Source organism: Streptomyces sp. NPDC048361 (assembly GCF_040651795.1).
Lineage (GTDB): Bacteria > Actinomycetota > Actinomycetes > Streptomycetales > Streptomycetaceae > Streptomyces.
In genome coordinates this window covers 1-55814 of the sequence record NZ_JBEZKW010000043.1, presented here as the reverse complement: position 1 = coordinate 55814, position 55814 = coordinate 1, and the positions used below count along the sequence as shown (strand labels likewise).

At 71.4% G+C, this 55814-nt stretch carries 50 protein-coding genes, 1 other RNA gene and 1 pseudogene (1 of these 52 running past the window's edge); 27 read left to right on the top strand and 25 right to left on the bottom strand.

What is annotated here, in order from left to right; genetic code table 11:
* The 3 genes in view from AB0D31_RS23780 to AB0D31_RS23770 are tightly spaced (at most 1 nt apart) and all read left to right on the top strand, a layout consistent with a single transcriptional unit that may run on beyond the window.
* A protein-coding gene (locus AB0D31_RS23780) for an alkaline phosphatase family protein (RefSeq protein ID WP_362726506.1) crosses the window boundary here: on the top strand, positions 1–260 show its end. The gene continues 628 nt to the left of window position 1, outside the view; only the last 260 of its 888 coding nucleotides appear in the window; its start codon lies off the left edge, out of view; its stop codon occupies positions 258–260.
* A gap of 1 nt (position 261) precedes the next feature.
* Positions 262–1590, top strand: a complete 1329-nt coding sequence (locus AB0D31_RS23775; protein ID WP_362726504.1) for an MFS transporter — start codon at positions 262–264, stop codon at positions 1588–1590.
* Complete coding sequence (locus AB0D31_RS23770) at positions 1587–2615, top strand: TolB-like translocation protein (RefSeq protein ID WP_362726502.1); 1029 nt, start codon at positions 1587–1589, stop codon at positions 2613–2615. The genes AB0D31_RS23775 and AB0D31_RS23770 overlap by 4 nt, the downstream gene beginning before the upstream one ends.
* A 47-nt stretch (positions 2616–2662) precedes the next feature.
* On the opposite strand, the gene AB0D31_RS23765 is transcribed toward AB0D31_RS23770, so the two are convergent.
* Together AB0D31_RS23765 and AB0D31_RS23760 are read right to left on the bottom strand one after the other, a co-directional pair.
* Positions 2663–3022, bottom strand: coding sequence for an isomerase (locus AB0D31_RS23765; protein ID WP_362726499.1), 360 nt, complete (start codon positions 3020–3022; stop codon positions 2663–2665).
* A gap of 174 nt (positions 3023–3196) precedes the next feature.
* Positions 3197–3796 carry a CGNR zinc finger domain-containing protein gene (locus tag AB0D31_RS23760; protein ID WP_362726496.1) on the bottom strand — a complete coding sequence of 200 codons (600 nt, stop codon included), beginning with the start codon at positions 3794–3796 and terminating at the stop codon, positions 3197–3199.
* Positions 3797–3883: 87 nt separating this feature from the next.
* Here AB0D31_RS23760 and AB0D31_RS23755 point away from each other — a divergent pair, with 87 nt between their 5' ends.
* Complete coding sequence (locus tag AB0D31_RS23755; protein ID WP_362726494.1) at positions 3884–5170, top strand: cysteine desulfurase; 1287 nt, start codon at positions 3884–3886, stop codon at positions 5168–5170.
* A gap of 534 nt (positions 5171–5704) precedes the next feature.
* Here AB0D31_RS23755 and AB0D31_RS23750 read toward each other — a convergent pair.
* Positions 5705–5809 carry a glutamine synthetase gene (locus tag AB0D31_RS23750; protein ID WP_362726491.1) on the bottom strand — a complete coding sequence of 35 codons (105 nt, stop codon included), beginning with the start codon at positions 5807–5809 and terminating at the stop codon, positions 5705–5707.
* A 267-nt stretch (positions 5810–6076) separates the two neighbouring features.
* Between AB0D31_RS23750 and AB0D31_RS23745 the strand changes: the two genes are divergently transcribed.
* Complete coding sequence (locus AB0D31_RS23745; RefSeq protein WP_362726488.1) at positions 6077–6538, top strand: hypothetical protein; 462 nt, start codon at positions 6077–6079, stop codon at positions 6536–6538.
* 227 nt (positions 6539–6765) lie between these two features.
* Positions 6766–8703: a tetratricopeptide repeat protein gene (locus AB0D31_RS23740; RefSeq protein WP_362726485.1), complete on the top strand. Its 1938-nt coding sequence runs from the start codon at positions 6766–6768 to the stop codon at positions 8701–8703.
* Between the two features lie 282 nt (positions 8704–8985).
* On the opposite strand, the gene AB0D31_RS23735 is transcribed toward AB0D31_RS23740, so the two are convergent.
* On the bottom strand, positions 8986–10347 hold the full coding sequence (locus AB0D31_RS23735) for a glutamine synthetase family protein (RefSeq protein ID WP_362726483.1): 1362 nt from the start codon (positions 10345–10347) through the stop codon (positions 8986–8988).
* Positions 10348–10891: 544 nt separating this feature from the next.
* Here AB0D31_RS23735 and AB0D31_RS23730 point away from each other — a divergent pair.
* Entirely contained in the window at positions 10892–12811 is a 1920-nt protein-coding gene (locus AB0D31_RS23730; RefSeq protein WP_362726481.1) for a S53 family peptidase, read from the top strand.
* Positions 12812–13092: 281 nt separating this feature from the next.
* Here AB0D31_RS23730 and AB0D31_RS23725 read toward each other — a convergent pair whose 3' ends face one another.
* The 6 genes from AB0D31_RS23725 to AB0D31_RS23700 all read right to left on the bottom strand — a co-directional run bounded on the left by AB0D31_RS23725 (position 13093) and on the right by AB0D31_RS23700 (position 19923).
* The gene (locus AB0D31_RS23725; protein WP_362726547.1) at positions 13093–13935 is read right to left on the bottom strand and encodes an alpha/beta hydrolase; all 843 of its coding nucleotides are present in this window, start codon (positions 13933–13935) and stop codon (positions 13093–13095) included.
* 82 nt (positions 13936–14017) lie between these two features.
* Positions 14018–14701, bottom strand: a complete 684-nt coding sequence (locus tag AB0D31_RS23720) for a DUF998 domain-containing protein (RefSeq protein WP_362726478.1) — start codon at positions 14699–14701, stop codon at positions 14018–14020.
* A 181-nt stretch (positions 14702–14882) separates the two neighbouring features.
* Positions 14883–16316 (bottom strand): APC family permease, encoded by a 1434-nt coding sequence (locus AB0D31_RS23715; RefSeq protein ID WP_362726475.1) that lies wholly within the window; start codon positions 16314–16316, stop codon positions 14883–14885.
* A 120-nt stretch (positions 16317–16436) separates the two neighbouring features.
* On the bottom strand, positions 16437–17459 hold the full coding sequence (locus AB0D31_RS23710; protein ID WP_362726544.1) for an endonuclease/exonuclease/phosphatase family protein: 1023 nt from the start codon (positions 17457–17459) through the stop codon (positions 16437–16439).
* A 183-nt stretch (positions 17460–17642) separates the two neighbouring features.
* Entirely contained in the window at positions 17643–18254 is a 612-nt protein-coding gene (locus AB0D31_RS23705; RefSeq protein WP_362726542.1) for a TetR/AcrR family transcriptional regulator, read from the bottom strand.
* A 61-nt stretch (positions 18255–18315) separates the two neighbouring features.
* The gene (locus AB0D31_RS23700; protein ID WP_362726472.1) at positions 18316–19923 is read right to left on the bottom strand and encodes an MFS transporter; all 1608 of its coding nucleotides are present in this window, start codon (positions 19921–19923) and stop codon (positions 18316–18318) included.
* Positions 19924–20131: 208 nt separating this feature from the next.
* Between AB0D31_RS23700 and panB the strand changes: the two genes are divergently transcribed.
* The 3 genes from panB (at position 20132) to AB0D31_RS23685 (ending at position 23054) form a co-directional block, all read left to right on the top strand.
* Positions 20132–21010 carry a 3-methyl-2-oxobutanoate hydroxymethyltransferase gene (gene panB, locus AB0D31_RS23695; RefSeq protein WP_362726469.1) on the top strand — a complete coding sequence of 293 codons (879 nt, stop codon included), beginning with the start codon at positions 20132–20134 and terminating at the stop codon, positions 21008–21010.
* A 161-nt stretch (positions 21011–21171) separates the two neighbouring features.
* Positions 21172–22197 carry an ATP-binding cassette domain-containing protein gene (locus tag AB0D31_RS23690; RefSeq protein WP_362726466.1) on the top strand — a complete coding sequence of 342 codons (1026 nt, stop codon included), beginning with the start codon at positions 21172–21174 and terminating at the stop codon, positions 22195–22197.
* Entirely contained in the window at positions 22194–23054 is an 861-nt protein-coding gene (locus tag AB0D31_RS23685) for an ABC transporter permease (protein WP_362726463.1), read from the top strand. Before AB0D31_RS23690 ends, AB0D31_RS23685 begins: the two co-directional genes overlap by 4 nt.
* A 13-nt stretch (positions 23055–23067) precedes the next feature.
* Here the strand turns inward: AB0D31_RS23685 and AB0D31_RS23680 are convergent, their stop codons facing one another.
* The gene (locus AB0D31_RS23680) at positions 23068–26469 is read right to left on the bottom strand and encodes a BTAD domain-containing putative transcriptional regulator (RefSeq protein WP_362726460.1); all 3402 of its coding nucleotides are present in this window, start codon (positions 26467–26469) and stop codon (positions 23068–23070) included.
* Positions 26470–26608: 139 nt separating this feature from the next.
* Here AB0D31_RS23680 and AB0D31_RS23675 point away from each other — a divergent pair, with 139 nt between their 5' ends.
* A complete protein-coding gene (locus tag AB0D31_RS23675) occupies positions 26609–27412 on the top strand; it encodes a site-2 protease family protein (protein ID WP_362726457.1) in 804 nt (267 codons plus the stop codon).
* On the opposite strand, the gene AB0D31_RS23670 is transcribed toward AB0D31_RS23675, so the two are convergent.
* The 3 genes and pseudogenes from AB0D31_RS23670 to AB0D31_RS23660 all read right to left on the bottom strand — a co-directional run.
* Positions 27396–27587 carry a hypothetical protein gene (locus AB0D31_RS23670; RefSeq protein ID WP_362726454.1) on the bottom strand — a complete coding sequence of 64 codons (192 nt, stop codon included), beginning with the start codon at positions 27585–27587 and terminating at the stop codon, positions 27396–27398. The two genes, AB0D31_RS23675 and AB0D31_RS23670, sit on opposite strands and share 17 nt — an antisense overlap.
* 158 nt (positions 27588–27745) lie before the next feature.
* The gene (npdG, locus tag AB0D31_RS23665; protein WP_362726451.1) at positions 27746–28459 is read right to left on the bottom strand and encodes an NADPH-dependent F420 reductase; all 714 of its coding nucleotides are present in this window, start codon (positions 28457–28459) and stop codon (positions 27746–27748) included.
* Positions 28460–28662: 203 nt separating this feature from the next.
* Positions 28663–28883 (bottom strand): annotated as a pseudogene (locus AB0D31_RS23660) (AraC family transcriptional regulator); the annotation flags it as partial.
* Between the two features lie 122 nt (positions 28884–29005).
* Here AB0D31_RS23660 and AB0D31_RS23655 point away from each other — a divergent pair.
* From AB0D31_RS23655 to AB0D31_RS23645, 3 genes are all read left to right on the top strand, one after another.
* Complete coding sequence (locus AB0D31_RS23655) at positions 29006–29608, top strand: hypothetical protein (protein WP_362726448.1); 603 nt, start codon at positions 29006–29008, stop codon at positions 29606–29608.
* 185 nt (positions 29609–29793) lie between these two features.
* Positions 29794–31092 carry an MFS transporter gene (locus AB0D31_RS23650; protein WP_362726446.1) on the top strand — a complete coding sequence of 433 codons (1299 nt, stop codon included), beginning with the start codon at positions 29794–29796 and terminating at the stop codon, positions 31090–31092.
* Between the two features lie 827 nt (positions 31093–31919).
* Positions 31920–32246 carry a MerR family transcriptional regulator gene (locus AB0D31_RS23645; RefSeq protein ID WP_362726444.1) on the top strand — a complete coding sequence of 109 codons (327 nt, stop codon included), beginning with the start codon at positions 31920–31922 and terminating at the stop codon, positions 32244–32246.
* Between the two features lie 145 nt (positions 32247–32391).
* Here the strand turns inward: AB0D31_RS23645 and AB0D31_RS23640 are convergent, their stop codons facing one another.
* Positions 32392–32622, bottom strand: a complete 231-nt coding sequence (locus AB0D31_RS23640; RefSeq protein ID WP_267053514.1) for a hypothetical protein — start codon at positions 32620–32622, stop codon at positions 32392–32394.
* Between the two features lie 123 nt (positions 32623–32745).
* Between AB0D31_RS23640 and map the strand changes: the two genes are divergently transcribed.
* Together map and AB0D31_RS23630 are read left to right on the top strand one after the other, a co-directional pair.
* Positions 32746–33615, top strand: coding sequence for a type I methionyl aminopeptidase (map, locus tag AB0D31_RS23635; RefSeq protein ID WP_362726441.1), 870 nt, complete (start codon positions 32746–32748; stop codon positions 33613–33615).
* Positions 33616–33861: 246 nt separating this feature from the next.
* The gene (locus AB0D31_RS23630; RefSeq protein WP_362726539.1) at positions 33862–34524 is read left to right on the top strand and encodes a biliverdin-producing heme oxygenase; all 663 of its coding nucleotides are present in this window, start codon (positions 33862–33864) and stop codon (positions 34522–34524) included.
* Between the two features lie 160 nt (positions 34525–34684).
* Here AB0D31_RS23630 and AB0D31_RS23625 read toward each other — a convergent pair whose 3' ends face one another.
* Entirely contained in the window at positions 34685–35395 is a 711-nt protein-coding gene (locus tag AB0D31_RS23625) for a PhzF family phenazine biosynthesis protein (RefSeq protein WP_362726536.1), read from the bottom strand.
* Between the two features lie 235 nt (positions 35396–35630).
* Here AB0D31_RS23625 and efeO point away from each other — a divergent pair, with 235 nt between their 5' ends.
* From efeO to AB0D31_RS23605, 4 genes are read left to right on the top strand one after another with little or no spacing between them, the layout of a single operon-like run.
* Complete coding sequence (gene efeO / locus AB0D31_RS23620) at positions 35631–36773, top strand: iron uptake system protein EfeO (RefSeq protein ID WP_362726438.1); 1143 nt, start codon at positions 35631–35633, stop codon at positions 36771–36773.
* 24 nt (positions 36774–36797) lie between these two features.
* Entirely contained in the window at positions 36798–38060 is a 1263-nt protein-coding gene (gene efeB, locus AB0D31_RS23615; protein WP_362726435.1) for an iron uptake transporter deferrochelatase/peroxidase subunit, read from the top strand.
* A 9-nt stretch (positions 38061–38069) separates the two neighbouring features.
* Positions 38070–39044, top strand: a complete 975-nt coding sequence (gene efeU / locus AB0D31_RS23610) for an iron uptake transporter permease EfeU (protein ID WP_362726432.1) — start codon at positions 38070–38072, stop codon at positions 39042–39044.
* Positions 38944–39909 carry a hypothetical protein gene (locus AB0D31_RS23605; RefSeq protein ID WP_362726533.1) on the top strand — a complete coding sequence of 322 codons (966 nt, stop codon included), beginning with the start codon at positions 38944–38946 and terminating at the stop codon, positions 39907–39909. The genes efeU and AB0D31_RS23605 overlap by 101 nt, the downstream gene beginning before the upstream one ends.
* Positions 39910–40305: 396 nt before the next feature.
* Here the strand turns inward: AB0D31_RS23605 and AB0D31_RS23600 are convergent, their stop codons facing one another.
* Positions 40306–41043: a bifunctional DNA primase/polymerase gene (locus AB0D31_RS23600; protein ID WP_362726429.1), complete on the bottom strand. Its 738-nt coding sequence runs from the start codon at positions 41041–41043 to the stop codon at positions 40306–40308.
* A gap of 388 nt (positions 41044–41431) precedes the next feature.
* On the opposite strand from AB0D31_RS23600, the gene ddaH reads away from it, so the two are divergent.
* Positions 41432–42274: a dimethylargininase gene (ddaH, locus tag AB0D31_RS23595; protein WP_362726426.1), complete on the top strand. Its 843-nt coding sequence runs from the start codon at positions 41432–41434 to the stop codon at positions 42272–42274.
* A gap of 25 nt (positions 42275–42299) precedes the next feature.
* On the opposite strand, the gene AB0D31_RS23590 is transcribed toward ddaH, so the two are convergent.
* Positions 42300–43325: a small ribosomal subunit Rsm22 family protein gene (locus AB0D31_RS23590; protein ID WP_362726423.1), complete on the bottom strand. Its 1026-nt coding sequence runs from the start codon at positions 43323–43325 to the stop codon at positions 42300–42302.
* Between the two features lie 10 nt (positions 43326–43335).
* On the bottom strand, positions 43336–44739 hold the full coding sequence (locus AB0D31_RS23585; protein ID WP_362726420.1) for a multidrug effflux MFS transporter: 1404 nt from the start codon (positions 44737–44739) through the stop codon (positions 43336–43338).
* A gap of 204 nt (positions 44740–44943) precedes the next feature.
* Between AB0D31_RS23585 and AB0D31_RS23580 the strand changes: the two genes are divergently transcribed.
* Together AB0D31_RS23580 and AB0D31_RS23575 are read left to right on the top strand one after the other, a co-directional pair.
* A complete protein-coding gene (locus AB0D31_RS23580) occupies positions 44944–45705 on the top strand; it encodes an SDR family oxidoreductase (protein ID WP_362726418.1) in 762 nt (253 codons plus the stop codon).
* A gap of 104 nt (positions 45706–45809) precedes the next feature.
* Positions 45810–46688: a PhzF family phenazine biosynthesis isomerase gene (locus AB0D31_RS23575; protein WP_362726415.1), complete on the top strand. Its 879-nt coding sequence runs from the start codon at positions 45810–45812 to the stop codon at positions 46686–46688.
* Positions 46689–46801: 113 nt separating this feature from the next.
* Here the strand turns inward: AB0D31_RS23575 and AB0D31_RS23570 are convergent, their stop codons facing one another.
* The 5 genes from AB0D31_RS23570 to rnpB form a co-directional block, all read right to left on the bottom strand.
* Positions 46802–47128, bottom strand: coding sequence for a nuclear transport factor 2 family protein (locus AB0D31_RS23570; RefSeq protein ID WP_362726412.1), 327 nt, complete (start codon positions 47126–47128; stop codon positions 46802–46804).
* A gap of 177 nt (positions 47129–47305) precedes the next feature.
* Complete coding sequence (locus AB0D31_RS23565) at positions 47306–48568, bottom strand: HAMP domain-containing sensor histidine kinase (protein WP_362726409.1); 1263 nt, start codon at positions 48566–48568, stop codon at positions 47306–47308.
* The gene (locus AB0D31_RS23560; RefSeq protein WP_362726406.1) at positions 48565–49344 is read right to left on the bottom strand and encodes a hypothetical protein; all 780 of its coding nucleotides are present in this window, start codon (positions 49342–49344) and stop codon (positions 48565–48567) included. The genes AB0D31_RS23565 and AB0D31_RS23560 overlap by 4 nt, the downstream gene beginning before the upstream one ends.
* A complete protein-coding gene (locus AB0D31_RS23555) occupies positions 49337–49531 on the bottom strand; it encodes a hypothetical protein (protein WP_159030374.1) in 195 nt (64 codons plus the stop codon). The genes AB0D31_RS23560 and AB0D31_RS23555 overlap by 8 nt, the downstream gene beginning before the upstream one ends.
* A 497-nt stretch (positions 49532–50028) precedes the next feature.
* Positions 50029–50428, bottom strand: an RNA gene (gene rnpB / locus AB0D31_RS23550) — RNase P RNA component class A.
* Positions 50429–50645: 217 nt separating this feature from the next.
* On the opposite strand from rnpB, the gene AB0D31_RS23545 reads away from it, so the two are divergent.
* Positions 50646–51500, top strand: a complete 855-nt coding sequence (locus tag AB0D31_RS23545; protein WP_362726403.1) for a MerR family transcriptional regulator — start codon at positions 50646–50648, stop codon at positions 51498–51500.
* Positions 51497–52165, top strand: a complete 669-nt coding sequence (locus AB0D31_RS23540) for a hypothetical protein (RefSeq protein WP_362726400.1) — start codon at positions 51497–51499, stop codon at positions 52163–52165. Before AB0D31_RS23545 ends, AB0D31_RS23540 begins: the two co-directional genes overlap by 4 nt.
* A 12-nt stretch (positions 52166–52177) precedes the next feature.
* Here AB0D31_RS23540 and AB0D31_RS23535 read toward each other — a convergent pair whose 3' ends face one another.
* Positions 52178–53617 carry an RNB domain-containing ribonuclease gene (locus AB0D31_RS23535; protein WP_362726397.1) on the bottom strand — a complete coding sequence of 480 codons (1440 nt, stop codon included), beginning with the start codon at positions 53615–53617 and terminating at the stop codon, positions 52178–52180.
* Between the two features lie 353 nt (positions 53618–53970).
* On the opposite strand from AB0D31_RS23535, the gene yaaA reads away from it, so the two are divergent.
* Both yaaA and eda read left to right on the top strand, forming a co-directional pair.
* Positions 53971–54771 (top strand): peroxide stress protein YaaA, encoded by an 801-nt coding sequence (gene yaaA, locus AB0D31_RS23530; protein ID WP_362726394.1) that lies wholly within the window; start codon positions 53971–53973, stop codon positions 54769–54771.
* 122 nt (positions 54772–54893) lie between these two features.
* A complete protein-coding gene (gene eda / locus AB0D31_RS23525; protein WP_362726391.1) occupies positions 54894–55553 on the top strand; it encodes a bifunctional 4-hydroxy-2-oxoglutarate aldolase/2-dehydro-3-deoxy-phosphogluconate aldolase in 660 nt (219 codons plus the stop codon).
* Positions 55554–55814 lie beyond the last annotated feature (261 nt).

The following is a 55814-nucleotide window of genomic DNA, read 5'->3' as shown; positions in this document are numbered from 1 at the left end:
TGAAGAACAACCTCGGCGCGTACGCGACCTGGGCCAAGACCCACAAGAGCCTGCTCGTCGTCACCTTCGACGAGGACAACCGGCTCGCCGGCAACAAGATCCCCACCGTGTTCTACGGCCAGCAGGTGACGCCGGGGTCCTCGTCCTCGACGACGTACAACCACTACAACCTGCTGCGCACCATCGAGGACATGTACGGCACCTCGCACGCGGGCCAGGCCGCCAACTCCTCCGACATCACGGGGATTTGGGCCGGCTGACGTGTACGTAGCGGACAGTCGCGGCACCCCCGCCGCACCTGCCGACGCCGCCCGGGCCGGTTCCGGGCGGCGTTCGGCCGTCGCCTCCACCGTGCTGGTGCTCGGCACGGTCAGCCTCATCACGGACGTCTCGTCGGAGATGGTCACCGCCGTGCTCCCGCTGTACCTGGTCACCGGCCTCGGGCTCTCCCCGCTCGGCTTCGGCCTGCTCGACGGGGTCTACAACGGCTTCAGCGCCCTCGTCCGTCTGCTCGGCGGCCATCTCGCCGACCGCGGCGGACGCCACAAGACGGTCGCGGCGCTCGGCTACGGCCTCTCGGCCCTGTGCAAGCCCCTGCTCCTGCTGGCCACGTCGCTGCCCGTGATCGGCGCGGTGCTCGCCGCCGACCGCACCGGCAAGGGGCTGCGCACCGCGCCACGCGACGCCCTGATCTCGCTGGCCTCCGCGCCCGAGGCGCGCGGCCGGGCCTTCGGCGTGCACCGCGCGATGGACACCGCGGGCGCCATGCTCGGCCCGCTCATGGCATTCCTGATTCTGCGTCAGGCGGCCGACGGCTACGACGCCGTGTTCACGGTGAGCTTCTGCGTGGCCGCCGTCGGCGTGCTCGTCCTGCTCCTCTTCGTGCCCTCGCGTCCACCCGCCGCCACCCTCCCCGCCGGCGCGCCCCGGCCCACCCTCGCCGGAGCACTGGCACTCCTACGCGTCCGCCCCATACGCCAACTCGCCCTCGCCGCTCTGCTGTTGGGCCTGGCGACGGTGAGCGACTCGTTCGTCTACCTCCTGCTCCAGCACCGCCTCGGCGTACCCGACCGCTGGTTCGCCCTGCTGCCGCTCGGCACCGCCGCCGCCTTCCTGCTGCTCGCCATGCCGCTCGGGCGGCTCGCCGACCGGGTGGGCCGGTGGCAGGTGTTCCTCGGCGGCCACGCGGCCCTGCTCCTCGTGTACGTCCTGCTCCTGACCGGCTGGCAGAGCCCCGCCCTGCCCTTCCTCACGCTGGCCCTGCACGGCGGGTTCTACGCGGCTACCGACGGCGTCCTGATGGCGGCGGCCGCGGGCTCGGTCCCGGCCGAACTCCGCTCATCCGGGCTCGCGTTGATCCAGACGGGCCAGGCCCTGGCCCGCTTCGCCTGCTCCATCGCCTTCGGCGCGGCCTGGACGGCGTGGGGCGACCGGACCGCCGTCGGCACGGCGGCGGCCGCCCTGACCGCGTGCGCGACGGCAGCGTTCCTGCTCCGCCCCGCCCACTCCCCGGCCTCTTCCGCGACCGCGACCGCCCACTCCCCGACCTCTTCCGCGAACGCCAACGCCCCCGAGGAAGACCGGCCTTGACTCTCCGCAACAAGATCCTTGTCCTGCTGGCGGCCCTCGCGGTCCTGGCGGGGGTCGGCGCCGCGTCCGTGCTGCACGCGACGGGCCGCGAGAACCGCAAGAACCAGACGCAGGCCGGCGGGCCCCAAGTCGGCGCCGGATCGCTTTCGTTGCAGCCGGATGCAGACGGGCCCCGGATCGTCTTCCGCAATATGGCGTGGGGCCCGCACCGCGACGAGCTGGCCACGGTGCCCGCAGCCGACCCGGCGGGCCCGCGCACCGCGTCCGGTGTGAAGTGCCTGCGCTTCTACGCGGCAGGCGGCACCGGCATCTGCCTCCAGGCCGAGCGCGGGACGATGACGGACTCGTACCGCGCGGTGGTACTGGACGCCCGGCTCAAGGAGCGCGCGCACTACAGCCTCCCCGGCATCCCGACCCGCGCCAGGGTCTCGCCGAGCGGGCGCTGGGCGGCCTGGACGGTGTTCGTGGGCGGCGACTCGTACGCGGGCACCAACTTCTCCACCCGCACGGCGCTCCTCGACACACGGACCGGTCAACTCACCGCGTCCCTCGAAGACTTCACGGCGTATCTGGACGGCACGGAGCACCACGCCGCCGACACGAACTTCTGGGGCGTCACCTTCGCCGCCGACGACCGGCACTTCTACGCGACGATGGCGACGGGCGGCCACACGTATCTCGTCCGGGGCGACCTCGTGGCGCGTACGGTGACCTCGCTCCACGCCAACGTCGAGTGTCCCTCCCTCTCCCCCGACGGCACCCGGATCGTCTACAAGAAGCGGGTGGCGGGCCTGCCCGCCGACGCCCCTTGGCGGCTGTACGCCCTGGATCTCGCGACGATGCGCGAGACCGCGCTCGCGGAGCCGAGGAGCGTCGACGACCAGGCGGTCTGGCAGGACGATCACACGGTCGCCTACGCCCTGGCCGGGGATTACGGCACCGATCTGTACACGGTCCCGGCGGACGGCACGGGAAAGCCCCGCCGCCTGCTGACGGCGGGGCTCGCCCCGGCCTACCTGGGCTGAGCACCCCGGCCTGTCGGGGCTGAGCGCCCCGGGGCTCGGGGCCCGGCCTATTCCTTGTGCGTGCGGAAGAAGTCCCGCTCGATCTCACGCGACTCGACGGAGATGTGCAGCCGGCGCCCCTCCACCCCCGTCACATGCTTGCGGGCGATCTCCAGAACGGCCTCGCTCAGGCGCTCGATGGCCTGCGGGGTGCGCCCCGAAGCGATCGCGACCTCGACGAAGACGGCGTCGATGCCCTCGTCGGTGGCGGCGAAGAAGGACTCCTCGATCCGCCGGAAACGGCTTTTGAACGCGTCGACGGGCGCGTCGATCAGCCCCGCCGCGACCGCGTGGACCTCACGGGCGAAGGCCGGCCGGTCGAACGCTGCGGCGAGCCGCTCGGAGTATTCGACAGTGACGAAGGGCATGAGCACATCCTTGCGTAGCTGCGTGGCTTGCGTAGTAGGCGGTTCGACCGTAGCGGGCGGTCCGCCCGGGCGCTGGGCGGTTCACATGACGGGAATCGGCATGGGCCACCGCCGGGAGAGAATCGGCCGGCGGGGTCAGGCCGAGGATTTGCGGGCGCGTAATGGCCGGCGGGGTCAGGCCGATGATTTGCGCGAGGCGTAGTGGCGGGCGGCCCGCACCCGGTTGCCGCACTGAGTGGTGCACCAGCGGCGCGCGGCGTGGGAGCGCAGAAACCAGCGGGTGCAGCCCCGGGCGCCGCACGGCGCGATCCTTTCCGCTTCGGCGCCGGTGAGCAGATCCGCGCCGTCCTCGGCGAGCGCGCACAGTGCGGCGCCGACGGGATTGGCGAGGTCCGGCTCGTCGGCGCGGTGGGGCTCGCGCCCGGCCCAGACGAGGCGGGGGGTCGGGGGCGCGGCGGCGAGGACGGCATTGACGGCGTCCAGAGCGCGCGGTGACGGTACGGCGCCCTCCGCCCGCGCGGCGAAGAGCTCCCGCAGCGCCTCGCGAAGACCGCGCAGCCGACTGGCCTGACGTCCAGTCAACACCGTGCTGTCCGGGAGCAGTTCATGGCGTACGAGCCAGAGCCGCGCGGCGTCAGTGTCCTCCAGGAGGTCGACCTGGCCGTGACTGAGCGCGTACCGGGTGTTCACCAGGGCGAGGGAGAGGAAGTGCTCCTCGCCGGGGACCGGTGGCTGGTGGAGGTAGTGCGGCGCGTCATGATCCACAGGTCTCATGGTAATGCTTGCCGTTCTCCGTGAGAAGCCCTACCGTCACCTAACGGCGAACAGACGATTTAGGCGTGAGGAAGGGTGGGCTTGATCATGCGTACGGACACGGCGGGGCAGGGCCGGGAGCCAGGGGACGGGTTCGGCCAGGGGACGGGGTTCGACGTGGAGCGGGTGCGGGCGGACTTCCCGATCCTGGGCCGCACGCTCGACAGCGGGGCACGCCTGGTCTATCTGGACTCGGGCGCCACCACCCAGAAGCCGCTCCAAGTCCTGGACGCGGAACGGGACTTCTACCTGAACCACAACGCGGCCGTGCACCGCGGCGCCCACCAGCTCTCAGTGGAGGCCACCGACGCGTACGAGGGAGCGCGCCGCACGATCGCCGCGTTCATCGGCGCCGCCGAGAACGAGATCGTCTTCACCAAGAACACCACCGAGGGCATCAACTTGGTGGCGTACGCCCTCGGCGGCGCGGGCCTGGTCGGGCCGGGCGACAAGATCGTGGTGACGGAGATGGAGCATCACGCGAACCTGGTGCCGTGGCAGCAGCTCGCCGAGCGGACCGGTGCGCGGCTCGCCTGGTTCGGCCTGACCGACGACGGGCGGCTCGACCTGACCCACCTCGACGAGCTGATCGACGACTCGACGAAGGTCGTCGCCCTGACCCACCAGTCGAACGTGCTCGGCACCCTCAACCCGGTACGCGCGATCGCCGACCGGGCCCACGCAGTGGGCGCCCACGTCGTGGTCGACGGTGCCCAGTCGGTGCCCCATCGCCCGGTGGCCGTAGGGGAGTTGGGCGCCGACTTCCTCGCCTTCTCGGGCCACAAGATGCTCGGCCCGAGCGGCGTCGGCGTCCTGTGGGGCCGCACCGCCCTGCTGGAGACCCTGCCCCCGTTCCTGACGGGCGGCTCGATGATCGAGGTGGTGGAGATGGAGCGCTCGACGTTCCTGCCGCCGCCGCAGCGCTTCGAGGCGGGCGTCCCGATGACCGCGCAGGCGGTGGGCCTCGCGGCGGCGGTGGACTATCTGGAGGCGCTCGGCATGCCGGCCGTGGCGGCCCACGAGGACCGGCTGACCGCCCTCGCCCTCGGCCTGCTCGGCGAGATACCGGGCGTACGGATCATCGGCCCCGCGGACCTGACCGACCGCGGCTCGGCGGTGTCGTTCACGGTCGAGGACATCCACCCCCACGACGTGGGCCAGGTCCTGGACGACCTGGGCGTGGCCGTCCGCACCGGGCACCACTGCGCCCGCCCCCTGGCCCGCCGCTACGGTCTTGCGGCGACCACGCGGGCGAGCTTCTACCTCTACACCACGGAGGCGGAGGTCCACGCCCTGGCGGACGGGGTACGGGCGGCCCAGAAGTACTTCGCCTGAGCGGCAGTACGTCGCCCGAGCCGCGGCGCATCGCCCGACCCACGGCACTGGCACTTCGGCCTTCGCCCGGGCCGCGGCACGTCGGCCGAGCCGCGCGCAGAGAACGGAGCACGGGGCCCCTGGCCCCGCTACCCCCGGGCCCCGCTACCCCCGCGTCCCGCACCAACTCCCTTGCAGAGCGACCCCACAGCTCAGCCTCACTCGCCGCCTTGCCCGGCTCGTTGCCGTCGCCGCTGTCGGCGCACGCACCACCCCTGGACGGCGGTCTGGCACACGCCGAAGCAGAGGGCATACGTGATCGAATCCCCCCACCCATGGTCCAGGAGGAAATGCCGGCACAGGGCGCCTGCCGCGTAGACGGCGAGGTTCACGAGGACCACCACGGCCGGCCGCACCCGACGCCGAGCCCACCAGCCGGCCAACGCACGCCGCACCCCGCGCCGTCTCCCCATGGCCCGCGGGTACCCCCGTGCGGCGCCACTTCACTGCGCGAGACGAGCGCGTCGTCCGTGTGCCGCACGCCAGGGGGTGCGCCTACAGCACCGGCAGGTTCTTCCGCAGCTCGAACGCGGTGACCTCGCTGCGGTGCTCCTCCCACTCCTGCTTCTTGTTCCTGTTGTTCCTGAGGAACTTGGGCACGACTCCCCCGGCATGCGTCACCCCTTGCTGACCTCCAGGCTGTCGGCGGGAAGGCGGTCCATGGCCGTTGCGGGCCCCCTCAGCCACCTCCGACAGCCCACAGACGGCCTGGGGCCGGGCCAACGAGAGTCAGCTGCGGCCGGCTTGAGCTCGTCTGCCGTGCTCCGCCGGCGGCCTCCTAAGGCCCTGGAACCCGTTGTGCGGAAGCCCCACATTTTTCGGGGCAGCCGCGCTTGAATGGGTACCTACCGAGGGTGAGGGGCGCGCATGTTGGCTGAAGAACTGGCAGCAATTGCGGCGGCGGGTGCTGGCGCATTGGTGCAGGCGGCGGGGACCGACGCCTGGACAGGCATTAGGGATCGGGTGAGTCATCTATTTGGTCGCGAGCAGGAGCAGCGGACCTCGGAGTCTCTCGATCTCACCCTCACCGCCCTGGAGCACGCCAACCCGTCCAGTGAACTCGCACAGGTAAGAGCTCGTCAAGCAGTTTACTGGCAGGTGCGCTTCGAGGATCTGCTCAACAGCCTGGCGGCTGAGCAGCAGCAGCTAGCTGTAGTCCAGCTGCGAGAGGTAATCGAAGGGATGCGCCAGTCCGGTTCGCCCTCGGACCACCTGAGTATCAGCGGAGACGTATCCGTTAGAGCCACCCATGGCTCGGTCGCGGGAGTCCTCCTCACTGGAGATATCCACATTGAAAACCCTCTGCAGCCGGGTTCGGAGAGAGGCTGACTGAGCCCGGCGCTGGAAGCCCACTACTTCCCGAAGAAACGTCGATCCTCGCATCGTCGGGCGGGCTGGCAATCGGAAAGGTCGTAAACCTCCACACCAACTCGAACAGGCCAGCCAGTAGGATCTGGCCGCATCAAATCGGCATTCTGCCTCCCGAGGCGCATTGTTTTTTGGAGCGCTCGAATCTTTCACTCTCGGTTCCGCAGCCTACCCGGATCTTTGCAGGGATGGGCGGCGTAGGGAAGACTCAACTCGCCGCACACTGTGCACGACAGGCGTGGAGTACGGGAAAGTTCGACCTACTCATCTGGGTCAGCGCAACCAGCAGAGAGGCTATCGAGCTTTCCTATGCTCAAGCGGCCCGGGATATTTGCAGTCGCTCGGGAGATACCCCGGTCGAGGATTCACGTATTTTCCTAGCGTGGCTTCAGGCCACCGAGCGCCAATGCATGGTGATCCTTGATGACCTCGCCGATCCATCGGACATCCGAGGGCTTTGGCCACCCTGTCGAGAAAATTGCCAAGTGATCGTGACCACACGACGCCGGGACGCATCCCTGCATGGTCAAGGTCGCGCCCTTGTCGACGTCGACACGTTCTCCGCCGAAGAAGCCATGTCATATCTAGCTGCAAAATTCACTTCCCATTGCCGCAGTTATTCGGGCGGGGATATCGCGGGCCTCGCCGCCGATCTTGGCTACCTGCCACTGGCAATGGCGCAGGCGGCCGCATATATCGTAGATCAGGGGTGGGGCATTTCGCGCTATAGAGCTGCCCTCAGGGACCAGCGGCGGGTCTTGGCGGATCTTGTCCCTGAAAACGGCGGATTGCCGGACGATCACCGGGAGACCCTGGCGGCTGTTTGGGACCTGTCCATTGCCCACGCTGATACGCTACGTCCTGTCGGACTCGCCAGGTCTTTACTGGAGCTAGCGGCAATGTTCGAGCCCAACGGATTTCCGCTGGCGCTCCTGGTTGGCGAAGGCGCTCGTATCTACCTCGCGGTCATCAAGCACGTGCTGGGAGATGAAGAAACTCCCGTGCGTGACATCGCTTCGTCAATTTCCGACGACGATATCACTTCCGCCCTGCGCACTTTGCATCGGTTGAGCCTTGTCACTCATAACCCTGAGAGTTTCCATCAGATTGTGCGCATTCATCCGCTGATTCAGCGCATCACGCGGGATTATGTAGATGAAACTCACCGCGGAGAGCTTGCATACTTTGCATCATACTGCTTACTGGAGACGTGGCCCGATCTTAGCAACGATCGGGCGGCTCACCAGATGCTCCGTGACAGCGTCGATAAACTGTCTCGCGACTTCTACGATACCCTTTGGCACCTCGACGCCCACCATGCACTTTTCCGTGGGGCAGACAGTTACGGCGAAGCCGGGATGTTTTCACGGGCTATTACGCAATGGACTGCACTCAGAGATTCGGCGATAAGAATTCTGGGTGTTGACCATCCAGACACTCTCAAATGTATCATGCAGATAGGGTGGTGGCATGCAAGAAACTGTGACATGGACAACGCCGCGGACACTTTGCTGGAAGCCTACGAGGCGCTACGAAAAACCAAGGGGCCCCTTGACCCGGACACTCTTCTCGTCCTTGGGGATCTGGCGATGCTTGCCGGCCTGGGCGGATATTTTGTTGAAGCTGCCTCAACTTTCGAGTACATCCTCAAATCACTTCTAGTGGATCACGATCAACAGCACCTCCGCGTGATCGACGCCCGTTGTCAGGTGGCCTACTGGAATGCCAGGTCCGGTGACAGCATGGCTGGCATTTCAGTGCTTGAAGGTATCCTCGCCGAGCTCCCGACCCAGTTCGGTTCCGAAAGTGAATTGGTTTGCATAATCAGGCACCATATAGCCACGCTGAAGGGTGACGCCGGGGACCCCGCAGCTGCGGTAGCGGCCTTAGAAGATATTTTAAAGGTTGAGCTCAGAACGCTTGGGCCGGATCATCCTGACGTCCTTCTCACGCAGCACAATCTCGCCGAGTTCCGCCACGAAGCCGGCGACTCACGTCGTGCAATCTCCGAAATGCGCAATATCGTCGCCAGACGCGAGCGGCTTCTAGGCGTAAATCATCCCAGAACCCAGAACTCGCGCCGGAAGCTGGATGAAATGCTGGCGGAAACCGAGCCGCCTAATTAACGCGCCTAGCGAGTGGGTTGAATCGGGTCGAAGGTAGCAAGTGTGCCACCGCGGCTGGTCGGCTCCCCGTAAGGCTGTCTCCTTCGTTTGTACTGGTCGGCGAAGCAACCCGCAGCCACAAGCGCACGCTGCGGGCCGTGGATGAGGTCTACAGGGCCGCCGATCCGTCGGCTGACGGCCCACAGACGGCCCAGGAGGGGTGGTACGGGTCCGGGCCGGCGGGGGGCTGAGTGCCGTCGGCCCGGAAGGTTGTGGTGCTGGGGTACCGCTGCTGACCTGCTGTTACAGCACCGGCAGGTTCTTGCGCAGCTCGAACGCGGTGACCTCGCTGCGGTACTCCTCCCACTCCTGCTTCTTGTTGCGCAGGAAGAAGTCGAAGACGTGCTCGCCCAGAGTCTCCGCGACCAGTTCGCTGCGCTCCATCAGGGCGATGGCCTCGCCGAGGTTCTGCGGGAGGGGCTCGATGCCCATGGCGCGGCGTTCGGCGTCGGTGAGGGCCCATACGTCGTCGTCGGCGCCCTCGGGGAGTTCGTAGTTCTCCTCGATGCCCTTGAGGCCGGCCGCGAGGAGCAGCGCGTAGGCGAGGTAGGGGTTGCAGCCGGAGTCGAGGGAGCGGACCTCGACGCGGGCCGAGCCGGTCTTGCCGGGCTTGTACATGGGGACACGGATGAGGGCCGAGCGGTTGTTGTGGCCCCAGCAGATGTACGAGGGCGCTTCGCCGCCGGCGCCCGCGGTGCGCTCCGAGCCGCCCCAGATCCGCTTGTAGGAGTTGACCCACTGGTTGGTGACCGCGGCGATCTCGGCGGCGTGCTTGAGGAGGCCCGCGATGAAGGAGCGGCCCACCTTGGAGAGCTGGTACTCCGCGCCCGACTCGTAGAACGCGTTGCGGTCGCCCTCGAAGAGGGAGAGGTGGGTGTGCATGCCCGAGCCGGGGTACTCCGAGAACGGCTTCGGCATGAACGTGGCCTGGACGCCCTGTTCCAGCGCGACCTGCTTCATGACCAGGCGGAACGTCATGATGTTGTCCGCCGTGGAGAGCGCGTCGGCGTACCGCAGGTCGATCTCCTGCTGGCCGGGCGCGCCCTCGTGGTGGCTGAACTCGACCGAGATGCCCATGGATTCGAGCATGGTGATCGCCTGGCGGCGGAAGTCCATGCCGACGTTCTGCGGGGTGTGGTCGAAGTAGCCCGAGTTGTCGGCCGGGACCGGGCGGGTGCCGTCGAGCGGCTTGTCCTTGAGCAGGAAGAACTCGATCTCGGGGTGGGTGTAGAAGGTGAACCCGAGGTCGGAGGTCTTGGCGAGGATGCGCTTGAGGACGAAGCGGGGGTCGGCGAAGGAGGGCGAGCCGTCGGGCATCCGGATGTCGCAGAACATCCGGGCGGTGCCCGGGGCCTCCGCGCGCCACGGCAGGATCTGGAAGGTGGACGGGTCGGGCCGGGCGATCATGTCGGACTCGTAGACCCGGGCGAAGCCCTCGATGGCCGAGCCGTCGAAGCCGATCCCCTCGTCGAAGGCCTGCTCCAGCTCGGCCGGGGCGACCGCCACCGACTTCAGGAAGCCCAGCACATCGGTGAACCACAGGCGCACGAACCGGATGTCGCGCTCCTCCAGGGTTCGGAGCACGAACTCCTGCTGCTTGTCCATAGCCACATCCTTGCAGTTCAGACGGCCTGTGCACCGTTGCCCCGAAACCGGGGGCGGCGGGGGAATCCTCAGTATCGAGGCGCGGGATTACCTCCACATTACGCACCCGGTATGACCTACGGCACGTCCCCTCCCCGCGTGTGCCCGCGCGTCGTTCCCGCATACGGATGCCAGGGCCGTGCGGCGCGGCGGGTGTGTGGCTGGTTGCGCAGCCCCCGCCCCCCTGGCCTAGTCGGTGCGGGCCCGCACCGGCCCAGTCAGCCCGTCCGGCCATCGCGGACGAGCGCCCTCAAGGCTGTCGGCGCTCCGCAATCGATCTGATGGCACAAATGCTGAAGAAACGGGATGGCGCAGCATCATCCAACTGACCATCCACAAACGCTCTTTGGCGTTTCTTGGTGATCACATGCCCCCCGCATGAACCGTTCCTGACAAGAGTGACGCATTACATGCACGCATCCGACAGTGCATGTACAGCAGGCGAAGACCTCACGCAGGGGGTTACATGAGAACCAGCCGCGCCAGGCGGCGCGCAGGTGTGAGCATGGCAGCGACACTGCCACTGCTCGCCGGCGCGCTCGCCCTCGGCATACCGTCCGCCCAGGCGGCCGACCCGGTCCCGAGCGGACGGGCGGCCCTCGCGGGCACCCAGCCCGTCTGGGCCACCGGCTCCGCCGACCAGGGCGCCACGGCCACGGCCACCAAGCTCAACGCACGGGTCTACCTCGCCGGGCGGGACACCAAGGGCCTCGACGCGTACGCCGCGGCCGTGTCCGACCCGCAGTCGGCGTCGTACGGCAAGTACCTCAGCGCCGCTCAGGCGCAGCAGCGTTTCGGCGCGACCCAGGAGCAGATCGACGCGGTCACCACGTGGCTGAAGTCGTCCGGACTGACCATCACGGGCTCCAACCAGCACTACATCTCGGTGACCGGTGACGCGGCCGCGGCGCAGAAGGCATTCGCCACGCAGCTGCACAACTACCGTAAGTCGGGCCGTACTTACCACGCCCCGTCCAAGAACGCCTCCGCGCCGAACGCGCTCCGGGGCGCCGTTCTGACGGTGACCGGCCTGGACAACGCCCCGCACCAGGCGTCGCACCAGGACACCCTTCCGGGCCCGGGTGCCGGCTTCCGCAACGCGGGACCGTTCTCGTCGTACTACGGCTCCAACATCGCCAAGACGCTGCCGGACGCGTACGGCACGAAGATCCCGTACGCCGTGCACGGTTACACCGGTGAGCAGCTGCGGGCGGCGTACGGCGCCGGCAAGTACACCGGCAAGGGCGTGACGGTGGCCATCACCGACGCGTACGCCTCGCCGACCATGGCGTCGGACGCCGAGACGTACGCCAAGCGCAACGGCGACAAGCCGTACAAGACGGGCCAGTACAGCGAGGTCCTGCCGGCGGACTACAACAGCACGGAGGCGTGTGGCGCGTCCGGTTGGTACGGCGAGGAGTCCCTCGACGTCGAGGCCGTGCACGCGGTCGCCCCGGACGCCAACATCGTCTACGTGGGTGGCGCGTCCTGCAACGACCCGGATCTGCTCGACGCCCTCAACAAGGTCGTCGACCGGCACCTGGCCGACATCGTCTCCAACTCGTGGGGCGACATCGAGGCCAACGAGACCCCGGACTCCGCGGCGGCGTACGACCAGACGTTCAAGCTCGGCGCGATCGAGGGCATCGGCTTCTACTTCTCCTCCGGTGACAACGGCGACGAGGTCGCCAACACCGGCAAGAAGCAGGTCGACACCCCGGCCAACTCGGCGTGGGTGACGGCGGTCGGCGGTACCTCGCTGGCGGTCGGCAAGAACGACAAGTACCAGTTCGAGACCGGCTGGGGCACCGAGAAGGCCTCGCTCTCCGCCGACGGCAAGAGCTGGGTGAACTTCCCGGGCGCCTACACCAGCGGCGCGGGCGGCGGCACCAGCTCCACCGTGAAGCAGCCGTACTACCAGCACGGCATCGTGCCGGACGCGCTGGCGAAGGCGAACGGCGCGACCCGGATGCGTACGGTTCCGGACATCGCGGCCGTGGCCGACCCCAACACCGGGTTCCTGGTGGGCCAGACGCAGTCGTGGCCCGACGGGTCGGTGAAGTACGACGAGTACCGCATCGGCGGCACCTCGCTGGCCGCTCCGGTCACCGCGGGCATCCAGGCGCTGGCCCAGCAGGCCAAGCGCTCCCCGATCGGGTTCGCCAACCCGTCGATCTACGAGCGCTTCGACTCGCGGCTCTACCACGACGTGACGGACCACCCGCTGGGTGCGAGCCGTGACCTCGCGGTCGCCCGGGTCGACTTCGCCAACGGCGTCGACGCGTCCGGTGGTCTGCTGACCTCGGTGCGTACGCTCGGCAAGGACAGCTCGCTGGTCGCGACGCGCGGCTACGACGACGTGACGGGCGTGGGCTCGCCCGCCCCCGGCTACGTTGCCTCGTACGCCAACCCGTTCCGCCGCTGACCCGGTACCCCCGGTCACCCGCCCCGCCCCCGGTCGCGCACTCGCCGCGACCGGGGGCGGGGTCGTTTCCCCCCGGCCACCCCGGCCGCCCGCGCAGTTCCCCGCGCCCTCCGTGCCGGGCGGCACGCGCATCCTCGGCCCGGCGGGCTGGTCCCCACTTCGCCTGCGGACCGTGGTCGCTTCTCGCGCAGTTCCCCGCGCCCCCAACTACTCCGTGCCGGGGGCATGCGCATCTTCAGCCCGTCCGGCGATTGAGGACGAGCGCGGAGCCCCAGGGGGCATTACCCCCGGCGGGTTTCGGGGAGGGGCGGGGTGGGGGAGATCGCCTCGGCGGTCCGGGCCGGCGCGTCCAGCATCACCAGGTGCCCCGCCCCCTCCGCGAGGAGGAACGCCGCCCCCAGCGCCCCGGCGAGCCCCTGCTGCCGGGCCACCCAGCGCGCCCCGCCCGCACCGCCCGCCAGCACGACGCGCCGCCCCGCGGAAAGCGCGAACTCCCTGCGCAGGCACAGGAGTTCCGCCGCCACCGCGTGATAGCGCGCATTCTCGAGGACCATCCCCCGCAGCACCCTGGACGTGCGATAGCACCCCCGTACCAGCTCCCGCTGCGCCGGGTCCCCGCCCCCCGTACGGGACATCCGCACGGTGGCCCGGCGCGCCGCGGGGCCGAGCGCGGCCGGCGCCCCCGCCGCGCACAGGGCCGAGCCGAGCGCCCGTGCGAGGGCGAGCCGGAGACCGGCGGCGGCCGGAGGGCGCGCGTGCTCCTCGACGCTGGAGTCGACCAGGACCAGCCCCGCCGCACGGGCCGGGTACAGGCGCGCGAAGGCCTCCGCGTGGAACCCCGCGATGGAGTGCCCCACCACCGTGGCGGGCCCGGCGGCCCCCAGCGCGTCGAGGATCCCGGCGATCCGGTGCGCCTCCCCCGCCGCGCTCGGCGGCACGAGCGCCGGTCCGGAGAGCCCGTGCCCGGGGCGGTCGAACCGTACGACCGTGTGGTGCGGGGCGAGGAGCGGCACCACCGGGTCCCAGTCGAACCAGCTCATGCCGAGCCCCGCGCTGAGCACCACCACGGGCCCGGCGCCCTCGACCACGACGTGGTGGGGCACCCCGCCGACCCGCAGGAACATCCCGGCGGCCACCGAACCCACCCCGTTCATCCCGCCCACCTTGTCCATCCCACGACTCACCCGTTCATCCCGCTCACCCCGCTCACCTCGTACGCCCTTCACGCGCCACGCTCCACGCGAGCACCCCGAGCCAGAGCGCCACGAGGAGCACCTGGAGGCGCTGGCCCGCGCCGAGCGACCAGGTGCCGCGGCCGGCCTGGAAGGCGGCGACGGAGGCCAACGTCCAGGCGGTGGCGAGGAGTTCGAGGCCCATGAGCGCCGGTCCGAGGCGCGTGGCCAGCGGCGGCCCCCATCGGTAGCGGCGGGCCGCGACGGTCAGAGCGACGACGCCCACCAGCGCGCCCGTCATCGCGAGGCTGCTGCTCACCGCGTGCGCCGTGTGCGTCGCGGGGACCAGGCCGGCCGTCTCGCGGGCCTGGCACACCGGGTCGGCGGTGGGCGCGCAGCTCAGCGGGAGCCGGGAGTCGAGTGCGGTGGCGGCGCCGAAGAGCGCGAGGCCCGACCAGCCGGCCAGGGACCAGGGCCGCCGGTCGCAGCGCGCGAGCGCGCACACCGCGGCGGCCAGCACCAGCAGCCCGGCCGCCAGGTCGGTCGCGCGGAAGAGGCCGCCGAGCGGCTGGTCGGCGGCGGCGAGTTCGCTCACGTACGCCCGGATCGGATCGAGGCCGGTCTGGACGAGGAGTTCGAGGACCCAGGCGGTGTAGGCGAGGGCGCCGAGCGCGAGCAGCACGGACACGGTCCGGGGTCGCACACCGCTGCGGGACATAGTGGGACCGAGCGTACCGGGGTGCCGTGCGGTCACTGGCGGTCCGGACGCCGCCCCTGCCTCCCGAGGCCCGGACGCCGCCCCTGCCTCCCTAGGCCCGGACGCCCCCGCCATCCCCGGCCCGGGCGGCCCCGTCTCGCCGGCCCGGGCGGCCCCGTCTCCGCCGGCCCGGACGCCCCCGTCACCGGTGGTCCGGATGGACCCAGCCCGGCTTGCGGAACGTCAGGAAGGCGAGCGGGGCGAGCAGGCCGAGCACCAGGAGGCCGCCGCCGACGACCAGGAGGTAGCGCCACAGGGGCTGATCGCCGAACTGGTCCGGGGGCACGAACCCGATGCACAGCGCCGCCACCGACGCCACGAACCCGATGCCCGCGACCCATGCGACGGCCGGCACCGTGAAGCCGCGCTCCACCTCGGGCCGGGTCCTGCGCAGCCGGACCACCGCCACGAACATCAGCAGATAAGCGATCAGATAGATCTGCACCGTGATGACGGAGAACATCCAGTACGCGCTCGACACGTCGCCGCTGAACGCGTACAGGATGCCGATCAGCGTGGTGATGACGCCCTGCGCGACCATGATGTTCTGCGGGGTGCCGTACTTGTTCAACCGCTGGAGGAACGGCGGCAGATACCCCTCCTGGCGCGAGAGCAGCACCAGGCCCTTGGCCGGCCCCGCGAGCCAGGTCAGCATGCCGCCGAGCGCGGCCGCCACCAGCATCACGCCGACGACCTTCGTCATCCAGCCGATGTGGAAGTGGTCGAAGAACGCCTGGAAGGCCTGCATCAGGCCGGCCGTGAGGCTCAGCTCCTTGGACGGCATCACCCAGGAGATGGCCAGGGCCGGGAGGATGAAGATCAGCAGGACCAGACCGGTCGCCAGGAACATCGACCTCGGGTACTCGCGCTTGGGCGAGCGCAGCGAGGAGACGTGGACGCCGTTCATCTCCATGCCCGCGTACGAGAGGAAGTTGTTGACGATCAGGACGAGGCTGGCGAGCCCGGTCCACGGCGGCAGCCAGTGCGAGGGGCTCATGGGCGCGGCCGACGGGTTGCCCTGGCCGAGGAAGACGAAGCCGAGGATCACGAGGACGACACCGGGGATGAGCGTGCCGATGACGAGACCGAGGGAGCTGAGCCCGGCGACGGTCCTGGTGCCGCGGGTGGAGATCCACACGCCGGTCCAGTAGATGACGACGATGACGACGGCGACATAGAGCCCGTTCTCGGCGAGGCGCGGGTTGATGACGTACGCGAAGGTCGAGGCGACGTAGGCGAGCAGGCTCGGGTAGTACGCGATCGTCATGGCGAACTGGCACCACACGGCGAGGAATCCGAGCGGTTTGCCGAGCGCCTCGCTCACCCAGCGGTAGATGCCGCCGGTCCAGCCGGAGGCCAGCTCCGCGCCGACCAGGGCGGTCGGGAGCAGGAAGACGACGGCCGGCAGGAGGTAGAGGAAGATCGCGGCCAGGCCGTAGATGGCCATGGAGGGCGACGGGCGCAGGCTCGCGACGGACGCCGTCGTCATCAGGCCGAGCGTCACCCAGGAGATGAACCGCCGTGTGGTCCCCTCGTCCGTGGCGAGTTCTTCGTCGGAGGCATCCGTGGTCGTCATGGGTTCATGATCGACGCGGCGGCTGGCTCACGCATGTCGGCCGCGGGCACCAAGGGCCGGGTCCGACAGGGCCGGCTCCTCGGCGCCGGCCGCGCCCCGCGCCGAGGAGCCGGCCGGGTCTCAGACCTGGAGGCGCGCCGCGACCGGCAGGTGGTCGCTGCCGGTCCTCGGCAGGGTCCAGGACGACTTGGGCTGGATTCCCTTGACCATGATCTGGTCGATGCGGGCCATCGGGAACGCGGCCGGCCAGCTGAAGCCGTAGCCGTCGCCCGCGGCGCCCTGGGTGGAGCGCATCTGGGCGGTGATGTTGGTCAGGGAGCGGTCGTTCATCGTGCCGTTGAGGTCGCCGAGCAGGACCACCTTCTGCAGCGGTTCCGCGGCGATCATGTCGCCCAGCGCGTTCGCGCTGTTGTCCCGCTGGTTGGCGGTGAAGCCCGCGTTCAGCTTGACCCGTACGGACGGCATGTGGGCCACGTACACCGCGACGTCGCCGGTCGGGGTCTTCACGGTGGAGCGCAGGGCTCGCGTCCAGCCCATCTTGATGTCGACCGGGCGGCTGTCGCTCAGCTCGTACTTGGACCACAGGCCGACCGTGCCCTGCACCGAGTGGTACGGGTAAAGGTCCGCGAGGGCCTTCTTGTACGTCTCCACCTTGTCGCCCGGGATCTCCTCCAGGGCCACGACCTGCGCGCCCGAGGCGGCGACCTGGCGGGCGGTGCCGGCCGGGTCGGGATTGTCGGCGTTGACGTTGTGGGTCGCCACGACCAGGTTGCCGCCCGCGCTCTGCTTGTCGGTGAGCAGCCCGCCGAACATGTTGAACCACACGATCGTCGGGAGCAGCAGCGCGATCAGGGCGGTCGCCGAGCGGCGCCACAGTGCGAAGCCCAGCAGGACCGGCAGGAACACGCCGAGCCACGGCAGGAAGGTTTCGGAGAGCGAGCCGAGGTTGCCGACCGAGTTGGGGATGTGCGAGTGCAGGATCATCACGAGGGTGATGACGACGGCGATGGCCGTGAGCGCGATGCCTCGGCGCCAGATGCCGGGATCACCGCGCCAGCCGTCGAGCAGGCGTTGGAACCGGGACCGGGTGCGCTCGTCCTCCGCGCTTCCGTCGCCCGTCTCCGTCATGTACGCCCGCGCCATACCGCTGTCCTCACTGCTGTTCTCACACACGTTCCCCGCTGTTCGACCCTAGGCGAAAACGGGGCGGCCCTGCTTGCCGTCGCGCTCCTCGCACGACATCTCCACTGCCAGCAGGACGAATGGGCGCGGTGCCGGGTTCCAGGTCGGGGCGGTGTACGGGGCCCTGTGACACAACGCGCATATTCAGCGCACCGGACGCAGCCCTTCGAGGACGGCGTCGACGATGCGTTCGGCGACCTCGGGTCCGGGCAGTTCGGCGTCGGGCCGCCACAGGGTGCGCACCAGCATCGGTGCGACCAGGAGGTCACCCACCAGGTCGAGGTCGATGTCGGCGCGGATCTCACCGTTCGCGATGCCGCGCCGCAGCACCTCGTCGAGGACCCGGCGGCGGGGGTCGACGACCAGGCTGTGGTACTTGGACCAGAGCTTGGGATAACTCTGCATCTGGGCGAAGACGTTGTGCAGCAGCGCGGAGGAGCGTTTGGCCGCGCCGCGCAGCCGTACGTTGTCGACGGTGGCGACGAGGTCGCCCCGCAGGGAGTCGCCGGGCAGCGGCGGGCTCGGCGACTCCATGGACTGGACGACCTCGACGTACAGCTCCTCCTTGCCGGCCCAGCGCCGGTAGATGGTGGCCTTGCCGACGCCGGCGGTGCGGGCGATGCGTTCGATGGAGAGGCCGGCGAGCGGTACGCCTTCCTCCAGCAGCACGATCACGGCTTCCAGGATCTGCCGCTCCACGGCTTCGGAGCGGGGCCGCCCGCGCCGTGGTTCGCCGTCCTTGTGCTGATGGTCCATCAGGGTCACGCCCGCTCCGCTTCTTCTTGCCGACCCCCCGATTGTCCCGAAGTCCTTCGCGCTACCGGCGGGCGGCCTCGGTGGGACGGTCCTGCGCCGTCGGGGAGCCGGCAGCGGGCGGCTTGGGCGGCAGGAACAGGGCGACGACGACCGCGCCGAGCAGGGCCACTCCGGAGGAGGCGAGGGCGGTGATGTGCATGGCGTGGATGAAGGCGTCGTCGGCGGGGCCGATGAGGGCCTTGCCCGCGGGGCCCATCCGCTCGGCGATGCCGAGGGTCGCCTCGATGGATTCGCCGGCCGCCTTGCGCGCCCCTTCGGGTACGGCGCCGAGGTGGCCCTCGATGTCGCCGCGGTAGACGGTGGAGAGCAGCGAGCCGAGCACGGCCACGCCGAGCGCGCCGCCGACCTGGCGGAAGGTGTTGTTGACGGCGGAGCCCGAGCCGGCCTTCTCGCGCGGCAGTGCCTGCATGATGGAGACGGTGACGGGCGGCATGATGTGGGCCATTCCGGTGCCCTGGAGGAAGAAGACGACCTCCATGAGCCAGATCGGGGTGTTCGCGTCGAACAGGCCGAAGGCGGCGAGGCCGATGGCGACCAGGATCAGTCCTGCGGTGCAGACGGCCCGCGCGCCGAACCGGTCGACGACGAGCCGGGCCCGCGGCGCGAAGATCATCTGGGCGGCGGCGAGCGGCAGGATGAGCAGCCCGGACTGGAGGGCGCTGTAGCCGCGCACGCTCTGCATGTAGAAGACCGAGAAGAACGTCACGCCCATCAGCGCGAAGAACGTCAGCGCGATGGCGACGACGGCGGCCGAGAAGGCGGGCTTCTTGAAGTAGCCGATGTCGATGGCGGGGTGGTCGCAGCGCTTCTCGTAGAAGACGAAGGCGACCAGGACCGCGATGCCGCCGAGGATCGTGGCGAGCACGGTCGGATCGGTGAAGTCGGCGAGTTCGCCGCCGTGGATGATGCCGTACACCAGCAGGACGAGGCCGATGACGGACAGCAGCACGCCGACCGGGTCGAGCTTGCCGGGGTTGGGGTCCCTGGAGTCCGGTACGAGCACGACCATGGCGATCAGGGCAATGATCACGACGGGCACGTTGACCAGGAAGACCGAGCCCCACCAGAAGTGCTGGAGCAGGACGCCGCCGGTGATCGGGCCGATCGCGATGGCGAGGCCCACGCCGCCGGCCCAGATGCCGATCGCCTTGGGCTGCTCCTCGCGCTCGAAGACGTTCATGAGGACGGCGAGGGTGGCCGGCATCACGAAGGCGCCGCCGAGGCCCATCAGGGCGCGGAAGACGATGAGCTGGTCGGGGGAGCCGGAGAACGCGGCGAGGACCGAGCCGAGGCCGAAGACGGTGATGCCGAAGAGCAGGATCTTCTTGCGGCCGAGGCGGTCGCCGAGCAGGCCCGAGGTGAAGAGCAGTCCGGCGAAGACGAGCGTGTAGGCGTTGATCGCCCATTCCAGCTCGCTCTGGGTGGCGCCGAGACCGGTCGGCGCGGGGCTCGCGATCGTCTTGACGGCGACGTTGAGGATGGAGTTGTCCAGGACGACGATCAGCAGGCTGAGCATCAGGACGGCGAGGATCGCCCAGCGTCGGCGGTGGACGGCTTCGGGTATCCGGGGGGCGGCCGGGGCGCCGGACGCGGTAGGCGTGGTTGACATGTGCACCAGCGTAAATCAATTCCGATACGGTGCCGTCTCGTATCGGGTGACGTAGGCAGGTCTTTACTTTTCGGACACCCGTGCGGCCGGGTGGCCGGATTGCCTGCGTGGCCCACCCACTTCCCGGCAGGGGGCACGGGATGCCACCATGGACGTGGTCCGGAGACGCCGTGAGGGCGCTTCGAGATGACGAACAGGAGCCGTTGCGATGACGCAACACGTTCAGGCTGCCCAGAACCAGAAGGCTTCCGACAGCAGCGATCCCAAGGCGCTGTACGGAGGCAAGGGCACCCGCCGCATCACCGTCCATGACATCGCAGGCGCCAAGGCGCGCGGCGAGAAGTGGCCCATGCTCACCGCCTACGACGCGATGACCGCGTCCGTCTTCGACGAGGCCGGCATCCCGGTCCTGCTCGTGGGTGACTCGATGGGCAACTGTCACCTCGGGTACGAGACGACCGTCCCGGTCACCCTCGACGAGATCGCCATGCTCTCCGCCGCCGTCGTACGGGGCACCTCGCGCGCCCTCGTCGTGGCCGACCTGCCGTTCGGCTCGTACCAGGAGGGCCCGGTGCAGGCGCTGCGCTCCGCGATGCGTCTGGTCAAGGACGCGGGGGTCGGCGCGGTCAAGCTGGAGGGCGGTGAGCGCAGCCACGAGCAGATCCGGCTGCTCGTCGACTCCGGCATCCCCGTGATGGGCCATGTCGGCCTCACCCCGCAGTCCGTGAACACCCTGGGCTACCGGGTGCAGGGCCGCGGCGACGAGGCTGCGCACCAGCTGCTGCGCGACGCCAAGGCGGTCCAGGACGCGGGCGCCTTCGCGCTCGTCCTCGAACTGGTCCCCGCGGAGCTCGCCGCCGAGGTGACCCGCATCCTGCACATCCCGACGGTGGGCATCGGCGCGGGCGTCGAGTGCGACGCGCAGGTGCTGGTCTACACCGACATGGTGGGCCTCACCCCCGGCAGGACGCCGCGCTTCACCAAGCAGTACACGAACCTGCGCCAGAGCCTCGGGGACGCGGCGAAGGCCTTCGCCGGAGAGGTCGTCGGCGGGTCGTTCCCCGCCGAGGAGCACACCTTCCACTAGCCCCACCGGTTCCACCAGCCGCACCGGCCCCGCAGGCCACGGCGGCCACCAGCCACTGCGGTCACGACGACAGTCCGCCGACTTCCCCCATCGGCGGGCTGTCCGTCGTCTGTCGGCCGGATGTCGGCGGGCTGTCGGTGGCACCTGGCACCTTGGTGTCCATGACGCGAATCGACAAGAACCCCACCAGCGGCGGCGCCGGCATCGCCGTCTCCGTACGGGGGATGGTGAAGCACTTCGGCTCCACCAAGGCGCTGGACGGCGTCGACCTGGACGTCCGCGAGGGCACCGTGCTCGGTGTCCTCGGACCGAACGGCGCCGGCAAGACCACCCTCGTACGCTGCCTGTCCACCCTGCTCGTGCCCGACGCCGGTACCGCCGTCGTGGCCGGGTACGACGTGGTGAAGCAGCCCCGCCAGCTGCGCCGCACCATCGGCCTGACCGGGCAGTACGCCTCGGTCGACGAGAAGCTGTCCGGCCGCGAGAACCTGTACATGATCGGGCGGCTGCTCGATCTGTCGCGCCAGGAGTCCCGTTCCCGCGCGGACGCGCTCCTGGAGCGCTTCTCGCTCACGGAGGCCGCCAAGCGGCCCGCGATGACGTACTCCGGAGGCATGCGGCGCCGGCTCGACCTGGCCGCCTCCATGATCGGCCGGCCGGCCGTGCTCTACCTGGACGAGCCGACGACCGGGCTCGACCCGCGCACCCGCAACGAGGTGTGGGACGAGGTGCGCCGCATGGTCGCCGAGGGCGCCACCGTGCTGCTCACCACGCAGTACATGGAGGAGGCCGAGCAGCTGGCGAGCGAGCTCACCGTCATCGACCGCGGCAAGGTCATCGCCAACGGCGAGGTCGACGAGTTGAAGGCGCGCGTCGGCGGCCGCACCCTGCAGATCCGGCCCACCGACCCGGAGCAGCTGGGCGCGATGGCGCGAGCCGTCACCGAAGCGGGCCTCGACGGCGTCTCCGGCACCCAGGTCGTGCCCGACGAGAGCGTGCTCAACGTGCCGATCCTCAGCGACGAGCAACTGACCGCAGTCGTCGGCCTGTTGGGGGCGCGGGGCTACGGCATCGCCCACATAGGCACCCACCTTCCCTCCCTGGACGAGGTGTTCCTGGCACTCACCGGCCAGAAGACCGCCGATTCCCAGGAAGCCGCCCACGAGACCGAGGAGGTCGCGGCATGAGCACCACCACCACTGCCACCGCCGACGCGCCCGCCCAGCAGACCCCTCCGGCCTCCCGGCCGGCCGCCGGCTCCGACGACGTACGGATCGGGCTGCGCGCCAATCTGCGTCACATCGGCGCCCTGGCGCGCCGCAACATGCTCCAGATCAAGGCCGATCCGGAGTCGATGTTCGACGCCGTGCTGATGCCGGTCATCTTCATCCTGCTGTTCGTGTACGTCTTCGGCGGCGCGATGTTCGGCGACGGCAACCAGGGTGCCTACGTCAACTACCTGGTGCCCGGCCTGATGGCGATGATGGGCCTCAACATCGCGATGGCGGTCGGCTCCGGCGTCAACGACGACTTCAAGAAGGGCGTGATGGACCGTTTCCGGACGATGCCCATCGCCCGGTCGTCCGTCCTCATCGCCAAGATGACGGTCGAGGTCGGCCGCATGTTGGTCGCCACCACCATTCTGCTGATCATGGGCTTCATCCTGGGGCTCACCATCAACACCTCGGTATGGGGCCTGCTCGCCGCGGTCGGCCTGTCGCTGACCTTCGGCGCCTCCCTCATGTGGATCTTCATCCTGCTCGGACTCACCATGAAGACGGCCCAGGCCGTCCAGGGAGTGGCCATGCTCGTGCTGATGCCGCTGCAGTTCGGCTCGTCCATCTTCGCCAAGCCGACCACGATGCCGGGCTGGTTGCAGTCCTTCACCGACTACAACCCGCTGTCCAATCTGGCGGACGCGGCCCGCGGTCTGATGATCGGCGGCCCGGTCGCCCACTCCGCCCTGATGACGCTTGCCTGGTCGGCGGGGATCACTTTGGTGATGGCTCCGCTGGCAGTCGCCAAGTTCCGCCAGCGCACCTGACACTGACTCGGCGTCACTTCTCGCGATCGCGTCGCGCCAGGGCGGTGGCCTCCTCTGCGGAGAGGCCGCCGCCTTCGGCGTACGCGGCCTCGTACGCGGCGTCGTCGAGCACGGCGCGGGTGGCCCGTTCGGCGGAGACACGCTGCTCGCCCTCGACGGGCGAGGAGAAGTGGCCGTCCGGGAGCAGGGCGTCGTGCGCCCCGATGAGCCGCGCCGCGTCCATGCCGTTGGCGGTGCCGCCGAATCCTGCCAACGCCCAGGCGGCGCTGAGCAGTTGAATGGAGACCATTTCCGGCGCCACCATCCGGGCAAGCGGTTCGCCGGCCCGGTCGAGCGCGGCCAGTGCGTCGGTCAGCCCGTCGTCGAACCGGCCCTGCTCGTTGCCGATCCAGGCCCGGACCCCGAGCACGAACCCCTCGAACAGCATGAGCGTGGCCGAGGTGAAGTCCCGCAGCATCGCCTCGATCTGTTCAAGCGCCTCGTCGAAGCGGCGGGTGCGGCCCAGCCACACACACAGGACGAGCCGCGCCGCCAGCCGGGCCTCGACGCCCGAGCGGCGGCCGTCGGCGAGGATCTCGCGCAGCATCGTCTCGCCCCGCTCCTCCTCCCCCGTCTCCAGGAGCACCCCCGCCAGCCGCGCCCGGAGCAGAGTCACCTGGGCGTGCGCGCTCAGCTGCTCGGCGTACTGAAGTGCCGCCGCGAAGTCCTCGGCGGCCAGGGCGAATTCGCCGCGTTTCTCGCGCGCCTCACCCCGGGCGGCCAACGCCTCGGCCGCGCCCCAGGCGTCGCCAAGGCGCTGGAACATCGCGAGGCTCGCGTCGGCATCACCCGCCGCGTCGCCCGACCAGGCGGTGCGGTTGGCGAGGACGTTGGCGCGCATCTGGTGGGCGGCGGCCAGCTCCCACTCGTATCCGAGCTCCTCGCAGGCCCGCACGGTCTCGTCGAGGACCGTCTGCAGCAGCTGCTGGTCGCCGGTGAGCACCACGGGAAAGAACCAGAGTGAGCCGGGCATGCGGCAGGTCTGGGGCAGACCGGGCCGGTAGGCGATGGCGATCGACCGGATGCGCTCCAAGGCCTCCGGGGAGGTCCACACGTCCATACCGTGGTCCATGGAGGCAAGTTGGACCAGCTGCACGCCGCGCCGGGCCTCTTCCAGGACGTCGGGCGCCATGGGCGGCGGGGCGTCCGTGCAGCGCGCGTACACCGGTGGCGCGGGGGTCACGGGCGATGCGAACGGGTCGGGGCCGAGGCTCGCCGCCTCGTGCGCCCAGTGCCGCGACTCGGCGCGCAGATCGCGCATCTGCCAGTACCAGAGCATGGCGTGCACGAGGCAGAGCGCCTCCTGTTCGTCGCGCAGGACGACGGAGCGGCGCAGCGCGGTGCGCAGGTTCTCGTACTCGCGCTCCATCAGGTCGATCGCCCCGCGCTGCCCGGGGCCGCGCAGCTCGCGGTCGGTGCGGCGGGCCAGCTCGCGGTAGTAGGTGAGGTGGCGCCGCTCGGCGCCCGCACGGCCCCCGGCGTCGTCGAGGCGCTCCCCCGCGTACTCGGCGACGGTTTCGAGGAGCCGGTAGCGCATCTGGCCGGCGTCGTCGGGTGCGGCCACGACGAGCGACTTGTCGACGAGCGAGCCGAGCACCTCGGGCACGTCGTGGGAGTCCACTACGGCCGCGCGTGCGGATGTGCCGCCTTCCGGAGCGGCGCCCGCGCCTGTGGATGTGCCGGTCTCGGGAGCGGCGCCCGCGCGTGCGCCGCTCCTGAGACCGGCTCCCGCGGGAGCCGGGTCGTCCGCGCACACCGCCTCGGCCGCCTCCAGGTCGCAGCCGCCCGCGAAGACGGCGAGCCGGCCCAGCACGGCGCGCTCGGTGGCCTCCAGGAGCTCCCAGGACCAGTCGACGACGGCCCGCAGGGTCTGCTGGCGGGGCAGCACGGTGCGGCTGCCGCTGGTGAGCAGCCGGAAGCGGTCGTCGAGCCGGTCCGCGATTTGACGGGGCGTCAACATCCGGAGCCGTGCGGCGGCCAGTTCGATGGCGAGGGGAAGGCCGTCGAGGCGTCGGCAGATTTCCGCTGCGGCTTCGGGGTCGTCCTCGACGCGGAAGCCTGGCCGGGCCGCAGCACCCCGTTCGGCGAGCAGCCGCAGCGCGTAGGGCGCGGCCAGCGGTTCGACGGGACGCACCAACTCCCCCGGTACGCCCAGCGGTTCACGGCTGGTGGCGAGGACCACCAGGTGCGGGCAGCGGGCCAGGAGGTACTCGGCGAGTTCGGCGGCGACGCCGATCACGTGCTCGCAGTTGTCCAGAAGCAGCAGCATGCGGCGCGGCCCGCAGTGTTCGGCGAGCCGCACCATCGGGTCACCCCGGTCGGCGGACCTGAGCTCCTCGGCGCCCGCCGAGTGCAGCACCGTCGTACGGGCGCCGACGGCGGTGAGCACGGCGGCGGGCACCCCGGCCGGGTCGTCGAGCGGCGCGAGTTCGGCCAGCCACACCCCGTCCGGCCAGCACTCCACCGTCCCCTCGGCGGCCTCCTGCGAGAGCCGGGTCTTGCCGGCGCCACCGGGTCCGAGCAGCGTCACCAGCCGGGCGGAAGCCAAGTCGCCGCGAATGTCGGCGAGTTCGGCCCCGCGGCCCACGAACGACGTGAGGCGGGCCCGCAGATTGCCGCGGACCGGGGCGGGCGCGGGCGGCGGCGGCTCGGCGACCGGGTTGAGCAACTCGGCGTGGATGGCGCGCAGTTCGGGCCCGGGGTCGGCGCCGAGCTCGTCGGCGAGCGTGGCGCGCACACTCTCGTACGCGGCGAGCGCCTCCGCGGGGCGGCCCGCCGAACGCAGCGCCCGGATGCGCAGGGCGTTGAGCGGCTCGTCCAGGGGGTGGGTGCCGCACAGCGCGGCGAGTTCGGCGAGCGTCTCGTCGGCGCGGCCGAGTGCGAGCGCGGCGGCGAGCCGCAGCCGGCGTGCGTCGAGCCTGCGGGTCTCGGCGCGGGCCGCGAGGGCGCCGGGGTCGGGCAGATCGGCCAGGGCGGGACCGCCCCACAGCGCGAGCGCGTCGTCGAGCAGCGTGGCGGCCTTCGCGGCGTCGCCGTCCTCCAGGGCGCGGGCGCCGTCGGCGGTGAGCCGCTCGAAGCGGTGCAGGTCGATGTCGTCGGGCTCGGCGGCCAGCCCGTACCCCCCGCTCTCGGCGGAGAAGACCGCCTCGTGGCCGAGGCCCCTGCGCAGCCGGCCGATCAGCGCCTGGAGCGCGCCGGGCGCGTCGGCGGGCGGCTCGTCGCCCCACACCTCGCCGATGAGTACACCCGCGGGGGTGGCCCGGCCCGGCCGCAGCGCGAGCACCGTCAGGAGGGCGCGCAGCCGCGCACCGCCGAGCGCGACGGGGCTGCCGTCGGGGTGTTGGGCCTGGGTGTTGCCGAGAATCCGGTAGCGCACGCCCCCATTCTCATCGACGCGACGAGGACCGGGGCCACCGGCCGGGAACTCGACGGGGTTCCGGTGACGTTCGCCACCCGTCCCCTGTACGGTCGGGCGCGTCCCGTCCTCCCGTCCCACCAGCACTGGAGCCCACCGCATGGCCACCGCACCCTCCCGCCACCACGACCGGCGGATCAGTCCGGTCTTCCTCGGGATCGTCGCCGTCATGGCCGTCTCGGGGTGGGCGGTGTGGACGAGTTACGCGTCCTCGCGGGGCCTGGCCGTCTTCCTGTTCGTGACGTCGGCGTGGGTCGTGTCGCTCTGTCTGCACGAGTACGCGCACGCCCGTACGGCGCTGCACGGCGGTGACATCACGGTCGGCGCCAAGGGCTACCTCACGCTCAACCCGCTGAAGTACACCCACGCGCTGCTCTCGATCGTGCTGCCCGTCATCTTCGTGATCATGGGCGGGATCGGTTTGCCCGGCGGCGCGGTCTTCATCGAGCGCGGGCGCATCAGGGGCCGTTGGCGGCACAGCCTGATCTCGGCCGCGGGCCCGCTCACCAACGTACTGTTCGCGGTCGTGTGCACCGCCCCGTTCTGGCTGGACGCCCTTGACGGGGTGCCCGCCGACTTCCGCGCCGCGCTGGCGTTCCTCGCGCTGCTCCAGGTGTCGGCGGCCCTCCTGAACTTCCTGCCGGTGCCCGGCCTCGACGGCTACGGGATCATCGAGCCGTGGCTGTCGCACGCGGCGCGCCGCCAGGTCGAGCCGTTCGCGCCGTTCGGGCTGCTCGCGGTGTTCGGGCTGTTGTGGATCCCCCAGATCAACCAGGAGTTCTTCCAGCTGATCTACACGATCCTGGACGGTCTCGGCGTCTCCGACCTGGCCGCGGCGACCGGGCGCGACCTCTACCAGTTCTGGGGCGACCTGCCGAGCCTCTCGCTCACTCCGCAGGGCTAGCGCCGGCGGTGGACTCGGCGCGGGCCCGCCGCAGGTAGTACCAGCACATGTTGGACGACAGTCCGACCAGCAGCACCCAGACGATTCCGAGCCAGCTGCCCTGGGCGAAGGAGACCACGGCCGCGGCGACGGCGAGGACACAGACGACGAGGGCGTACAGAGCGAGGCGGGGCATGGGGGTCGGCTCCTGTCGGGTACGGCTGCCGTTCGGCACTGCGGGTTCCGGTGCGGCGGGTATGGGGTGGGTCACACCGGAAGGGCGGGCGCGCTCGGCGCCCGCCCGTCCAGTGTCCCCCATCGTCCCCGGCGTCCGGCACTCCGGGCGCGGGGTGTTCAGACGTCGGTGACGCGCAGCCCCGCGTGCGCCTTGTAGCGGCGGTTGACCGAGATCAGGTTGGCGACGAGCGACTCGACCTGGTGGGCATTGCGCAGCCGCCCCGCGAAGACGCCGCGCATGCCGGGGATGCGGGCGGCGAGCGCCTGCACGAGGTCGGTGTCGGCGCGGGCCTCGCCGAGCACCATCACATCGGTGTCGATCTCCTCGACCGAGGCGTCCTGGAGCAGCACCGCCGAGAGGTGGTGGAAGGCCGCGGTCACCCGCGAGTCCGGCAACAGGGCGGCGGCCTGCTGGGCGGCGCTGCCCTCATCGGGCTTCAGCGCGTACGCGCCCTGCTTGTCGAAGCCGAGCGGATTGACGCAGTCGACGACGAGCTTGCCCGCGAGTTCCTCGCGCAGGGACTCCAGGGTCTTGCCGTGGCCCTCCCACGGCACCGCCACGATGACGATGTCGCTGCGCCGCGCGCACTCCGCGTTGTCGGCGCCCTCGACGCCGAGCCCGAGCTCATCGGCCGCGGCCCGCGCGCGTTCGGCGGCCCGCGAGCCGATGATCACCTTCTGGCCGGCCCTCGCGAGCCGATAGGCCAGGCCCCGGCCCTGGTCACCGGTGCCGCCGAGCACACCGACGACGAGACCGGACACGTCCGGCAGCTCCCAGGGGTCCTTCACGGCGGGCTTCGCGCGGTCGCCGGCGTTGTCAGTGGAAGTCATGGGCCGACCCTACTCGCCCGTAGGCGAGGGGTCCTTCGGCGTATCGCCGGGAGCGGCTTATCGCCGAGGTGGGCGCATCGTTGAGGTTGGCGCACCGCCGAGGTTGGCGCATCTTTGAGGTTGGCGCACCGCCGAGGTTGGCGCATCTTTGAGGTTGGCGCACCGCCGAGGTTGACGTTTCCCGGGATACGGCGGCCTCAGTCCTGAGGTTCGTGCCCGTTGCGCCGGGCGTGGACGACCATGTCTCGGGCGGCCTTGGCGGCGAGACCCGGTCCGTGTCGGGTGGCGAGCAAGTGCAGGGCCAGGTCGATTCCGCCGGCGATGCCCGCCGCGGTCACTACCCGGCCGTCGGAGGTGAAAAAACAGCACGTCCCGCAGGACGGTCGCCCGGGGGGTGGCGGGCGGCGAACGCGTCCTGGAGGTCACGATCGAGGCCGCCACCGGAACGATCCGGTCACGGAGTGGACCATTCGGCGACACTCCTCGTTGGGACGGCGAAGCGGCGTTCCGGTCCGCGGACGCCCCGGATGCGTCAGGATGCCGAGCATGGATGCCGTACGGGTCGCCCTGTTGCGCGAAGTGCTTGCCGGGACGGAGTGGCTGCGCGCCACCCGCCGCTTCGCGGGTGTGCTCCGCTCCTCCGTCGTGCCGCACGGCGGCGGGCTGCTCCTGGTCGGCACCGAGTCGTACGAGCCATGGCACTTCGCCGCCCACCTCACCGACGAGGCCGCCTGGTCGGGGCTGCCGGAGCTGAGCCCCACGCTCGTACGCCATCGCACCGAACCGGGCGGGCCTCCGCATCTGTCGGTCGGGCTCGGCCGCCTGGAGGCGGCGCGGCGCGGCGAGACGCTCCTCGTGGTGGCGCCCGAGCGGCCCGCCGAAGGGCTGCTCGAACGCGTCCACGACGCGCGCCGCGCGGGCGCGACGGTGCTCGCCCTGGACGACGGCGACCGCGAGGTGCGGGGCCTGGTCCACGAGTCCCTGACGGTGACGCGGGACGCGGAACTGGACCTCGACACCGTGCAGCACCTGGTCAGCGCCGCGGCCGGCGAGAACACCCTGCCCCCGCAGCGCGGCCCGCGCCGCTTCCGCGACCGTCTGGGCCGCCTGGCCGACCAGTTGACGGCGCCACCGCCGGGACGCTGGTGACGATCCGTCGGCGGGTGGGGCGCCGAGGGCGGCCTGGCCTTCGCCAAACCCTCGGGCGCCGTCGACGGACCCCTTGCGGACCTCTTGGTGAACCGCCGGCGGGGCTGCCGGCGTACCGGCAGGGCGCCGCCGTGTACCGCTAATTCGTTTGATTGTGGAGCGCCGGGCCCGGAACATGGCGCCTCGTGCCTGACGAACCCCCCGCATCCCGACTGCGCTCGATCCTGCCCGACCTCGCGCCCTGGCGGGCCTCCGCCGATTTCCGGCTGCTCTGGGTGCAGGGCCTGATCACCAACTTCGGCAGCTTCATGGCGATGGTCGCGTTGCCGCTGCAGATCAAGGAGTTGACCGACTCGCCGCTCGCGGTGGGCGCGATGGGCGCGGTGGAGCTGGTCCCGCTGGTCGTCTTCGGGCTGTACGGCGGCGCGCTCGCCGACGCCGTGGACCGCCGCAAGGTCATCCTCGCCACCGAGGCGGGCCTCGGCCTGCTCGCGCTGGTCCTGCTGGTCAACGCGCTGCTCCCGAACCCCCTGCTGTGGCCGCTGTACGTGGTCGCCGCGGGCGTGTCCGCACTCGCCGGCCTGCAACGCCCGGCGCTCGACTCGCTGATGGCCCGAATCGTCCCGCACGACCAGCTGACGGCGGCGGCCGCGCTCAACGCGCTGCGCTGGCAGCTCGGCGCGATCGCGGGCCCCTCCCTCGCCGGCCTGGTCGTGGCGTACGCGGGCACGGCCACGGCGTACGCCACGACCATCGGCACCTTCACCGTCTCGGTGGTGATGTGCGCCCGCCTCACCCCGGCGCCGCCGGCCCACGACGCCAGAAAGCCCTCGCTGCGCGGCATAGCGGAGGGCGCCCGTTACGCGTGGTCTCGCCCGGTACTGCTCGGGACGTACGCCGTGGACCTGGCCGCGATGTTCTTCGCGTTCCCCAACGCGATCTTCCCGTTCCTCGCCGACAGCCTGCACGCCACCTGGGCGCTCGGCCTCATGTACGCGGCGGGCTCGGCCGGTTCGGTACTGCTCAGCCTCACCAGCGGCTGGACCTCGCGGGTGCGCAGACACGGCCTGTTCGTGGTGGTCGGGGCGGTGGTGTGGGGCGCGGCGATGGCCGGAGCGGGCGTCTTCGGCAACGTATGGCTGGTACTCGGCTGCCTCGCGGTCGCGGGCGCGGGCGACATGCTGAGCGGACTCGGCCGCTCCACCATCTGGAACCAGACCATCCCGGAGGAGCTGCGGGGCCGGCTCGCCGGGATAGAGGTGCTCTCCTACAGCGTCGGCCCGCAGCTCGGGCAGGTCCGGGCCGGCGCGATGGCCGGCTGGACCGGGACGAGGACCGCGGTGTGGTCGGGCGGTGTGGCGTGCGTGGCGGTGGTGGGGCTGCTGGCCGCCGCTCTGCCCAAGCTGATCACCTACGACGCGACGACCGACGAGGACGCGGCCCGCCGGCGCGCGGCCACCCAGCCCACGAGCGTGGCGGTCTAGGCGGCCGCGGCCCGCGGCCCGCGGCCCGCGGGCCCGGATTCCGGTACGGACACGGGTGGTGGGCGCCGGGGGGGCGCGGGACGGGCGGGCGGGGGTGGGTGCCCGTCCCGCGCGGCGCAGGCCGGCCCGTGCCGACCGGTTCAGCCGGGGATTTTCCCTGGGGCCGGAACTCCCCGCGCCGACGGAGATCTTGCGGGGCTTGGCCCGCGCGGCGATCGGGATGCGCTCCTGAGCCCCGGACGCGGCACCCTCCCGTTCGAAACGGACTGTCTCGTCATCGAACACCAGAAAATCTATGGCGGCCGCAGTAGACATTGATGGGTCTCGTGACTATGGTTTCTTTCGTAGCCGAGATCGAGAAGGCCCGGCAGAAACGAACTGCCGGGCAGCGGTAGCAGCAAGTGCAGTACGCAGTGCGGTGCGGTGGTGGAGTTCCGAAGCCAGAGCGGTTGCAGGACGGCGACGGAACTGACGACCGGACCGGGCGGCCCGCAGTAGTCAGGGGCCGCCACCAGCAGTACCGGCAGTACCCGCAGTACCAGCAGTACGCAGCAAGTGATCGGTTCAATCAGAGGGAAGAACGGAGGAGCAACGCCATCAGGATCGCCCGGGCGTGTGAAGAGAGCCCGGGTACCGCAGGACATCGCGATAGTGAGGTGGTCTCCGGTCAAGCAACTGCGATCCCCGCACCCCCGGCATTCAGGCCGGGTCGGCGGAAACAGAGAGTCGGCGCAGGATCAAGGCCGACAGATGGTGTAACCGTTCCTTCGGGGCTCTGGTGCCATGGCACACCAGAGCCCCTCAACGTGTTTCACGGAGAGGTGCAAATGACAGCAGTCGACTTCAACGGCCGTCTCGACGACGACGACTTTCCCGCCTACACCATGGGCAGGGCCGCCGAGATGCTCGGCACGACGCAGGGCTTCCTGCGCGCCATCGGCGAGGCCCGCCTCATCACCCCGCTGCGCTCCGCCGGCGGCCACCGCCGCTATTCGCGCTACCAACTGCGCGTCGCCGCCCGCGCCCGCGAACTCGTCGACCAGGGCACCCCCATCGAGGCCGCCTGCCGGATCGTCATCCTGGAGGACCAGCTCGAAGAGGCACAGCGCATCAACGCCGAATACCGCCGCGCGGCCGAGGCCGTGAACCCGTAGGCCGCTGCCGCCGGTACGGCACGGAAGCCCGGCACGCACCCCCGCCCCAGGGCCACGTCGACGACCGGGGCGGGAGCAGGCGGTTGATCACCGGGTGCGTACGGGCCGGTCGGTCACCGAGTCGGATGCGGCCGGGTAGGCACACTCAGTCGGTGCCGTCCTGCGGCGCCGACTTGTCGTGCCACTTGGGGTCGTTCTCCCACTCCAGGTTCCGCTCCTGCGCGCTCTGCATCGCGTGCTCGGCCTCGTCACGGCTCTGGTACGGGCCGAAGCGGTCCTTGGCCGGGCACTCCGGGCCCTCCTCGACCTTGTGATGGGTCAGGCAGTAGTACCACTCACCGGGCTTGCCGACGGTGCGCCTCTTGAACAAAGCCATGGATGCCTCTCCCTGGGATGGTGGCCCGGCGCCGGGGCGGCCCGGGACCACGGGGACCCGGTACCCGGTGGCCCGGGACCTCAAAGCCATGCTGCCCCACACCCGCTGGATAGACTCGCCGGCATGTCTGGCCAGCCGAAGTCGCAGTCCCTGCTCGTGCCCGGGGAGATCTCTCCGGCCCGCTCCGTCCCGGGCAACATCCGGCGTCCCGAGTACGTCGGGAAGCCCATGCCCACGCCGTACACCGGCCCCGAAGTGCAGACCCCCGAAACCATCGAGCTGATGCGGACCGCGGGAAGGATCGCGGCGCGGGCGATGGAGGAGGCAGCCAAGCACATCGCGCCGGGAGTGACCACGGACGAGCTCGACCGGGTCGCCCACGAGTTCATGTGCGACCACGGCGCCTACCCCTCGACCCTGGGTTACCGCGGCTTCCCCAAGTCGCTGTGCTCCTCCGTGAACGAGGTCATCTGCCACGGCATCCCCGACTCGACCGTCCTGAAGGACGGCGACATCGTGAACCTGGACGTCACCGCGTACATCGGCGGGGTGCACGGCGACAACAACGCCACCTACTTCTGCGGCGACGTCGACGACGAGTCCCGGCTCCTCGTCGAGCGGACCCGGGAGTCCCTCGACCGCGCGATCAAGGCGGTCAAGCCCGGCCGCCAGATCAACATCATCGGCCGAGTCATCGAGTCGTACGCCAAGCGCTTCGGCTACGGCGTCGTACGGGACTTCACGGGCCACGGGATCAGCACGGCCTTCCACTCCGGGCTCATCGTGCCGCACTACGACGCCCCGCACGCCACGACCGTGATCAAGCCGGGCATGACCTTCACGATCGAGCCCATGCTGACGCTCGGCACCCACGAGTACGACATGTGGGAGGACGGCTGGACGGTCGTCACCAAGGACCGCAAGCGGACGGCCCAGTTCGAACACACGCTGGTGGTGACGGAGACCGGTACGGAGATCCTCACGCTGCCGTAGCGCAGTGGAGCCACAGGGGCGGGGTGGGCGCCCCGCCGCCCCGACCGGGCCGGATCGGCCCGCCCCGGCCCGCCCCGGCCCGGTCCGGTCCAGCCTCGGGGATTTTTTCGATCATGTGTCGCGCCCGGGCCGAATGGGTACCTTTTTACCGACAGGTCGTCGGGAACCCGTTGACTTAGGTTTACCTAACCTGAGACGATCCGACTGGTTCCCGCACCCCTCGGTCTCCGGAGGCCCGCATTGACCATGCCCGTGACCACGCCGTTCTCCACGGTGATCCGCACCGCGTCGCACGAGCAGCACACGGAGGCGGAGACCTCGTCGTTCATGGGGGACCTGCTGGGCGGCCGGCTCGGTGTCGACGCCTACGCCCGCTACACCGAGCAGCTCTGGTTCGTGTACCGGGCCCTGGAGGAGGGCGCTTCGGCGCTCGCCGAGGACCCGGTGGCGGGGCCCTTCATCCAGCCGGAGCTGATGCGCACGGCCGAGCTGGAACGGGACCTGGCGCATCTGCGCGGGCCGGACTGGCAGCGTACGGCCACCCCGCTGGCCTCGACGGCCGCGTACGCCGAGCGGGTCGCCTCGTGCGCACGGCGGTGGCCCGCCGGATATGTGGCCCACCACTACACCCGCTACCTCGGCGACCTGTCGGGCGGCCAGATCATCCGCGACAAGGCGGAGCGCACGTGGGGGTTTGCCCGCAAGGGCGACGGCGTACGGTTCTACGTCTTCGAGGGGATCGCCAACCCGGCGGCGTTCAAGCGGGGTTATCGCGAGCGGCTCGACGCGGTGGCGCTGCGGGTGGACGAGGTGGAGAGGCGGCGGGTCGTGGCGGAGTGCAAGCGGGCGTTCGCCTTGAACACGGCTGTGTTCAGGGAGCTGGGCGAGGAGTTCCCCCTCAGCGCGTAGCGCTCCGCGGGGCTGCGGTGTTCATCGGGCCGGCACCGACTCGGCGCGGCGCTCGGCGTCCCTGAACTACTCGGTGCCGGCCCGCATCGACATAGCCGGCCCGTCATGGGGGTCCCCCCTGGCCCTTGAGGCCTTGGGGGAGATCGAGGACGAGCGCCCTTCAGGCGCGGACGGGGTCTGGGGCGGAGCCCCAGGTGGGTTGCCGGGTTACTCGGCCGCCCAGTTCGATCGTGCCGGCCGGGCCGGGGGCCGTCAGGAGTTGGGAGCCGGCTCCCTGGGTGATGGTCAGGGGGCGGCCGAGCTGCTGGGTGAGGAGCAGCGCGGCCGCCCCGGTCGCCTCGTCCTCGTCGATTCCGTCACCCCGCCCGGGGAAGCCACGCGCACGGATCCGGCCCGCCGCCTCGTCCTGCCAGGCCCACGCGTACACCCACTCCCCCGGCTCCGGCACCGCGAGGGCATCGACCTCGGCGGCCGAGGCGTACTGGCGCAGGGTGCGCGGCGGGGCCCAGCCGGGTTGGGCCGTGATCCATGTGAACTCACCGTCCCAGCGGGCCGGCACGTCGCCCACCGGCAGTTGCAGGACGTCGAGGTCGAGCAGCCAGGCCGTGCCGACCAGGGGGTGTCCGGCGAAGGGGAGCCGCGTGCCCGGGGTGTAGATGTCGACGGTGCCGCGCTTGGTGTCGTCCACGAACACCGTCTCGCTGAAGCCGAGTTGGCGCGCGAGCTCCTGCCGGGCCGCCTCACCCGGCACGGCGGCTCCCTCGCGCACCACACCGAGCGCGTTGCCGTGCCGGCCGTCCGGTCCGCAGAAGACCCGGAGTACGTCGTGTGCTACGTCCCCGTGAAGTACCCCGCCCCCGTCGAGTACCACATCCACGTCGAGTACCACATCCACGTCGAGCACCCCGTCCCCGTCGACCACCACGTTCCGTTCGTTCACCCCGCCATTGAAGCAGCGGCCGGCGCCGCGCTCGGGCGTGCTCGGTGGGCTCGGGGACGTAGATGAGAGGTGAATCACGTACCCCGTGGGTATCGGTCAGGTAAGCCTCGGTTAAGTTAGGTCCGCCTCAGTCGACCTGTCGACCCTGACCCAGCGTGGAGCCCGCATGCGACCCGTCCGTACCTCCGTAGTCACCGCCGCCGCCGCGGTGGCGGCCCTGACCGCCGTCACGGGATGCGCCGAGAAGAGCGACGCCAAGGCCGACGGATCCGGTTCGGTCCAGGTGACCGCCACCGACAGCTCCTGCAAGCTGTCGAAGAGCGAGTTTCCCGCCGGGCACGTCAAGTTCGACATCGAGAACAAGGGCTCCAAGGTCACCGAGGTCTACCTCCTCTTCCCCGACGACCGCATCGTCGCCGAGCGCGAGAACATAGGCCCCGGCCTCAAGCAGCAGCTCACCGCCGAGGTGAAGGCCGGCTCGTACGAGGTCGCCTGCAAGCCTGGCATGAAGGGCGACGGCATCCGCCAGAAGGTGACCGTCACCGGCGGCACCGAGGCCAAGCGCAACCCGCAGCTGGACACAGCGGTGGCCGAATACCGCAAGTACGCGCAGGAGCAGGCCGACGAGACGCTGCCCAAGGTGAAGGTCTTCACCGACGCGGTGCGGGCCGGCGACGTGGACGCGGCCAAGAAGGCGTTCGCCCCCTCCCGCCTCGGCTGGGAGCGCACCGAGCCCGTCGCGGAGTCCTTCGGTGACATCGACCCGAAGACCGACACCCGCGAGGACGCCCTGGAGAAGGGCCAGAAGTGGACCGGCTGGCACCGCCTCGAGAAGTCCCTCTGGGCCGACGGCAAGATCGGCGACGACGAGAAGAACCTCGCCACCGAGCTGGACAAGGACCTGACCGACTGGCAGAAGCGGGTCGGCACCGCCGAGATCACCCCGACCTCGATGGCCAACGGCGCCAAGGAACTCCTCGACGAGGTCGCCACCCGGAAGATCACCGGTGAGGAGGACCGCTACAGCCACACCGACCTGTCCGACTTCAAGGCCAACGTCGAGGGCGCGCAGAAGGCGTACGAGCTGCTCAAGCCGGTCGCCGCGAAGAACGACGCGGCGCTCACCACGGAGCTGGACAAGCAGTTCGGTTCCCTGAACACCCTCCTCGACCAGTACCGCACGGACAAGACCTCCTACGATTTCACTTCGTACGACAAGGTGAGCGAAGGTGACCGCAAGCAGCTCTCCGACGCCGTGAACGCGCTCGCCGAGCCGCTCTCGAAGCTCGCCGCAACCGTCGCGAAGTAACCCAGCAGCCAGGAGGAGACCGTCATGAGCGACACGACCGAGGCCACGGAGACCGGCAGGTCCCCCTCGCGCCGGGCGCTGCTCGGCTGGGGCGGAGCCGGGCTCGCGCTGGGCGCGGCCGCCGCCGGTGGCACGGTCGCCGTCGTGAAGAGCGGTGGGAGCGACGCGGTGCCCGCCGCCGACACGGGCGCCGCGGTGCCGTTCCACGGCGACCACCAGGCCGGCATAGCCACCGCCGTCCAGGACCGGTTGCACTTCGCGTCGTTCGACGTGACGACCAAGGACCGCGCCGAGCTGGTCCAACTGCTCAAGGACTGGACGGCCGCCGCGGCCGCGATGACTGAGGGCAAGACGGTCGGTGCGGGCGCCTACGGCGGTCTCGCGGAGGCGCCGCCGGACGACACGGGCGAGGCGCTCGGCCTCAAGCCGTGCCGGCTGACCCTGACCTTCGGCGTCGGCCCCTCCCTCTTCGCCAAGGACCGCTTCGGACTCGAAGCCAAGCGGCCCGAGGCGCTCGTCGACATCGAGCAGTTCCCCGGCGACAACCTCGACCCGGCGCGCAGCGGCGGCGACCTGTGCGTCCAGGCGTGCGCGGACGACCCGCAGGTCGCGGTGCACGCGATCCGCAACCTGGCCCGCATCGGCATGGGCAAGGTCGCCATCCGCTGGTCGCAGCTCGGCTTCGGCAAGACGTCGTCGACGACCCCGGACGCGCAGACCCCGCGCAACATGATGGGCTTCAAGGACGGCACCCGGAACGTGTCGGGCACCGACACCAAGGCGCTCGACGACCACGTGTGGGTCGGCGCCAAGGACGGTACCGACTGGATGACCGGCGGCTCCTACCTGGTGGCCCGCCGCATCCGGATGCACATCGAGACCTGGGACCGCACCTCGCTCCAGGAGCAGGAGGACGTCTTCGGCCGCGACAAGGGCGAGGGCGCCCCGGTCGGCAAGGCCAAGGAGCGCGACGAGCCGTTCCTGAAGGCGATGAAGCCGACCGCGCACGTACGGCTCGCTCACCCCGACTCCAACGACGGCGTACGCATCCTGCGCCGCGGCTACTCCTTCACCGACGGCACGGACGGACTGGGCCGCCTCGACGCGGGCCTGTTCTTCCTGGCGTACCAGCGTGACGTCCGCAAGGGCTTCCTGCCGCTCCAGCGCTCGCTGGCCCGCCATGACGCGCTCAACGAATACATCCAGCACGTGGGTTCGGCGATTTTCGCGGTCCCGCCGGGCGTCCGTGGCAAGGGCGACTGGTGGGGCCGGGGACTCTTCGGCTGAGAGGAAGACATGTTCGCCAACTACCTGATCGGCCTGCGCGAGGGACTCGAAGCGAGCCTCGTCGTGTGCATCCTCGTCGCCTACCTGGTGAAGACCGGTCGGCGTGACGCCCTGAAGCCGGTGTGGATCGGCATCTCGGTCGCCGTGATCGTCGCGTTCGCGTTCGGCGCGGGGCTCGAATTCGGCTCTCAGGAGATGACCTTCAAGGCGCAGGAGGCGCTCGGCGGTTCGCTGTCGATCATCGCCGTCGGCCTGGTCACCTGGATGGTCTTCTGGATGCGGCGCACCGCGCGGCACCTGAAGAGCGAGCTGCACGGCAAGCTCGACACGGCGCTGCGGATGGGCACGGGTGCGCTGGTCGCCACGGCGTTCCTCGCGGTGGGCCGCGAGGGCCTGGAGACCGCCCTGTTCGTGTGGACGTCGGTGCACGCGGCGGGTTCCGAGAACGGCACCGTCCAGCCGATGATCGGCGCCCTGCTGGGCCTGGCCACCGCGGTCTTCCTCGGCTGGTTGTTCTACCGCGGCGCCCTGAAGATCAACCTGGCGAAGTTCTTCACGTGGACCGGCGGCATGCTGGTGGTCGTCGCGGCGGGCGTCCTCGCGTACGGGGTGCACGACCTCCAGGAGGCGGACTTCATCCCGGGCATCAACTCCCTTGCCTTCGACATCAGTTCGACGATCCCGCCGGACAGCTGGTACGGCACCCTCCTCAAGGGCGTCCTCAACTTCCAGCCCAACCCGACCGCCCTCCAGGTCACCGTGTGGGCCCTCTACCTGATCCCCACGCTCGGCCTGTTCTTCGCCCCGGTAGGGTTCCGGAAGTCCGTGGGGGCTGCGAAGACCGAGGGGCAGAAGGCGGTTCATGAGCAGGGTGAGTCGGCTGATGGCGGGGCTCGCGACGGCGACCGTACTGACGGTGACCGCGAGCGGCTGCGTGACGGTGCACGGGGAGCGGGAAGTCGTACCGTCGGCGACGAGGGCTGAGGCCGCCCGGGCGCTCACCGATTTCACCGACGCCTACAACCGGGCCAACAAGGCCTACGACCCGGCCCTCGACGAGGGCCGGGTCACCGGCGCGTTCGGCGCGACCACGCAGGCCGGCTTCGCCGCCCGCCATGTGACGAGCCCGGCGGGCAACGCCCAGTACAGCCCGCTGGTGCTGGGCGACACCGCGTACACGATCCCCAAACAGGCAGGCTGGCCGCGCTGGTTCGTCGCCGACACCGACTCCAACCGCGACCGGGACGACAAGGGGCCGGGCGACACGCGCTGGCTGCTGCTCTTCCTGCGCGGCGGGCCCGACCAGGTGTGGAAGCTGGGCTACCTGTCGGTCCTGGGCGCCGGGGACGTGCCCGCGTTCAAGAAGGACAAGGACGGCTGGGCGGAGCCGGTGCGGCCCGACGACACGTCGCTCGCCGTCGCGCCGAAGGAGCTCAGCGCGGACTACGCGTCCTACCTCCAAGGCGGGAAGCCTCCCGTCTTCGCGGCCGGCGAGCACACCAGTGGCTGGCGGGACGCGCGGCGCAAGGACGCGGTGCGGTCGGGGCGGGTCAGCCAGTTCGTGGACCAGCCGCTGTCCGAAGGGGACTTCGCGCCGTTCGCCCTGCGTCTTGCCGACGGCCGGGCCCTGGTCTTCTTCACGGCCCGGCACTTCGAGCGCCAGACCGTGGCGAAGGGGGTCCGCCTGGACATCTCCCCCGACGAGAAGGCCCTCCTGACGGGTCGGGCCACGTCGTCCCTGACGAGGGAGTGGATCTCGAACGAGCTGGCGGTTGTTCCGGCGGCGGGGGCGGGGAGTGTGGTCGTGACCAACCGGGTGCAGGGCTTGGTGGGGGTACGGGGTGAATAGGCTCCCCCACCCAGAGCCCGCGCCCCCTGGGTGGGCCGACCTCGGCAGGGAGCTCGGGGAGGCATCCTCAGCGCCGGCTTCACGGTGCGGATCGTGGACACCCGGTCGCGCAGTTCCCCGCGCCCCTCACCCACTTGGTGCCAGACGGCACCCCCAGCCGTCAGGCGCTTGAAGACGAACGCCCACCCCAGCCCGTCCGGCGTTTGAAGACGCGAGCGCCCACCCCAGCCCGTCATGGGGGTCCCCCCTGGCCCTTGAGGCCTTGGGGGAGATTGAGGACGAGCGCCCTTAAGGCGCGAACGGGGGCGGAGCCCCAGGAGCTTGGACCTCAGCCCGTTTCCCGACCCCCGGAGGGCCACGGGCATGCTCGGCGGGGTGGGGCCGGGGTGGGGGACGTCAGCGGCCCAGGGGCCAGGCGGCGGCGTGGGGGCCGGCTTCGCCGGCGTAGCGGGCGCACGCGTCCGTCAGCGCCTCAAGAACGGTCAGCGGGTCCGGAAGCGCATGCTCCGGCCCCCGTACCCACCCCACGGAGAGCTCCCCCGGCAGCCGCGCGGGCGGCACGAGGACATAGCTCCCCCGGCAGTGCCACCGCAGCCCCGGATGCTCGTCCATCGTCTCGGGATGGCAGTCGAGCTCACAGGGCCACCACTCGTCCTCGTCCTCGGGCGTACCCCGCGTCGCGGTGAAGAACAGCATCCGCCCGTGGTCGCCCTCGCCCGCCGCCTCGGCGACCGGCCCGACGTCGATGCCCTCGGAGAGCAGCCGCGCCAACGCCTCGCGCCCCGCTTCGAGCGGCACGTCGAGCACGTCGTGGACCATGCCGGTCGCGGTGATGAAGTTGGCCTCGGGCTGGCCGAGTGCCCAGCGCTCGATCTGGGCGCGGTCGGTCGTCGACTGCGTCTGCCAGGCGAAGGAGACGGGGTGGCGGGCGGGCGTGGGACACCCCACGCGCTCGCAGGAACACCGGAATCCCACGGGGTACGCGGCGGGCGCGAGCGGCAGACCGGCGGCGGCCACGGCGAGCAGCAGGTCGAGCCGGCCCTGGTCCGCGCCCGGAGCGTCCTTGGGCCGCCTGCGCAGCCAGCGGGACAGTTTGCTCTCCTCGCCGCGGGAACGGCCGAACTCGGCGCCCATCTATCCCCTCACCTCACGGTCGACCGCAAAAAACTGTCGTCCAACGCTGAACATCGTCCCACCATCCTGCTCCCCGGGTGACCGCACCGGACATCCGGGGGGTGTGACATGGCCCGCCCATGACCGTCGGCCGACCTCCGCATGACCGGCTCCGGGCCATCGGGGGCCGCGGCCGCACACGTGAGCCAGGGCACACCACGCGTACCCCCGGTGTGGGAGGTACGGCTGAGGCGTACGGCGACGCACGTGCCATCGACGTACGGGTGAACCGCACGGGCCGGGTGAAAAACACCCGGACGGTGCACTGCGCGGACGGCCGCCACGGCGGACCATGGGCTGCACGCGGCCACACGTCAGTGTGGCCCAAGTCGCCCGTGAGGAGCCCTCATTGCCTCCTGCAGCCCGTGACCTCCGTACTCCGAGAACCGCCCGACCCCGGCGCTATCTGATGTGCCCACCGGCACACTTCAAGGTCACGTACTCCATCAACCCGTGGATGGACCCCGACAAGCCCGTCGATCTGCCGCTCGCCCTGGCCCAGTGGGAGGATCTGCGCGACCGGTACCGCGCGCTCGGCCACACCGTCGAACTGCTCGCCCCGCGCCCCGACCTGCCGGACATGGTCTTCGCCGCCAACGGCGCGACCGTGATCGACGGCCGGGTGCTCGGCGCCCGCTTCGCCCATCCCGAACGGGCCGCGGAGGCCGAGGTCCACCGCGACTGGTTCCGCGCGCACGGCTTCGCCACCGTCCACGAGCCGGCCCACATCAACGAGGGCGAGGGCGACTTCGCCGTCACGGACTCCTACGTTCTCGCCGGCCGCGGCTTCCGTTCGAGCCCGCTCTCGCACGACGAGGCCCAGGAGTTCTTCGGCCGCCCGGTCATCGGCCTCGACCTCGTGGATCCGCGCTACTACCACCTGGACACGGCCCTGTGCGTCCTCGACGACACGGCCGGCGAGATCATGTACTACCCGCCGGCCTTCTCCCCCGGCAGCCGGGCCGTGCTGTCCAGACTCTTCCCGCACGCGCTGATCGCCGAGGAGCCGGACGCGGCCGCGCTCGGGCTCAACGCGGTGAGCGACGGCCGCAACGTCCTGCTCCCCCAGGGCGCCGTCGGCCTCTTCGGCCCGCTGCGCGCACGGGGGTACGAGCCGGTCGGCATGGACCTGGGCGAGCTGCTCAAGGGTGGCGGCAGCGTGAAGTGCTGCACGCAGGAGCTGCGTACCTGATCCGGCCCATTGCGAACGAGGGACCCTAAGCCGGGTCCGCCGGGTCCGCGGGGTGGGTCGGCCACGCGTCGCCCCACTCCGCGTCCCGGGCCTCCCGGTACAGCGGACCCTGCCGCTTGCTGACCGTCTCGCGGCGCAGCCGCTCGTCCGGCAGGCACAGGTCGAGCAGCACCAGCCCCTTACGGATCTGGGGGCGCCGGACGATCCGCGCGCCGGCGGGCGACGGGACGAACCGGGTGGCGGCGACATAGCTGAACTTCTCGTCCTCGTACGCGAGCGAGCCGCCCTTGACCTGGCGGTGCAGCGACGAACGGGAGACGCGGGCCGAGAAGTGGCACCAGTCGGTGCCGGGCTCGATGGGGCAGGCCGCGCTGTGCGGGCAGGGCGCGGCGATATGGAATCCGGCCGCGATCAGCCGGTCGCGTGCCTCGATGACGCGGGCGTAGCCGTCGGGGGTGCCCGGCTCCACGATGAGGACGGCTCCGGTGGCGGCCCCGGCCGCCGCGTCCACCAGGGTGCGCCGGTCGTCGGCGGTGAGCTCGTTCAGGACGTACGAGACGGTGACGAGGTCGGCAGGGTCCAGGGCGAGCGCCGAGCCGATGCGGGCGCGCTCCCAGCGGGCGGTGCGCAGCCCGGGCACCCCGGAGGCCTCGGCGAGTTCACGGCCGACGGCGAGCGCGGGCTCGGCCCAGTCCAGGACGGTGGTGGCGACCGGCGTGTGCGCGTCCTGCCATGCCTCGGCGACCGCCCAGCTCGCGGAGCCGGTGCCGCCGCCGATGTCGGTGTGGGTGGCGGGCGTCCACGCTCCGGCCGCGTCCCGGAACGCGCCGAGGGCAGCGCGTACGGCCTCGAAGGTGGCGGGCATCCGGTACGCGGCGTACGCGGCAACGTCGGAGCGGTCGCGCAGCACCGGGGCGTGGGTGGGGACGGTGCCGCGGTAGTGGCCGATCAGCCGGTCGACGGCGCTCGCGGTCCCCGAGGGCGGCAGCCCGTCGAGCAGTCCGGCCAGGGTCGAGCGCAGGACGTCCGGGAGGGGGAGGGAGTGGTTCACCGGCAGGAGTCTACTTTTGCGGCGCCGCGTCCCCGGCCGTCATGGTGAACGGCTGGTGCGCGCGCTGCCAGGGGCGGCACAGGAGCAGGAAGCAGAGCAGCGCGCCGACCGCCGCGGCGAGCTGGACGACCGCCATGGGCACGGCGGTCGCGTCGCCCGCGATGCCGACGAGCGGGGACGCGACCGCGCCCACCAGGAAGGAGGAGGTGCCGAGCAGCGCGGAGGCGGAACCGGCGGCGTTCGGGGTGCGCATCAGAGCCTGGGCGTTGGTGTTCGGCATGGCGAGGCCCATCGCCGACATCAGCACGAACAGGCCGGCCGCGATCGGCGCGAGGCCCACGTCGCCGAAGACGCCGGACGTCATGAGGAGCAGGGCGGTGGCCGCCAGGGTGATCACGGCGAGGCCGAAGCCGAGCGCCTTGTCGAGGCTGACGCGGCCGATGAGGAGCTTGCCGTTGATCTGGCCGACGACGACCAGGCCGATGGAGTTCAGGCCGAAGAGGAGGGAGAAGGTCTGCGGGGAGGCGCCGTAGATTTCCTGCACGACGAAGGGCGAGGCGGATATGTAGGCGAAGAGCGCGGCGAAGGCGAGCCCGCCCGCCAGCATGTAGCCCGTGAAGACGCGGTCCTTGAGGAGTCCGCCCATGGTGCGCAGCGCCTCCCCGACACCGCCGGAGTGGCGGCGCTCGGGCGGCAGCGTCTCATGCAGCCACTTGAAGACGACGGCGGTGAGCACGGTCCCGATGACGGTGAGGACGGCGAAGACGCCCCGCCAGTCGGTCAGCCGCAGCACCTGTCCGCCGATCAGCGGGGCGACCACGGGCGCGACGCCGGAGATCAGCATCAGGGTGGAGAAGAACCGGGCCATCTCGACGCCGTCGTAGAGGTCGCGCACCACGGCCCGGGCGATGACGATGCCCGCGGCTCCGGCCAGACCCTGCAACAGGCGGAAGGCGATGAGGAGTTCGACATTGGGCGCGAAGGCGCAGACCGCGGTGGCCAGGACGTACACGACCATGCCGATGAGGAGCGGGCGCCGCCGCCCCCACTTGTCACTCATGGGCCCGACGACGAGCTGGCCGAGCGCCATGCCGGCGAGGCACGCGGTGAGGGTGAGCTGGACGGTGGCGGCGGGCGCGTGCAGCGCGCCGGTGACCTCGGGCAACGCCGGCAGATACATGTCCATGGAGAGCGGCGGGAGCGCGGTGAGCCCGCCGAGGACGAGCGTGACGAGGAGGCTGGTGCGGCGGAGGGCGGCGGAGGCCATGGGGGCCGTTCCGGTCCCACCGGTCCCGTCGGCCCCACTGGTCCTGTCGGCGCCACTGGTCCCGTGGACCACACGGCTGTCGTCGACGGCCGCGTCGGCCGTGGTCGGTATGGGGCCCTGGCTGTCCTGGCCGCCGCGCTCCGGCATCGTTCTCTCTCCTTGAAAGTTGAAACGAATACCCATGGTCGCAGTCGGCGGGCGCTGGCGGGACCACCCGGACCGCACAGAAAGGGAGGGACGGGTCACACCCGCCGCACCGGGTCGGGCACGTTCGGCGCGGGCCGGGCGCGCGGCTCCCACATCGCGGACGTGCCGTCTCATCCACCGGCCCCTCCCGTACGCTCCGGGCCCATGGACATCACCTCGCAGAAGTCTGCCGTCGTGACCGGGGCCGGGTCCGGCATCGGCCGCTCCGTGGCCCTCGCGCTGGCCGGCGCGGGCTGGTCGGTGGCGCTGGCCGGGCGCCGCGCCGAGGCGTTGGAGGAGACCGCCGCGCTGGCCGGCCCCGGTTCCCGCGTCCTGTGCGTACGGACCGACGTGACCTCGCCGGACGACGTGAACGCCCTGTTCTCGACGGCGCTCGCCGCGCACGGCCGGGTGGACCTGCTCTTCAACAACGCGGGCACGTTCGGGCCCGGCGGGGTGCCCGTCGAGGAGCTGTCGTACGAGGCGTGGCGTTCGGTCGTCGAGGTGAACCTGAACGGCGCCTTCCTCTGCGCGCAGGCGGCGTTCCGCGCGATGAAGGGGCAGACCCCCCAGGGCGGCCGGATCATCAACAACGGGTCGATCTCGGCGCACGCGCCCCGGCCGAACTCGGTGGCGTACACGGCGACCAAGCACGCCATGACCGGCCTGACCAAGTCGCTCTCCCTGGACGGGCGTCCGTACCGGATCGCCGTCGGGCAGATCGACATCGGCAACGCGGCGACCGAGATGACGCAGCGCATGCAGACCGGGATCCCGCAGGCGAACGGGGAGTTGGCGGTGGAGCCGGTGATGGACGCGCAGGACGTCGCGCGCACCGTGGTGCACATGGCGGAGCTGCCGCTGGAGGCGAACATCCAGTTCGCGACGGTGCTGGCCACGGCGATGCCGTACATCGGGCGCGGCTGAGTCCGCCTCTGCCCCCACCCCCCTTCCCCTCGCTCTGCCCGCCTCCGCCCGGCCCCTGCCGAGGGAGCTGGAATAGCCGGGCGCGTACGGCAGTTGGGCCGGTCATGACGAGCGACGCGCAGCCCGAGATCCTCCGCTACACCGCCTTCGCGAGCGACCCCTCAGGGGGCAATCCGGCCGGGGTCGTCCTGGATGCCTCCGGGCTCGACGACGGCGCGATGCTGGCGATCGCGGCCGACCTCGGCTACAGCGAGTCGGCGTTCTTGACGGCGCCGCCCGAGGGGCTCGGGGAGCCGGGCCGCGCGTTCACGCTGCGGTTCTTCAGCCCGAAGGCGGAGGTGTCGTTCTGCGGGCACGCCACCGTGGCGACGGCGCTCGCGCTCGGCGAGCGGATCGGCACCGGGGAGCTGACGTTCGCGACGCCGGCGGGCACGGTGCCGGTGACCGTCGCCGAGGACCCGGCGAGCGGCCGGCTCCGCGCCACCCTGACCAGCGTCGAGCCGCACTCCGAGCCCGTCGGAGAGAAGGATCTCGTCGAGGCGCTGGCCGCTCTTGACTGGCCGGCCGGCGATCTCGACCCGGCGATCGCACCCCGGATCGCGTTCGCGGGCGCCCGCCATCTGGTCCTCGGCGCGGCCACCCGCGAGCGCCTCGCGGACCTGTCGTACGACTTCGACCGGCTCACGGCGCTGATGCACCGGCTCGACCTGACCACCGTCCAACTGGTGTGGCGCGCCTCGGATTCGGTGTTCCACGTCCGCGACCCGTTCCCGGTCGGCGGGGTCGTGGAGGACCCGGCCACGGGTGCGGCGGCGGCCGCGTTCGGGGCGTACGCGCGTGAACTGGGCCTGGTCGCCGAGGAGTCGGTGCTGACCCTGCACCAGGGCGAGGACCTGGGCCGCCCCGGCGAGCTCACGGTGACGCTGCGCGCCGGTGACCCGCGGGTGCGGGTGAGCGGGGTGGGCACGCGTATCGAGGCGTGAGCGGGGTGGGCATGCGTATCGAGGCTGAGCAGCGTAGGCACGCGCATCACGGCGTGAGCGGCGTAGGCACGCGCATCACGGCGTAAGCGGCGGCGCCGGGGGCGGGACCGGTATCAGGCCTGGCCGGTCTCGAAACGGCTGATCCGGCCGGCGCCGTCGACGGTGAAGTGCCACGAGGTGCGCATCTCGCCCCAGGTGTCGTTGCGGTAGTTGGCGACCAGGCCGAGCCCGTCGCGGGTCTGCTTCTCGATGTCCATGTGGCCGCCGGCGGAGAAGATCTCGCGCTCGGTCCAGTCGGCGACGTCGCGGTCGGAGCCGTCGTCGGACATGGTGGCCCCGGGGGCGAGGGCGGCGGCGAAGGCGGCGCGGTCACCGGAGTTGAGGGCACCGACGAAGGCGCGGACGGCCGGGTCGGTCAGCTTGTCGAGGGCGATGGTCACGGTCTCTCCCGGTCGGTGGGGCGGGGGACGCCCGGGGGCGTTCACCTCTCAGGACACCCCAGCCGTCCCGGCCGCGCCACCGGTGCGCCCCCGGAAGGCTCAGGCGGCCCGGCCGCGTGGGAGCTCACCCGCTCGGTGGACGCAGACACAGCGTGGTGCACCGCACCGCCGGTGGGGTCACCCGCTCGGGAGACGCAGCGTGGTGACCGCGCCGCCGGTGGGGGCGTTGGAAAAGCGCAGGTCGATACCGAGTACGTGCGCCTGGCCCACGGCGATCGTGAGGCCGAGTCCGTGGCCCCTGCCGCGCCCCGGGTCGCCGGTGCGGAAGCGCTGGGGGCCCCGGTCGATGAGATCGGCGGGGTAGCCGGGCCCGTGGTCGCGGATCTCCACGACGGGCCCGTCCACGGTGAGGCTGACCGGTGGGGCGCCGTGCCGGTGGGCGTTGACGACCAGGTTGGCGATGATGCGGTCGAGGCGGCGCCGGTCGGTGCGTACGACGGCGTCCCGTACGACGTGCACCTCGCAGGGCAGCGCCGTGGCGAGCACCGCGCGCCGCACGAGCGGCCCCACCTCGTGTTCGGCGAGTTCGGGCCGCTCGGCGCCGGCGTCGAGCCGGGAGATTTCGAGAAGATCCTCGGTGAGGGTGTGCAACGCCTTGAGGCGGTCGTTGATCATCTCCTTGGGGCGCCCCTCGGGAAGCAGCCCGGCGGCGGCGAGCATCCCGGTGAGCGGCGTACGCAGTTCATGGGCGACGTCCGCGGTGAACCGCTTCTCGGACTCCAGGCGGCGTTGCAGGGAGGCGGCCATCGAGTCCAGGGCGACCGCGACGGCCGTCACCGCGTCGTGTTCGGCCGCCTTGCCGCCGGCCGGGATGCCGGTGCGCACATCGAGGTCGCCGTCGGTGATCCGGCGCGCGACGGTGGCCGTACGGTGCAGCCTGCGGCTGATCCGCCCCGCGAAGTAGGTGCCGGCCAGGGTCACGCTGCCCGCCGCGAGCAGCGCGGAGCCGAGGATCGCGGTGTCCATCTGGCGCAGGTGGTCGCGGGTGCTCTCGTACGGGACGGACAGTGCGAGCACCTGACCGCCGGCCGGTGCCGCCGCCCACATGACCGCCATGCCGCCGCGCTCGCCGACCATCAGGCCGCGCTCGCCACCCTCCGCCAACTTCCTCAGCGGGTCGGGGAGTTCGGGCGGGTTGAGGACGGCGGCGTGCCCGTCGGTGGTCTCCGTGCCGTACGCGTACTGCTTGAGCGCGGCATCGAGGTCCTGTCGCGCCTCCTTGCGGACCTCATCCACCCGCTGCCGGGTCAGGACGTTGTGCACGAGGACGCCGAGGATGGCGGCGACGGCGCAGGCCACCCCGGCGACGGTGAGCACGATCTTCCAGCGCAGACCGTACGTCCAGCCCGGGCGCAGCCGCTCGTGCCAGGGGGCCGTCACGCGGGGCCGCCGGGTGCGGGGGTGCGTGTGGTCGGCGTGGTCGGCGTCGATGTGGGCGTCGATGTGGGCGTGGGCGTGACGCAGGGCAGGCCCGAGGTCTGCCGCACGGCACGGCAGGTGTCGAGCTTGAGCTCGATGAGGGCCATCATCGAGCCGTCCCAGCCGTAGTGCGAGACGTAGACGAACCGGTCGTTCGAGGTGGGTTCGCGGATGGCGAGGTGCCCGGCGGCGAGCTCGACCCCTTCGAGGACCGCGCGCCGCGAGAAGACACGGGTGACGGCGCCGTCGACCACGTGGTAGACCCGCATCTCGCTGGCCCGGCCGTCGATGTCGACGGCGGTGATCAGCTCGGCGCGTCCGTCGCCGGTCAGGTCGCGCAGGACGGGTTCGCGCACCCCGCACGCGGCGGCCCGCGTACAGCCCGCGACGCGCTCGGCGGCCCGCCGGTCCACGAGCCGGCCGGTGCCCAGGTCCTCGCGCTCGGTGGCGCCGAGGTCCGCCTTGACCACGGCGAGCGGGTCGGCGTCCCGCAGGTCACCGGAGTCCACCTTGGCGACGCCGGGCACGGTGAAGGGCCGGCCGCGCTGCTGCTCGGAGCCGGGCGGGGAGGGCACGGAGTGGGGCCACAGCGGTTCGGGCGGTGCGACGCGCGCCGCCGCGCCGTCGCGGTGCAGCCCTTCCACGTCCGCACAGCCCGCCGCCGCGGCGACGAGGCAGAACGCCAGGAGGAGCCCCCGCCGGCCGGGGCGGCGGCGCGCGTCCGGACCCTCAGCCAAGTTGCCCGAGCATGCCGGTGACGGAGTTGAGCGCGGTGTGCAGCGAGGGGGCGACGGCCGTATCGGCGAGATAGAAGCCGAACCCGGCGCAGATGAGCGCGTGGGACAGCTTGGTGCCGCCTTTGCGCAAGAGGAAGAAGGCTCCCGCCGCGAGGGCGAGCATCACGGGAAAGTGCAGGGAAGGCACGGCGTTTTCACCTCGTGTCCCCGAGTCGAAATGAGCGGCACCGCCCCCGAGGAGGCGGGCCACCGGTTCCGTTCGTCCGGTACCGCACATCACGCTACGACCGGGGGTCGCGTTCCGCCACACGGAGGATGACGGGGTGACTTCGGAGGGTGATGGAAGCAGGTGAGGCGGCGCCCCGGGGTGGGTTGAGCTTGGCAAGGTGCCCAGCGTGGACATCCCCAGCCCGTCCGGTGCCGCTGCGGGATGACCCTGTGCTGGGCACCCGAGGGAGACATCCCCAGTCTGGGGCGGAGCCCCTGAGGCCCGGCTGTCACCTGCGGACCGTGCGTGGCCGGCCGCGCAGTTCCCCGCGCCCCCTGCAGGGCACCCGCCGTGGCGGAGCCACGCACGTGCCACAGCCCCGCGCCCCTGCAGGGCACCCGGCATCGAAAGGTCGCACCCACCGTGGCGGAGCCACGCACATGTCACAGCCCCCCACCCCACGGTAGGGCAGAGGGCAGACGAGTCGGGCTGTACGCCGGGTTCTGTACCCCGGGACCTCGCGGTCATCGGGGCGACGGCCATCCATCTAGGACCGGCGTTGCCGCCGGCCTCGTGCGGTCTACCCGCGGACTCGGGCAGGCTGCCCTCGATCGTCCGCGCAGAAGCACCGAGGTGCTCCCTCTTGACCTTGCTCCGGGTGGGGTTTACCTAGCCGCCTGAGTCACCTCAGGCGCTGGTGGTCTCTTACACCACCGTTTCACCCTTACCTGGGACCGAAGTCCCCGGCGGTCTGTTTTCTGTGGCACTGTCCCGCGGGTCACCCCGGGTGGCCGTTGGCCACCACCCTGCCTTGTGGAGCCCGGACGTTCCTCGGGAAGATCCAGAGGATCTCCACGCGGCCGCCCGCCCGGCTCGTCTGCCGTGCCGACCATGCTACCCGCAGCGGGGCAGCACGACGGCCGAGCCCCCGGCGCCGAACCGCGCGGCCGGCACCGGCACCCAGCACCGACGCCGCACCGCCCACACCCACCCCAGCACCGCACCCGCACTCGCACCCGCACCCGCACTCGCACTCACACCCGCACCCGCACCCGCTTGCCCCTGCCGCAGCGTCAACGTTTCTAATGGGGCCATGCGGATCTCGGAGATCGCCGCGCTGACCGGGGTGACCACGCGGGCGGTCAGGCACTACCACCACCTCGGGCTGCTGCCGGAACCCGCCCGGCTGGCCAACGGCTACCGGCAGTACACCGTGCGGGACGCCGTCGCGCTCGCCCGCATCAGGCGCCTCGCCGAACTCGGGCTCGGCCTCGACGAGGTGCGGGACGTCATCGCCGACGACGCCGGGCACGAACTGGCCGACGTACTAAGGGAGTTGGACGCGGGCCTCGCCCGCCAGGAAGAACGGATCCGGGCCCGGCGCGCCCGGCTCGCCACGCTGCTTGCCCGCGCCGAGCACCGCCCCCTCTCGGCCGACGACGAGTTCTCGCCCGAACTGGCCGACCTCTTCGCGGAGTTGGGTACGGCGTCGGAGCCGGCCGGCTCGGCCATGGCCGCCAAGGACCGCGAGCTGCTCGCCCTCATGACGACCGCCGCGCCCCCCGAGGAGCGGGAGCGGCTGCTTGCCGCCGTCCGCAACACGGCCGCGGCACCGGGCGCCGTCGAGCAGGCGCAGGAGGTGTACGCCCTGCTCGACGCGCTGGCGGACGCCGATCCTTCGGACCCCCGCGTCGAGACGGCCGCGCGGGCGCTCGCCGCCTGCCTGCCGCCCGAACTGGAGGAGAGGATCTCGGCGCACGCGACCGCCGACCTCGGCCCCGGTCACACCCACGACTCCGGCCACCCCCACGGCCCCGCCCCCGCCCCCGCCCCCGCCGGCCAGGGCGTGCTCAGGGCCTTCCTCGCCGACCTCGCTCCTGCCCAGGCAGAGGCAGTACGACGAGCCATGCTGAGCATGGCATCGCAGAAGGGCACGCCGACACCATGAGCCACGACGACGCCATGAGCCACGAGGACCCCCGCACGACCCCGCCCCGCCCCGGTCCCGCCCGGCGCGGCTTCCTACCCGAGCCGCTGGCCCGGCTACTGACTCACGAGGCCCGGGTGTTCAAGAGCTTCGGCCTGTGGATCACCCGGCGCAGGCATCAAGTGGGGCCTGCGGACCGGGCGTTCGGGTACGCGAGACCGCAGGCGGCGACGGTGTACGGCCTGGCCTTCGTCTGCGTCGTCGAGACGGTCGGGGTGTCGTTCCTGGTACGCGAATGGCCGGCCGTGCACGCGGCGCTGTTCGTCCTGGACCTCTATACGGTCCTGCTGGTCCTCGGCATGCAGGCCGCCGCCGTCACCCGGCCGCACGTGCTGACCCCGGACGCCCTGCGCTTGCGCGCCGGCGCCCGGGCGGACCTGATCATCCCGCTGGCCCATATAGCGCGCGTCCGCGCCGAGTTGAGATTCCAGGGCGCGGGCGGAGCGGCCCCGGAGGGCGTACTGGAGCTCCCCGTCGGCTCCCAGACCTCCCTCACCGTGGAGCTGACCGAGCCCGTCACCCACGTACAACTCCTGGGCGGGCGGCGGGAGGTGACGGCCGTACGCTTCCATGCGGACGAGTCGGCGGAGCTGGCGAAGGCGCTGCGGGCGGCCACCGCCGGGTGATCGGCGGCCGGGTCACGCGGGCGTGAACTGGACCTTCGCGGTGCCGGGGTCGGCCTGGGTGAGGCGGACGCGCAGCCGCTCGCCGAGCGGGAGGCTGCCGCCGCCCTCGATGCGGGCGACGACCGCGGGATCGGTCAAGTGGACGGTGCCGACAGTCGGTTGACGGTCCTTCACGTCGACGACCGTCGCGTCGAAGACCTCACCCACGCGGTCCTTGAGCAGCGCCGCCTCGACGATGTCCACGCTCTCGCGCTCCACCGTGTTGGCCCGGCTCGTGCCCTGCGCCATCTCCTTGGGCAGCGCGTCGAGCGCGGCCGCCACCCACTGGGGCGGGTCCTGCCCGGCCACCGCGGCGAGGCACAGCTCACCGGCGTACCGGTCCACGAGGCGGCGCAGCGGGGCGGTGCAGTGGGTGTACGGGGCGGCCACCGCGGCGTGCACGGCGAGCTGGGGCGCGGTACCGCCGGTGAACACGGAGTACCCGGCGCCGCGCAGCAGTGCGGTGCACTCCTGGAGGAACGCCGCGTGGTTCGGCTCGCGCGGATCGAGGGAGCGGACGACGGCGGCGTACGGGACGTGGTGGGGCCAGTCGATGCCCAGCGCCTGCGCCGAGCGGCGCAGCCGGGCGACCGCGCCGTCCGGGGCGCTGGGCAGGGTGCGCAGGATCCCGGTGCCGTGCGCCAGCATCAGCTGGGCGCCCGCGATGCCGGTGAGCAGGGAGATCTGGGCGTTCCAGCCGTCGGCGGGCAGCGGGGCGCGGTAGGTGAGGCCGTAGCGATGGTCCTGCTCGACGATCTCCTGCTCGGGGACGTTGAGCGAGATGCCGCCGCGGGCGACCTCCTGCTGTTCGCGCAGGGTGCCGATGTCGCGCAGCAGCGCCAGGGACTCAGGCGCGGTACCGGCGTCGATCTGCTTCTGTACGCCTTCGTAGTCGAGCTTGGCGCGGCTGCGGACCAGGGCGCGGCGCACGTCGGTGTCCGTGGTCGCGCCGTCCGCGTCGAGATCGATCCGCCAGAGCAGCGCGGGGCGGGTGGCGTCGGGGAGGAGGCTGGCGGCGCCCTCGGAGAGCACGGTGGGGTGGAGCGGCGTCTTCTCGTCGGGGAAGTAGAGCGTGGTGACGCGGCGGTGCGCCTCGGCGTCCAGGGCGCCGCCCGGCGTGACGAACGCGGCGACGTCGGCGATGGCGTAGTACACGCGGTAGCCGCCGCCCGCCCGGCGCTCCAGGTACATCGCCTGGTCGAGGTCGGTGGAGGTGGGCGGGTCGATGGTGAAGAGCTCGATGCCGGTCGCGTCGTAGGCCGGCAACCGGGGCGAGGCGGCGGCGCGTGTCGCCTCCGCGAGGACGTCATCGGGAAACTCCGCGGGAACCCCGAGCGAGGCCCGCAACGCGTCGAACGCGGCGCACAGGGGGTCCTCGGCGGTGCGTTGCACACGGAGACGACGGCGGGGCATGTCTCCGAGCGTAGGGCCGACCACGACCCCCGGCACGTCGTACCCACCGCCGCTCGGCTCCGCCCTCGTCACCCCGCCAAGCAAAATCCAGCCCCTCGCGGCGTTTGAGGAGCGGGGTCCGGGGCGGATGCGGAGCCCCGTGCGGTGCCGGGTCCATCCCACGGCTTCGGGAGGCACCGGCGCGCTGAATCAGCCACTGCGGCGTTTGAGGAGCGGGGTCCGGGGCGGAGCCCCGTGCGGTGCCGGGGTGCCTCTCGGCCCGCGGAAGCTCAAACCCGCCCAAGCCGACCGCAGCGCTACGCTGGCGCGAGGGGCCGCACCCCCTCCCCCGACGTACACCAAGGAGAATCGCCGTGCTGGTGCTGTTGCCGCCCTCCGAAGGAAAGGCCGCTTCGGGTCGCGGGGCGCCGCTGAAGGCGGAATCGCTGTCCCTGCCGGGCCTCGCGCGGGCCCGCGCCACGATCCTCGACGAGCTCGTCGAGCTGTGCGCCGCCGACGAGGACAAGGCCCGCGACGTGCTGGGCCTGAGCGAGGGGCTGCGCGGCGAGATCGCCAAGAACGTCGAGCTGCGCACCGCGGGCACCCGCCCGGCCGGCGAGATCTACACCGGCGTCCTGTACGACGCCCTCGGCCTCGCCACCCTGGACGCCGCGGCCAAGCGCCGCGCCGCGAAGTCGCTGCTGGTCTTCTCGGGGCTGTGGGGCGCCGTCCACACCGGCGACCGTATCCCGTCCTACCGTTGCTCGATGGGCGTGAAGCTGCCCGGCCTCGGCGCGCTCGGGGCGTACTGGCGGACCGTGATGGACCCGGTCATGACCGAAGCCGCGGGCACGGGCCTCGTCCTGGACCTGCGCTCCTCCGCGTACGCCGCCGCATGGAAGCCCAAGGGCGCCGTGGCCGGGCGCACCGCCACCGTCCGGGTGCTGCACTCACAGACCGTCGACGGCGTCGAGAAGCGCTCGGTCGTCAGCCACTTCAACAAGGCGACCAAGGGCCGGCTCGTACGCGATCTGCTCACCGCCGGCGCCGCGCCCGCCGAACCGGCCGAGTTGGTCGAAACCCTGCGCGGCCTCGGATACGCCGTCGAGGCCGAGGCACCCGTGAAGCCGGGCCGCACCTGGTCCCTGGACGTGATCGTGACGCAGATCCACTGATCCACTGATCCACTGAGCGACTGAGCGACTGAGGGACTGAGACGCAGCCCCCAGAGCAACCCACCGTTGCAGCATGCGCAACGCTCGTTGCGCAGAACGCAGGGCCTCGGCAGGATGGGCGCATGACGCCCTCAGTCGAGCCCTCCTCCACCCCTGCCTCCGTCGCCTCCGTCCTGGATCTCGCGCCCGTCGTCCCCGTGGTGGTCATCGACGACGCCGCCGACGCGGTGCCGCTCGCGCGGGCGCTGGTGGCGGGCGGTCTCCCGGCGATCGAGGTGACCCTGCGCACCCCGGCCGCGCCGGGCGCGATCCGGGCCATCGCCGCCGAGGTGCCGGGCGCGGTGGTCGGGGCGGGCACGGTGCTATCGCCGGGCGGGGTCGCGGAGGCGGCAGGTGTGGGGGCCCGTTTCCTGGTGAGCCCGGGCTGGACGCCCACCCTCCTGCACGCGATGCGAGACTCGGGGCTGCCGTTCCTGCCCGGGGTCGCGACGGCGTCCGAGGTCGTGGCACTGCTCGAACAGGGCGTACGCGAGATGAAGTTCTTCCCGGCGGAGGCGGCGGGCGGCACGGCCTATCTGAAGTCCCTCGCGGGCCCGCTCCCCCAGGCCCGCTTCTGCCCGACCGGCGGCATCTCGCTCGCCTCGGCCCCTTCGTATCTGGCCCTGCCCAACGTGGCCTGCGTGGGCGGCACATGGATGCTCCCACCGGACGCGATCGCCGCCCGCGACTGGCCCCGGGTCGAAACCCTGGCCCGCGAGGCAGCAGCGCTGCGAGCCTTCTAGGGACACGGGCGCCTCCAGGGGCCCCGCCTCACCCCGCCTTCAGGAGCGCCGGGCCATCAGCGGCGCCGGGCCCTCAGGGGCGCCGGGCTTTCAGGGGCGCCGGGCCCTCAGGGGCGCCGGGCTTTCAGGGGCGCGGGGAACTGCGCGACCAGCCACCCACGACCCGCACCCCCCGTTATGTTTTCCGCGGTTCCGCAACGGAGCCGCTGGCCTCCGGGCTCGGCATGACTGTGTCCCCCTGTCGAAGGAATGACCTGGGGG

What these genes read in the sequence shown, in the direction of transcription:
- AB0D31_RS23765 (WP_362726499.1), bottom strand. Translation starts at nt 3,022, where the DNA reads ATGCCCTTCGTCACTGTCGAATACTCCGAGCGGCTCGCCGCAGCGTTC.
- AB0D31_RS23760 (WP_362726496.1), bottom strand. Translation starts at nt 3,796, where the DNA reads ATGAGACCTGTGGATCATGACGCGCCGCACTACCTCCACCAGCCACCG.
- AB0D31_RS23755 (WP_362726494.1), top strand. Translation starts at nt 3,884, where the DNA reads ATGCGTACGGACACGGCGGGGCAGGGCCGGGAGCCAGGGGACGGGTTC.
- AB0D31_RS23745 (WP_362726488.1), top strand. Translation starts at nt 6,077, where the DNA reads ATGTTGGCTGAAGAACTGGCAGCAATTGCGGCGGCGGGTGCTGGCGCA.
- AB0D31_RS23740 (WP_362726485.1), top strand. Translation starts at nt 6,766, where the DNA reads ATGGGCGGCGTAGGGAAGACTCAACTCGCCGCACACTGTGCACGACAG.
- AB0D31_RS23735 (WP_362726483.1), bottom strand. Translation starts at nt 10,347, where the DNA reads ATGGACAAGCAGCAGGAGTTCGTGCTCCGAACCCTGGAGGAGCGCGAC.
- AB0D31_RS23730 (WP_362726481.1), top strand. Translation starts at nt 10,892, where the DNA reads ATGGCAGCGACACTGCCACTGCTCGCCGGCGCGCTCGCCCTCGGCATA.
- AB0D31_RS23725 (WP_362726547.1), bottom strand. Translation starts at nt 13,935, where the DNA reads ATGTTCCTGCGGGTCGGCGGGGTGCCCCACCACGTCGTGGTCGAGGGC.
- AB0D31_RS23720 (WP_362726478.1), bottom strand. Translation starts at nt 14,701, where the DNA reads ATGTCCCGCAGCGGTGTGCGACCCCGGACCGTGTCCGTGCTGCTCGCG.
- AB0D31_RS23715 (WP_362726475.1), bottom strand. Translation starts at nt 16,316, where the DNA reads ATGACGACCACGGATGCCTCCGACGAAGAACTCGCCACGGACGAGGGG.
- AB0D31_RS23710 (WP_362726544.1), bottom strand. Translation starts at nt 17,459, where the DNA reads ATGGCGCGGGCGTACATGACGGAGACGGGCGACGGAAGCGCGGAGGAC.
- AB0D31_RS23705 (WP_362726542.1), bottom strand. Translation starts at nt 18,254, where the DNA reads ATGGACCATCAGCACAAGGACGGCGAACCACGGCGCGGGCGGCCCCGC.
- AB0D31_RS23700 (WP_362726472.1), bottom strand. Translation starts at nt 19,923, where the DNA reads ATGTCAACCACGCCTACCGCGTCCGGCGCCCCGGCCGCCCCCCGGATA.
- panB (WP_362726469.1), top strand. Translation starts at nt 20,132, where the DNA reads ATGACGCAACACGTTCAGGCTGCCCAGAACCAGAAGGCTTCCGACAGC.
- AB0D31_RS23690 (WP_362726466.1), top strand. Translation starts at nt 21,172, where the DNA reads ATGACGCGAATCGACAAGAACCCCACCAGCGGCGGCGCCGGCATCGCC.
- AB0D31_RS23685 (WP_362726463.1), top strand. Translation starts at nt 22,194, where the DNA reads ATGAGCACCACCACCACTGCCACCGCCGACGCGCCCGCCCAGCAGACC.
- AB0D31_RS23675 (WP_362726457.1), top strand. Translation starts at nt 26,609, where the DNA reads ATGGCCACCGCACCCTCCCGCCACCACGACCGGCGGATCAGTCCGGTC.
- AB0D31_RS23670 (WP_362726454.1), bottom strand. Translation starts at nt 27,587, where the DNA reads ATGCCCCGCCTCGCTCTGTACGCCCTCGTCGTCTGTGTCCTCGCCGTC.
- npdG (WP_362726451.1), bottom strand. Translation starts at nt 28,459, where the DNA reads ATGACTTCCACTGACAACGCCGGCGACCGCGCGAAGCCCGCCGTGAAG.
- AB0D31_RS23655 (WP_362726448.1), top strand. Translation starts at nt 29,006, where the DNA reads ATGGATGCCGTACGGGTCGCCCTGTTGCGCGAAGTGCTTGCCGGGACG.
- AB0D31_RS23645 (WP_362726444.1), top strand. Translation starts at nt 31,920, where the DNA reads ATGACAGCAGTCGACTTCAACGGCCGTCTCGACGACGACGACTTTCCC.
- AB0D31_RS23640 (WP_267053514.1), bottom strand. Translation starts at nt 32,622, where the DNA reads ATGGCTTTGTTCAAGAGGCGCACCGTCGGCAAGCCCGGTGAGTGGTAC.
- map (WP_362726441.1), top strand. Translation starts at nt 32,746, where the DNA reads ATGTCTGGCCAGCCGAAGTCGCAGTCCCTGCTCGTGCCCGGGGAGATC.
- AB0D31_RS23630 (WP_362726539.1), top strand. Translation starts at nt 33,862, where the DNA reads ATGCCCGTGACCACGCCGTTCTCCACGGTGATCCGCACCGCGTCGCAC.
- efeO (WP_362726438.1), top strand. Translation starts at nt 35,631, where the DNA reads ATGCGACCCGTCCGTACCTCCGTAGTCACCGCCGCCGCCGCGGTGGCG.
- efeB (WP_362726435.1), top strand. Translation starts at nt 36,798, where the DNA reads ATGAGCGACACGACCGAGGCCACGGAGACCGGCAGGTCCCCCTCGCGC.
- efeU (WP_362726432.1), top strand. Translation starts at nt 38,070, where the DNA reads ATGTTCGCCAACTACCTGATCGGCCTGCGCGAGGGACTCGAAGCGAGC.
- AB0D31_RS23605 (WP_362726533.1), top strand. Translation starts at nt 38,944, where the DNA reads ATGGCGGGGCTCGCGACGGCGACCGTACTGACGGTGACCGCGAGCGGC.
- AB0D31_RS23600 (WP_362726429.1), bottom strand. Translation starts at nt 41,043, where the DNA reads ATGGGCGCCGAGTTCGGCCGTTCCCGCGGCGAGGAGAGCAAACTGTCC.
- AB0D31_RS23585 (WP_362726420.1), bottom strand. Translation starts at nt 44,739, where the DNA reads ATGCCGGAGCGCGGCGGCCAGGACAGCCAGGGCCCCATACCGACCACG.
- AB0D31_RS23580 (WP_362726418.1), top strand. Translation starts at nt 44,944, where the DNA reads ATGGACATCACCTCGCAGAAGTCTGCCGTCGTGACCGGGGCCGGGTCC.
- AB0D31_RS23575 (WP_362726415.1), top strand. Translation starts at nt 45,810, where the DNA reads ATGACGAGCGACGCGCAGCCCGAGATCCTCCGCTACACCGCCTTCGCG.
- AB0D31_RS23545 (WP_362726403.1), top strand. Translation starts at nt 50,646, where the DNA reads ATGCGGATCTCGGAGATCGCCGCGCTGACCGGGGTGACCACGCGGGCG.
- AB0D31_RS23540 (WP_362726400.1), top strand. Translation starts at nt 51,497, where the DNA reads ATGAGCCACGACGACGCCATGAGCCACGAGGACCCCCGCACGACCCCG.
- AB0D31_RS23535 (WP_362726397.1), bottom strand. Translation starts at nt 53,617, where the DNA reads ATGCCCCGCCGTCGTCTCCGTGTGCAACGCACCGCCGAGGACCCCCTG.
- eda (WP_362726391.1), top strand. Translation starts at nt 54,894, where the DNA reads ATGACGCCCTCAGTCGAGCCCTCCTCCACCCCTGCCTCCGTCGCCTCC.